The organism is Nocardiopsis sp. NPDC057823, assembly GCF_042797335.1.
Classification (GTDB): domain Bacteria; phylum Actinomycetota; class Actinomycetes; order Streptosporangiales; family Streptosporangiaceae; genus Nocardiopsis; species Nocardiopsis changdeensis.
The window spans coordinates 412123-468457 of the sequence record NZ_JBHVLR010000001.1; the positions used below are offsets into that span (position 1 = coordinate 412123).

The window sequence follows — 56335 nt, forward strand, 5'->3', positions numbered from 1 at the left end:
GACCAACCACTTCAACTCCAAGGGCGGCGACCAGGCGCTGCACGGTGTCGTGCAGCCGCCGGTCCGCACCAGCGAGCAGCAGCGCAACGCCCAGGCGGAGCTGGTGGCCGGCTTCGCCGACGAGCTGCTGGCCGTGGATCCGGACGCCAACCTGGTGGTCATGGGGGACCTCAACGACTTCCAGTTCTCCCGGACCCTGGAGATCCTCACCGGCGACGGGCCGCTGTACAACCCGATGACGGACCTGCCCGCCCCGGAGCGCTACAACTACGTGTTCGACGGCAACTCCCAGGCCCTGGACCACATCCTGGTCAACCGGGAGATCGCCGGCCGCGTGGACTACGGCATCGCGCGGATCAACTCCGAGTTCCACGACCAGGTCAGCGACCACGACCCGCAGGTGCTGTGGCTGGACACCCGCCGCTCCACCCCGCCGGGCCGCTCCTGACCCGGCCCCTCGCACGGTGCGCCCCGGCCGGGAACCGGCCGGGGCGCACCGTGTCCCTCCGCGGGGACCTCAGCGCACGTCCCTGCGGGCCAGCACCACCGCGGCCAGGGCCCACAGGACGAGGGTGCCCGCGACCGCCGCGAACACGAGGGGGAGCACCGTCGGCGGGTCCAGGGCCCCGGCGTCGGCGACGGCCGTGCTGCCGAGGCTGAGCGCGTTGCCGACCAGGGCCTGGGGGACCAGGTACGGGACCGCCCCGCCCGCCCCGGAGTAGAGCACGCCGACACCGGCGACGCAGCCCAGGAGCCCGAGGGCCACGGGCGCGGCGAAGGAGCGGACCAGCATCGACAGCAGGGACTGCAGTGCGACGACCGGCAGGGCGGCGACCGCGCCCAGCAGCGTCGCGGCCGCGCTGTGCCAGGGCGGCGGGCCGTCCAGCCCCAGGACGAGCTTCCCGCTCAGGGTCATCAGCCCGAACAGGACGAGCTGCATGACCACGACGACCAGGGCGAGGGAGGCGAGTTTGGCGCCGAAGACCGCGGAGGCCCGCACGGGCGCGGCCATCAGCAGGTTCCAGTTGTGGCCGCGGTGCTCCATGCGCCAGGCGGCCGACGCCGTCACGGCGATCCCCATCGACATGAACAGCATGCCGTAGAAGATCACGACCTGCGACCAGTAGGACGCCCATCCGGAGGACAGCGCCTCCACGTTGGCGCCGTAGTTCACGGTCCCGGTGACGACCGCGAGCAGGGGCAGCACCACGGCCGTGATCCACAGGGCCGAGCGGCGCAGTTTGGCGAGTTCGGCGAGGACCATCCCCTCACACCTCCGTCCGGTCGAAGCGGCGGGTGGCCGCGCCGAACAGGACGGCCACGACCACCAGGAACACGGCCAGCCAGCCGTACCCGGGGGTCACCGGGACGAAGCCCCCGTCGTCCATCCCCAGCGGAGAGACGACCGCGTAGTACCCCCAGGGCAGGCTCCGGGCCAGGGCCGGCGGCATCAGCAGGGAGAACACCCCGCAGAACGCGCCGAGCAGCCCGACGCCCATCCCGACCAGCTGGTTCTCCACACGGGCGGCCAGCCACACGTGCAGGCACAGCAGCGCCAGGTCCACCAGGAGCAGGCCGGCCGCGTACCCGGCCCACATGCCGGGGGACGGCGGCACGGTGATCCCGGCGACCAGGCCGGCGGCGAGGACCAGGGCGGTCTGGACGGCCACCGCGACCGCCAGCAGCAGCCCCAGCACCGCGGCCTTGGCCCGGCACAGCCGCCCCGGGCGGAACCCGGACACCTGCGCCAGGGTCCAGCCCTGCCCCTGGTGCTCGATGTCCACCTGCCTGCTGGCCAGCACCGCCACGAGGAGGGGGGAGGTCATGGCCGAGACCATGACGTAGCTCATGAGCAGGCTCTCCCACGGCTGGGCGGACGGGTCGCCGAAGCCCTCCCGAGCGGAGTCCGACATGAGGTTCGCACAGCTCAGGGCGACGACGGCGGCCACCATGGCCGAGCAGACCAGAAGGACCCGGAGCCTGCGCGCCTTGCGTATCTCGAGTTCGACCACCGTCGGTATCACAGCAGCCCCTCACGGCCGGTGAGGTCCATGAAGACCTCCTCCAGGGACCGGCGGACCCGCCGCACCCCGTGGATCGGCACGTCGCCCCCGACGAGCCGCCGCACGAGCGCGGCCGTGTCCTCGTCCCCGAAACCGGACAGGCGCAGACCCCCCTCTGTGCGCACGGCGGGGATGCCCAGGGCCAGGGCCCGTTCGGGCTCGGGGGTGTCGACGAGCAGGTCCGGGGTGCTGCGGGCGAACAGCTCGGACCGGGTGCCCTGGAAGATCAGCCTCCCCCGGCCGAGGATGCCCAGGACCGACGCCATCCTGTCGATCTCGTCCAGCAGGTGGCTGGAGACCATGACCGTGACGCCGTTCCCCGCCAGCGACACCAGCAGTTCGCGGATCTCCTCGATGCCGGCGGGGTCCAGGCCGTTGGTGGGCTCGTCCAGGATGAGCAGGCGCGGCTCCCGGGCCAGGGCCATCGCGATGCCCAGGCGCTGCTTCATCCCCAGTGAATACTCGCGGACCGGCTTGTCCATGTGCCCCTGGAGGCGCACGGTGGCGACCGCCCGGGAGACCTGCCCCCCGGTCAGTCCGAGCATCCGCCGGACGATCTCCATGTTCTCCCGCCCGGTCAGGTGGCCGTACCCGGGAGGCGCCTCGATGAGCGAGCCGACCTCCCGCAGGATGCCGGCGCGGGTGGTCCGGTTCATCGGCCGTCCGAGGACGGTGATCTCGCCGCGGCTGGGCCGGGCCAGGGACAGCAGCATCTTCATGGTGGTGGACTTGCCCGAGCCGTTGGGGCCCAGGAAGCCGTACACACAGCCCTGCGGCACCCGCAGGTCGAGGTCGTCGACGACCGTGCGCGAACCGTAGGTCTTCGTCAGGCGGTGGGTGGTGATGATGTCGTCCATGCGGCTCCTTTCGACGAGGAGCCTCCGGCACGGCACCCGGGGAGGCCATCGTGCCGGGGGATGAAGTGCGCGCTCCCACCCCGGGTGGAGGGGCGGGCCCCTCCGGCGGGCACGGCAGCCGCGGGCCCCGCTCACGCCTCCCGGAGCAGGTCCCCGCGGTCGACCAGCCCGGCGCGGAACGCGAACAGCACCGCCTGGACGCGGTCGCGGGAGCCGGTTTTGGCCAGCACCTGGCCGACGTGGGTCTTCACGGTGGGCATGGACAGCACGAGGCGCTCGCAGATCTCGGTGTTCGTGTACCCGAGCGCCATGGCGACGAGGACCTCCTGCTCGCGCGGGGTCAGGGAGTCGACGGCGCGGCGGGTGCCCCGGTCCGGCCGGGCCGCGGGGGCGGAGGGGCCGCCGAGCAGCGGGCGCACGTGCCGGAGCAGCCTCCGCGTGGCGCTGGCCGAGACGACCGAGTCGCCGCCGTGCACCGTCCGCACCGCCGCCAGCAGCTCCTCCGGCGGGGTGTTCTTGAGCAGGAAGCCCGCGGCCCCGGCCTCGACGCCCTCGACCACGTACTCGTCGGTGTCGAAGGTGGTGAGGATGACGATGCGGCACCCCGCGCCCGAGGACACGAGGGAGCGGGTGGCGCTCAGCCCGTCCGTGCCGGGCATCTGGACGTCCATGAGCAGCACGTCGACGGGGTCGTCCCGCTGCCGGGCGACGGCCTGCGCTCCGTCGGCGGCCTCCCAGGCGACGGCCATGTCCGGCTGGGAGTCGATGACCATCGCCATGCCCGCCGTGAACAGCACCTGGTCGTCGGCCAGGCCCACGCGGATCACGCGTTCCCCCAGGGGACCACCGCGCGCACCCGCCAGGCGCGGGTCGCGGCGTCGGCACCGGCCTCCAGGACGCCGCCGTGCAGGCCGACGCGCTCGCGCATGCCGATCAGGCCGTGCCCGGGGCCGCGCCGAACGCCCTCCGGGGGCGCTCCGTCCGGGGAGGGGGCCGCGGGCACCGGATCGCGGACGGGGTTGACCACGACGATCTCGACCCGCCCGGGCGACCAGGTGAACCCGACCCGGACGGCCGGGGAGCCCGCGTGCTTCAGCGCGTTGGCGAGGGACTCCTGCACGATGCGGTAGATCGTCAGGGACGCGGTCGCCGGCAGGGGCGGGTCGTCCGCGGCACCGTCGCCGTCGCCCGGTGCGGGAGGGGACCCGTGCCGGGTCAGGCCGATCCGCAGGCCGGCGCGGCGGTACTCCTCGACCAGACCGGGCAGGTCCCCCACCCCGGGCGCCGGGGCCGCCCCGCGGCCCTCTCCGTCGCGCAGGACGCCCAGCAGCCGGTGCAGCTCCCCGGCCGACTCGCGGCCCACCTGGGAGATGGTGGCCAGGGCGGTCACCGCGCGTTCGGGGGCGGCCTCCGCGGCGTAACGGCCCCCGTCGGCCTGGGCGACGATGACGTTCAGCGAGTGCGCGAGGACGTCGTGCACCTCGCGGGCGATCCGGGTCCGCTCGTCCAACGCGGCCAGGCGCACCTCCTGGGCCCGCCGGTCCTCCAGCAGGCGGGCGTGTTCGACGACACGGGCGAACTCCTCGCGGTTGCGCCTGCGGAACGCGCCGAGCAGGGAGAACAGCGCGACGGCCGTCCACGCCGAGCCGACGCTGTTGAGGCGCGGGGCGGGGTCCGCCGAGAGGTCCTCCGCCGGGATGTCGAAGACCGCCCACGCCGCGCCGGCCAACAGCAGGACGAAGCCGACGGCGCGCCACGGGAGGGGGAGTTCGGCCTGCACCGTGTAGGCCGCGACCAGCGCGCTGATCGCCACCATGGACGTGAGGTGGTCCAGCCACAGGATGTGGCACGCCAGCAGCACGGCCAGGGCCGCCATGGCCGGGAGCGGGCGGACGCGGCGCAGGGCCAGGGCGGCACAGCACGCGGCGGCCGTACCGAGGTAGGCCCACGGTCCGGTGCCGTGGGGGCCGGTCTCCGGCAGGGAGAGGGCCGCCAGCCCGAACCAGGCCGCCGCCCAGAACGCGTCCACGGCGAGCACGTGGCGCCGGGCCCACAGGGTCGCGCCGTCCAGGAGGGAGCGTGGGAGCAGGTCGGGCATTCCTCCACGATAGGAACGCGCGGGCCGCGGGGCCTCATGCCCCGGCATGAGATCGGGACGTCCGAAAGGCGGTACCGGACGCGGCGGCGACGCGGCGGCACCGCCGAAGGGCGGGGCCGGAGACCTCTGGTCGGGCCCGCCGGAGCGGCGCGCCCACGGGGCCGCACCAGCGGGACGCCTATGCTGGGGAGCGCCCGCCGTACAGCGGGTCCACTTTACCCAAGGAAGCACAAGCATGAACGTACTGCTCACCGGAGGCGCCGGGTACATCGGCTCGCACACCGCGGTCGAACTCCTGGAGGCCGGCCACCGGGTCGTCGTCCTGGACAACCTGGTGAACAGCCACGCCGAGTCCCTGCGCCGGGTCGAGCAGATCACCGGACACGCGCCCGTGCTGGTGACCGGCGACTGCGCCGACCGGGAGACCGTCGACCGCGTCCTGGCCGAGCACGGCATCGACGCCGTCGTCCACACGGCCGGCCTCAAGGCCGTCGGGGAGTCCGTCGCCCAGCCCCTGCGCTACTACCGCAACAACCTCGACGCCCTCCTCTCCCTGGTCGAGGCCATGGACGCCCGGGGCGTCCGCAACCTGGTCTTCAGCTCCTCGGCCACGGTCTACGGCGACCCCGAGACGGTGCCCATCCCCGAGGACGCCCCGCTCAGCGCCACCAACCCCTACGGCGCCACCAAGCTGTTCGGCGAGCGCATCCTGGGGGACCTGGCCGCCGCCGACCCGCGCTGGCACATCGTGTCCCTGCGCTACTTCAACCCCGTCGGGGCCCACCCCAGCGGCCTGATCGGCGAGGACCCGCAGGGCGTCCCCAACAACCTGCTGCCCTACATCGCCCAGGTCGCCGCGGGCCGCCGCGAGTTCCTCCAGGTGTTCGGCGACGACTACGACACCGCCGACGGCACCGGCGTCCGCGACTACCTGCACGTCGTCGACCTGGCCCGCGGGCACCTGGCCGCCCTGCACCACCTGGCCGACGCCCCCGGCCACCGGGTCTACAACCTCGGCAGCGGCAAGGGGTACTCGGTCATGGAGTGCCTGCACGCGTTCGAGCGGGCCGTGGGCCGCTCCCTGCCCTACAAGGTGGTCCCGCGCCGCCCCGGCGACATCGCCGTCTGCTCCGCCGACCCCTCCGCCGCCGCCCGCGACCTGGGCTGGAAGGCCGACCGCGACCTGGACGAGGCCTGCGCCGACGCCTGGCGCTGGCAGTCGGCCAACCCGCGGGGGTTCGCGGGCTGAGCCCGACCGCACACCCGCCGGGACCCGCTGAGCACGGGGTACGCCCTAGACTGGGCGTATCCCTGAACTCCTGCGGAAGGTCCTCCGTCGTGTCCGTTGGTGCTGACAGCACGTTCGACACCGTCCTCGTCGTGGACTTCGGCGCGCAGTACGCGCAGCTGATCGCCCGGCGGGTGCGCGAAGCTCACGTGCACAGCGAGATCGTGCCCTCGACCATGCCCGTGGAGGAGATGCTCGCCAAGAAGCCGAAGGCGATCATCCTCTCCGGCGGCCCCTCCTCGGTGTACGCCGAGGGGGCGCCCCACGTCGGGGCCGAGCTCTTCGAGACCGGCGTCCCGACCTTCGGTATCTGCTACGGCTTCCAGGCCATGACCCGCGCACTGGGGGGGACGGTCGACAGGACCGACCTGAGCGAGTTCGGCCGCACCGAGCTCACCGTGACCGCAGGGGACTCCCTGCTGTTCACCGGGCTGCCCGCCGAGCAGCCGGTGTGGATGTCCCACGGCGACTCGGTGATCGAGGCCCCCGCCGGCTTCCGCGCCGTCGCCACCACCGCGGGCGCCCCGGTGGCCGCGTTCGAGGACACCGACCGCCGCCTCTTCGGCGTCCAGTTCCACCCCGAGGTCCTGCACAGCGAGCACGGCCAGGAGGTGCTGCGCCGCTTCCTGTACGAGGGCGCGGGCTGCCGCCCCACCTGGACGATGCTGAACATCGTCGACGAGCAGGTCGCCCGGATCCGCGAGCAGATCGGCGACAAGAGCGTCATCTGCGCCCTCAGCGGCGGCGTCGACTCCGCGGTCGCGGGCGCCCTGGTGCAGCGCGCCGTCGGCGACCAGCTGACCTGTGTGTTCGTCGACCACGGCCTGCTGCGCAAGGGCGAGGCCGAGCAGGTCGAGAAGGACTTCGTGGCGGTCACCGGCGCCCGGCTCAAGGTCGTGGACGCCCAGGAGCGCTTCCTGAACGCGCTGGCCGGGGTCACCGACCCCGAGGAGAAGCGCAAGATCATCGGCCGCGAGTTCATCCGCGTCTTCGAGCAGGCGGCCCGCGAGGTCGTCGCCGACAGCGGCGAGTCCGGCGGCGAGGTCGAGTTCCTGGTGCAGGGCACCCTGTACCCGGACGTGGTGGAGTCCGGCGGCGGCACCGGCACCGCCAACATCAAGTCCCACCACAACGTGGGCGGCCTGCCCGACGACCTCCAGTTCACCCTGGTGGAGCCGCTGCGCGAGCTGTTCAAGGACGAGGTCCGCAAGGTCGGCGAGGAGCTGGGCCTGCCCCCGGAGATGGTCTGGCGCCAGCCGTTCCCCGGCCCCGGCCTGGGCATCCGCATCATCGGCGAGGTCACCCGCGAGCGCCTGGACGTCCTGCGCGAGGCCGACGCCATCGCCCGCGAGGAGCTGTCCCACGCGGGGCTGGACCGCGAGATCTGGCAGTGCCCCGTGGTGCTGCTCGCCGACGTCCGCTCGGTCGGCGTCCAGGGCGACGGCCGCACCTACGGCCACCCCGTGGTGCTGCGCCCGGTCAGCAGCGAGGACGCGATGACCGCCGACTGGTCGCGCCTGCCCTACGACGTGCTGGCCAAGATCTCCAACCGGATCACCAACGAGGTCCGCGAGATCAACCGGGTGACGCTCGACGTCACCAGCAAGCCCCCGGGCACCATCGAGTGGGAGTAGGCGCCCCGGCGCCCACGCGAAGGGGGCCCGGCCGTCAGGCCGGGCCCCCTTCGCGTTCCGCGGGTACCGGGCCGCTCAGTCGGCGCTCTTGAGGAGGACCTCGACGGGCTCGGCGAAACGGTCGTGCCTGAACACCAGGGCCTCGGGGTACTCGCCGACGTGGAGCGTGAACACCATGATCCCGGTGGCCGTCTCGCCCGGCTGGACGGCCTCCCACAGGGACTCCTGCTCCTCGATCCGGCTGGGCCGGTCCGCGACGACCTCCTGCTGAAGCTCGGTCCGCACCCCCTGGGCCTCGTGGTCCAGCAGCACGGGCGCGTCGCTCAGATTGGTGAAGTCCACGTCGAGCACGCAGTAGTGCCCGTTCGCCTGCACCTGGACCTCGCGGCTGGGGATGGTCGTCTGGTCGCACTCGACGTCGAGCACCTTCACACGGGCCAGGCCGTCGGCGCTGGTGGCCTCCATGGCCCCGGTGCCCGGGGTCGCGGGCCCGTCCCCCTCGCCGGGTCCGCCCTCGCCGCCGTCCTCGGGGGCGGCGGAGGTGCCGGGCTGCTGCGTCTGCTGACCGGACGGGGCGTCGTCGCCGCCGAGGTTGGTCACCACGTACAGCACCGCCAGCAGCGCGAGGACCAGCAGGACGGCGGCCGCCGCGGCGATGACCACGATGCCGCGCCGGTTGGCCGGGCCGGTCGGCCGGTGCGGGGGCGGCGGGACCGGCGGAACGTACGGCTGCGGCCCCGGGCGCGGCGCCTGCTGGTCGGCGGGCGGCACGATCGGGACCGCGCCGGTGGAGGCCGGGTGCTGGGCGGGCGGCGGCCCGCCCGGGGCGCCGGCCTGCGGGTGCGGGGGCGGGGGCGGTCCCTGGGGCGGGTGCCCGCCGCCGGGGTGCCCCGGGGCCGGGCGCACGAACGTGCCGCTCTGGTGCGGGGCGGCCTGCGGGCCGGGCGGGGCGACCGGGGGCGCCTGGTAGGCGCCGGGCGCCGGGTGGCGCATGCCGGTCATGGTCTGGTGGGCGCCCTGCGGCGGACCGTGCGGCATCGGCGGGGGCAGGTTGGGCCGCCACGACTGGTGCAGCGCGTGCGACACCATGTCGTTGGGGTTGGAGGTGTCCTCGCCGCCCGCCAGCTCCAGGAGCAGGTCCTGGGCGGTGGGCCGCCGGTTGGGGTCCTTGTCCAGGGCCCGCAGCACCAGCCGGTCCAGGGGGCTGTCGAGGTTGCCGATCTGGGGCTCGGCGAACAGCACCCGCTTGCCCAGCGTCATGGCGTCGCCGTTGCCGAAGGGGTGGGTGCCGTTGCCGGCGAACGCCACCAGGCACCCCCAGGCGAAGATGTCCGCCTTGGTGGTGACCTGCTCCTCCAGGAGCTGCTCGGGCGCCATCCAGCCCGGGCTGCCCATGACGATGCCCGTCTGGGTGTGGTTGGTGGCGGTGTTCATGGCCCGGGCGATGCCGAAGTCGATCACGCGCGGGCCCGACAGCGACAGCAGCACGTTGGCGGGCTTGAGGTCGCGGTGCACCAGGCCGGTGCGGTGGATCGCGGCGAGCGCGGCGGCCACGCCCAGGGCGAACCCGTGCAGGGTGGAGGAGTCCAGGGGGCCGTTCTGGGCGATGTGCTCGGCCAGCGCGGTGCCCGCGATGTACTCGGTCACCATGTACGGGCGGTTCTCGAACGTGCCGTGGTCGAGGACCTTCGCGGTGCAGAAGGAGGCGACCTTGCGGGCGTTCTCCATCTCGTCGCGGAACCGCGCCCGGGTCGCCTCGTCGAAGGCGAGCTCGGGGCGGATGACCTTGATCGCTACCTGGTTGTTCCGGTCCGGCAGCCCGCCGAGGTAGACGGTGCCCATGCCGCCGCTGCCCAGCTTCCCGGACAGCACATAGGGCCCGATGGTGGCCGGATCTCCGGCGCCCAGCGGTTCCAGGTTCTTCGGGAGCCCATCCGACGGCAAGTAGTCCTCCCCGACGGTGTCCAAACTCCGCCTTGCCCCAAGGTAGCGGTGTTTGTGCCCTGATTCCCACTCGCGGACCCCGTCGGCCCGGTTCGCGGAAGGGCGGTGACTGACATGACAATGGTGACGATCCCCGAATCGCGCCCTTGGTTCCCGTTTCCGCCCGAACATCGCGTTCGTCTCACGGAGCAGGGGTGAACACAGCGGCTCCCCTGCCGGGGTGTGTGCTCACGCAAGGGGGGGTTCCTTTACGATTGGGGACTCGTGACAGTTGATACCACCGTAACCGTGCGGGTTCCCGCGAAGGTCAACCTCCAGCTGGCGGTGGGGCCCGCACGTGAGGACGGGTTCCACGACCTCGTCAACGTTTTCCACGCGGTCTCGCTGTTCGATGAGGTTACCGTCCGGGAGGCGGGACCGCGCAGTGGGCGACCCGACGGTAGCACCTCACCGGGTGGCGGCACCCTCCTCGCGGAGCTGACCGCGAACGGTGGTTCGGTCTCCCACCTGTCACGTGTGCCACTGGACGCCTCCAACCTCGCCGCGGGCGCCGCCGACCTGCTGGGCCGGGAGACCGGCCGCGGCCGTCCGGTGCGGATCCACCTGGAGAAGCGCATCCCCGTGGCGGGCGGGATGGCCGGCGGCAGCGCCGACGCGGCGGCCGCCCTGGTCGCCTGCGACCGGCTGTGGGGGACCGGCCTGCCCCGCGAGGACCTGCTGCGGCTGGCCGCCGTGCTCGGCAGCGACGTGGCCTTCCCCCTGGTGGGGGGCACCGCGGTGGGCCGGGGGCGGGGCGAGATCCTGGAGCCGATGACCAGCCCCGGCCGGTACCGCTGGGTGTTCGCGCTGTCCCCGCACGGCCTGTCCACGGGCGCGGTGTTCGCCGAGTACGACCGGCTGCGGCCCGACGCGCCGGCCCCGGAGCTGAGCGCGGCCCTGCGGGACGCTCTGGCCGCCGCGGATCCCGCGGCCCTGGGCCGGGCGCTGGCCAACGACCTCCAGGAGGCGGCGCTGTCGCTGCTGCCGGAGCTGGAGCGCACGCTCGAGACGGGCGCCTCGGCCGGAGCGCTGGGCGCGCTGGTGTCCGGCTCCGGTCCGACCTGCGCGTTCCTGGTGGGCGGCGGCTCGGAGGAGGCGTCGGTGGTCGCCGAGCGGGAGGCCGCGGTGGTGGCCTCACTGGAGGCGAGCGGGCTGTGCGAGCAGATCGTGCGGGCCGACGGGGACGTCCCCGGCACGGTCTTCGTGTGATGTAAATCACTTGTGGTTTCCGGGTGAGGGCCCTGGGTCCCCGCATTGACCTCAACCATGGTTGAGATTGAAGACTGGGGGCATGCCGACGACAGCAGCCCTCACCCGCTACGCCGACCTGCCGGCCCTCATCGGCCTGATGGAGGGCGACGAAAAGCACAGTGCCGCCGCGCACTCCACGCTCGACGTCGTCTGGGTCCTCTACGACCGCGTCCTGGCCGTCACCCCCGAGACCGCCGACGACCCCGCCCGCGACCGGTTCCTGCTCTCCAAGGGCCACGGGCCCGCCGCCTTCTACGCCGTCCTGGCCGCCAAGGGCTTCCTCGACGTGTCCGCGCTGCGGGGCTGGACCGCCTTCGGCTCCGCCCTGGGACACCACCCCGACCGGGTCCTCGTCCCCGGCGCGGAGATCGGCAGCGGCTCGCTCGGCCACGGCCTGCCCATCGCCCTGGGGACCGCCCTGGGGCTGCGCGCCCGGAACGTGCGCCGCCCCGACGGGTCCGCGCCCCGCACGGTGGTGCTCGTCGGCGACGGCGAACTCGACGAGGGCAGCAACCACGAGGCCATCGCCGCGGCCGGGCGGCTGGGCGTCGGCTCCCTCACCACCGTGGTCGTCGACAACGGGTCGGCCCTGCACGGCTGGCCCGGCGGGATCGCGCGCCGCTTCGAGCTGGAGGGCTGGGCCACCCGCGAGGTCCAGGGCCGCGACCACGACGCCCTGCACGCCGCGTTCACCCGCCCCTGGGGCGACCGGCCGCTCGCCGTCGTCGCCCGCGTCCGCCCCACGAGCTGACACCGCCACCGACCGGAGGAGACCGGCCATGACCCACAGCACGACGCGGACCGCGCCCCGGGCCGACGCCGCGACGCACGGACCGAACGAGATGCGCGAGGTGTTCGGCGCCGCCGTCTCGGAGGCGATGGACGACGACCCCCGCCTCGCGGTCGTCCTGGCGGTCATCTCCGCCGGGATGTTCCGCCGGGCCGCCGCCCGCCACCCCGGGCGGGTGATCGACCTGGGCATCCGCGAGCAGGCCATGATCGGGACCGCGGGCGGACTCGCCCTCACCGGGATGCGCCCGGTCGTCCACAGCTACGCCCCCTTCCTGGTGGAGCGCCCCTTCGAGCAGATCAAGCTCGACCTGGGGCACCAGGACGCCGGGGCGGTCCTGGTGAGCATCGGCGGCTCCTACGACGCCGCCGCGGAGGGCCGCACCCACCAGGCCCCCGGCGACGTCGCCCTGATCGACACCCTGCCCGGCTGGACCGTCCACGTGCCCGGCCACGCCGACGAGGTGCGCGCCGTCCTGCGCGACGCCCTGCCCGGCGACGACCGGGTGTACATCCGGCTGTCGGGCACCGCCAACCGCGCCCCCCTGCCGCTGTCCGGGGGCCTGGCCGTGGTCCGGCCGGGCTCGGCCCGCTCCGCCGGAGTGGTCGTGGCCGTCGGGCCCATGCTCGACCGCACCCTGGAGGCCACCGCGGACCTCGACGTCACCGTCGCCTACACCGCCACCGTGCGCCCCTTCGACCGCGCCGGGCTCAGCGCCCTGGTCGCCGCCGCCGGGAACGCGGACGTGATGCTGGTGGAGCCCTACCTCAGGGGCACCTCCGCGCACGAGGTCTCCGAGGCGCTGGCCGACCGCAGGCACCGCCAGCTCTCCCTCGGCGTGCCGAGGGACACGGAGCTGCGCGCCTACGGCACCCCGGCCGACCACGCCCGGGCGCACGGGCTGGACGTCCGGGGAATCGCGCGGGCCGCCCGGGACTTCTTCCTGGTGTAGGGAGAGCCCTCCGGCGAACCCCGGTTCCCGGCGGCATGTGAAATCCTGATATGTAGTGATACCGACCTGCCCGGGGCCTTGCGTGGTGCGGCCCCGGGCTCCTCTTTTCCGGCGCTCCCGGGTCCGGCGGACCCCGCAGGACCCGGTCGGAGCCCCGCCGGCGTCCGGGACCCGTCCAGGGCACCCGGCGACACCCGGGACAATGGAGACGATGACGAATCTGGTCAACCTTCAGGACGTGTCCCTGGCCTACGGGCCCCTCGTGCTCCTCGACTCGGTGTCACTGGGCGTGGACGAGGGCGAGCGCATCGGCGTGGTCGGCCGCAACGGCGGCGGGAAGTCCACGCTGATCTCCGTGCTGTCCGGGGCCCTGCCGCCCGACTCCGGCCGGGTGGTGCACAACCGCGGCCTGCGCGTGGGCTTCCTGCACCAGCGCGACGACTTCCCCGACACCACCGTCGGCGCCTTCGTGCTGGGCGAGCGGGCCGAACACGAGTGGGCGGGCGACGCCCGCGCCCGCGACATCCTGCGCGGGCTGCTCGGCGGCTGGAGCCTGGACACCCCCATGGCGGGGCTGTCCGGCGGCGAGCGCCGCCGCGCCGGCCTGGCCCGGCTGCTGGTGGGCGATCACGACCTCATCGTCCTGGACGAGCCCACCAACCACCTCGACATCGAGGGCATCCACTGGCTCGCCGGGCACCTGCGCGACCGCCGCGAGGCGCTCGTGGTGGTCACCCACGACCGCTGGTTCCTGGACGCCGTCACCACCCGCACCTGGGAGGTGGGACGCGGCGCCGTCGAGCGCTACGAGGGCGGGTACGCCGCCTACGTGCTGGCCAAGGCCGAGCGCGAGCGCCAGGCCGCGGCCACCGAGGAGCGCCGCCAGAACCTCATGCGCAAGGAGCTGGCCTGGCTGCGCCGGGGCGCCCCCGCGCGCACCTCCAAGCCCAAGTTCCGCATCGAGGCGGCCAACCGGCTGATCGCGGACGAGCCGCCGGTGCGCGACACCGTCGAGCTGGTCCGGTTCGCCAGCTCCCGTCTGGGCAAGACCGTCATCGACCTCAAGGACGTGACGGCGACCGTCCCGGGGCGGACCCTGCTGGACCACCTCACCTGGCAGCTCGGCCCCGGCGACCGGGTCGGCCTGGTCGGGGTCAACGGCGCGGGCAAGTCCACGCTGCTCAAGATCCTCGCCCGGGAGCGGGAGCCCGAGTCGGGCCACGTCCGCACCGGGCGCACCGTCCGGCTCGCCCACCTGTCGCAGAACGTCACCGAGCTGGACCCCGAGGCCCGGCCGCTCCAGGCGGTCATGGACGTGCGCGAGCACGTGACCATCGGCAAGCGGGACTACACCGCCAGCCAGATGCTGGAGCGCTTCGGGTTCCGCGGCGAGCGCCAGTGGACCCCGATCGGCGACCTGTCCGGCGGCGAGCGGCGCCGCCTGCAGCTGCTGCGCCTGCTCATGGACGAGCCCAACGTCCTGCTGCTGGACGAGCCCACCAACGACCTGGACATCGAGACCCTCACCGAGCTGGAGGACCTGCTCGACGGCTGGCCCGGCTCCCTGGTGCTGGTCTCCCACGACCGGTACTTCCTGGAGCGGATCACCGACCGGGTGCTGGCCCTCATGGGCGACGGCGGCCTGGCGTTCCTGCCCGGCGGCGTGGACGAGTACCTGGAGCGCCGGGCCGGCACCGCGGGGGAGGCCGCGGTGCCCACCGCGGGCGGGGGAGAGGCCCCCGCCGCCGAGCCCGAGCGCCCCGCCGTGTCGGCGGCCGACCGCCGCGCCGCCCAGAAGGAGATGCAGCGCGTCGAACGGCGCATGGACAGGATCGCCGCGCGCGAGGCCGAGCTGCACGAGCAGATGGCGGCCGCGGCCGAGGACTACACCCGGCTCGCCGAGCTCGACGCCGAGGCCAAGGCCCTGGCGGGCGAGAAGGAGGAGCTGGAGATGATCTGGCTGGAGCAGGCGGAGCTGGTCGGCGACTGACCCGGTCCGGCGGGGGTCAGCGTCCGTTGGCGCGCAGGGCGGCCACCGCCGCCACCGTGGCGTACCCCCGCCACTCCAGCGCGGAGGCGGGGGAGTGGCATTCGAAGCCGACGGCCCACCCGCCGTCGGGGAGCAGGCCCCGCTCCAGGCGGTCGAGGTCGGCGGCGACGGCCTCCTCGGCCAGGTGCTCCCGGACGGGGCGGCCGGGCACGGCGGCGTAGTCGAGCGGGTGGAGCGTCTCGCCCGGAGCGCCTCCGGCCACGGGGATGCGGCCGTCGGCGGGCACGAACCGGGCGAGGCGGCGCAGCAGCCCGGCGGCCTCGGGGCGGGTGTCCGCGACGGAGTCGAGGAACAGCAGCGAGAACGACAGGACGTACGCGAAGGGCGCCTCCTCGACGGCGGCGATCTCCCCGAGGCAGTACTCCGTCGCGGTCGCGAGCCACGGGTGGTCCGCGATCCGCGGGTCCGTCCGGGCCGCCCGATGGGCCTGCGCGACCACCGCGGCCGTGATCTGCAGGGACGACGTGTGCGGGTCGGCCGACACCCAGAAGGGCGCGCAGGCGGCCGGGTCCGTGACGGGCAGAGCGAACGGCAGCCCGCCGTCGGGCAGGGTCGTCGCGTTCAACCAGTCCAGCAGCTCCGGGACGCGGGCGTACGTCGCGGGGGCGGCGTCGGCCACGGCCTCCAGGGCGTGCAGTGCGCCGCCGGGCTGGCTCTCGGGGGAGCGCAGGTCGGGTTCCAGGCCGTGGCCGTGGCCGCCGTCGGGGTTGCGGTACCCGTCCAGGGCCGCGAGGATCGCGGGCCCGGTGTGCTCGGTGGGGCGGATGAGGTGCTCGAAGCGCCGCCGGTCCAGCAGGCGGGCGTGCCCGGCCATGAAGGCGGCCGTCCTGTCGGTGTCCATGGGACCAGCCTGCCGGGCGCGGCGGGCCGGGGTCTTGAACGAAACGGTCACCGCCGGCCCAGCAGCGCGCCCGGGGGCAGGCCCGCGAGGCGCCCGCTCTCGCGGGTGAAGTGCGCCTGGTCGGCGTACCCGGCGGTGGCGGCGGCCTCGCCCAGCGGCGTCCCGGACCGGGCCAGGCGCAGGGCGCGCTGGAGGCGGTGGATCGACATGAGGGTCTTGGGGCCGTAGCCGAAGACCCGGTCGCAGGTGCGCCGCAGCGTGCGCTCGGACATCCCGTGCTCCCGGGCGACCGCCTCCGCGGTCGCGAGGGTGCGGGCCGCCCGGTCCAGGGAGGCCGCCAGCCGCAGGGCCGCGGGGTCGGGGTCGGCGCGCCGCCACAGAGCGGCGAAGACCCGCTCCAGGGTCTCGGCCGGCCCGGCCTCCGGGGCCGGGGGGAGGCGGACCAGGTCGGCCAGGTCGACGCGGCGGTCGGCCAGTTCGCGGGCGGGGACGCCCAGCAGCGCGTGCGCCGCGCCGGGGGCCAGCCGCAGACCCCAGGTCGTCTCGCCCGGGGCGGATCCGTCGACCTGCGCGGCGGTGTCGGGCCCGGCCACCACGAGGCGCCCGCGGTGCCACATGAGGTCCATCGCGGCGTCGGGCAGCACCCGGTGGGGGCCGGAGCCGGTGAAGCGCCACAGGACCCCCGCGCGCCCCCGCCTCTCCCCGTACCCGGTCATCCTCCGACCCTACCGATGCGACCGCCACCGGGGACCGGCGGCCGCCGGTCACCGAGCGTGCCCATAATGTCCGGAAAAGGACGGTGGGCATGCTTTGCCGTGGATTCTGGTCGACACGGTGTGTCCGACCCGTCCGCCGGTTACGGTGGCGGCATGGTCATGTGGGCTTCGGACAACCGGGCGGGGAAGGTGCGGGAGGGGCTGACCCTGCTGTTGTCGCAGGGGCTGATCGACGATTTCGAGATCCGCCCCGACGACGAGCACCCCTACCGCGTCACCATGCCGGTGGGCGTCATCCCGCTGACCGAGCACCAGGCCGCGCACTTCCTCCTCGGCGCCGTCACCGCCCGCTTCGGCCCCCTCGCCCGCGACACCCGGTGACCCTCTACTTGCCGTAGTGGTAGCGGCAGGCGGCGATGCGGATCTCGTCGCCGGCGATCTTGTACACCAGCCGGTGCTCGTCGGTGATCCTGCGGGACCAGTAGCCCTGGAAGCCGTGCCTCAGGGGTTCGGGCTTGCCCATGCCCTCGTTGCCGTTGCGCTCGATGTCCTTGACGAGAGCGTTGATGCGCTTGAGGATCTTGCGGTCCTGCCCCTGCCACCAGACGTAGTCCTCCCAGGCGCTCTGGGACCAGACGAGCCTCACTCGGCCAACTCGCGCTCTATGCCCTGATCGGACTCCAGCTCCTCGATGGCGGAGACCAGGCGGCGGGCGTTCTCCGGGCTGCGCAGGAGGTAGGCGGTCTCCTTCAGGGTCTCGTACTCGGACAGGGCCATCATGACGACGGGTTCGTGTCCGGCTCTCGTGATCACCACTTCCTCTCTGTCGTTCACGACGGCGTCGAGGGTGGCGGCGTAGTTGGCGCGGGATTCGGTGTAGCTCATGGTCTTCAAGGCTCGTCCCTTCCAAGCTCTGCCCAGTGATTCCAAATGTACAGGATCATGTACGCCGATGGCTGGAAAAAGGTTCCGGAGACGGCGGAGGCGCCGGGACGCGGGGTCCCGGCGCCTCCGTTGCGCGCGTCGGCGGGGCGGTCAGCGGGCCAGGGAGGCGAACTCCTCGGCGATGACCGTGGCCCCGGCCTTGTTGGTGTGGATGTCGGGGCCCAGGTCCGTGTTGCACATCCACGTGTAGTCGCAGATGGCCTGGAGGTTGTTGGGCATCGAGCCCTCCTGGGGGACGTCGAAGTCGGCGGAGTCGAACGCCGCCTCCACGTCGGCGACCTCGATGTCCTCGGCGGCGTAGGCCGACCGCAGCGACTCGTTCATGGTCTCCAGGACCTCGGTGGCGTACCCGGCGAAGGTCGCGTCGAAGGGGATCTCGCCCTCGACCTCGCCCAGCCCCGGCCCGGCCTCGGGGTCCACCGGGGTGCCGTCCGAGGGCTCCTCCGAGGGCTCGTCCGAGGGGTTCTCGCCGGGTTCGAGCAGCATCGCCGCGAGGAACGGGTTGTAGTAGGTCATCCCGATGATCTGGGTGTCCGGGCCGGCCGCGGCGCGCAGCCGGGAGGCGATCACCGGCGCCTCCGTCTCGATGCGCTCCAGGCCGTCGTCGATGCACTCCGTGTCCACCACGGGCCCGCCGCCACCGCCCACCTCGTCGATGCCCCGGACGCAGCGGGTGAAGTTGTTGCCGCCGATGGTCACGGTGACCAGGTCCACCCGGCCCGCGTGCTCGGAGAGGAACTCCTCGGCCGCCTCGATCTGCGGGCGGCCGCCGTACTGCTCCTCGCAGTGGGCGATCCCGCCCTCGATGAACGTCGTGGTGTCCTCGCCGCCGCAGCCGCTGCGCTCGTGGCGCAGCGTGGAGTCGGCGTCGTACAGGGTGCGGTAGAGGATGTCCGTGTACCCGTCGGGGGTCTCGGCGGGGCCGCCCTCGCTCGGCTGCACGCCCACCGTCAGCGAGTCGCCCAGGGAGAGGTAGTACCGCTCCTCGGCTCCCGCCGGGGAGTCCTCTCCGTCACCGCCCGCGCAGCCGGTCATCGCCACGGCCGTCGCGGACGCCGCGACCAGGGCGGCGTACCGGACGTTCCACCGGATTCTCACTGTCGTTCTCCAACCAGATGAAGACCAAGGATGCGCGCCCTGAGCGGCCCCGGTGAGAGGACGGATACCGCCGGGTAACAACAGTTACCGACCGGAAGGTTCGGTGTCGAGGGGGACCAGGAGGCATCTCAGTAACGATGCGAGCTGCTCGCGCTCCGGTGCGGGCATCGGGGCGAGGAGCGTCTCCTCGTAGCTCAGCAGCGACTCCAGCGCCGCGTCGATGCGCCCGGCGCCCTTGTCGGTCAGCCGCACCAGCACCCCGCGCTTGTCGGCGGGGTCGGGGCGGCGCCGCACCAGTCCCGCGGCGGCCAGCCGGTCCACGCGGTTCGTCATGGTCCCGGAGGTCACCAGGGTGGCGCGCAGGAGGCGGCCCGGGCTCAGCTCGTAGGGCGGGCCCGAGCGGCGCAGCTCGGCCAGGACGTCGAACTCCCAGGGCTCCAGGGAGTGCTCCGTGAACACGGTCCGCCGGGCCCTGTCCAGGTGTCGGGCGAGCCGGGACACCCGGCTGAGCACCTCGAGCGGCGTCACGTCCACGTCCGGCCGTTCGGCGCGCCACGCCTCGATCAGCCCATCCACCTCATCGCGCATGGGTCCAGCATATCTCTTGACATCAAGATAGTGGGGCGGGTATGCGACGCACACCCGCCCCACCGGCGTTCCCGGAGCCTGGGGCGTGTTCGGCGGATCATTCCGGGTCGCGGCCGCGAGGCCGCCTCTCGCCGCGCCGCCTGCGCTCGGACGGCCGAACCCCGGGCCGACCCGCGCCGGTCGTCCTGCGAGAGATCGCCTCGCGGCCGCTCCCGGCATTCGGCGCAGGCGCCGAAACACTCGAGAGCATCCACCGAACACGCCCTAGCGGCCCCGCCTGGTCCGCAGCCTCGGCTTGGCCTCCAGGCTCGACAGCCCGTTCCACGCCAGGTTGACCAGGTGCGCCGCCACCACCTCGCGCTTGGGCCTGCGCACCTCCAGCCACCACTGGCCGGTCAGGGCCCACATGCCCACCAGGGCCTGGGCGTACATGGGGGCGAGCGCGGGGTCGTAGCCCCGCTCGGCGAACTCGTCCACCATGATGTACTCGACCTGGCTGGCGATGTCGTTGATCAGGCCGGCGAAGCTCCCCGTCCCGGAGGCCACGTGCGAGTCGCGGGTGAGCACCCGGAACCCGACCGTGTTCTCCTCGACGTAGCGCAGCAGGGCCAGGGCCGCCTTCTCGATCTTGTTGCGGGCGCTGTCGGCGGTGAGGGCCTCCGAGACCATGCCCACCAGGGTGCGCATCTCCTGGTCGACGACGACCGCGTAGATGCCCTCCTTGCCGCCGAAGTGCTCGTACACCACGGGTTTGGACACGCCCGCCCGTGCGGCGATCTCCTCCACGGAGGTCGCGTCGAACCCGCGTTCGGCGAACAGCTCCCGGCCGATCTCCAGCAGCTGCCGCCGACGCTCCTCGCCCGTCATGCGCTTGCGGCGCACGCGGACCCTCTGCTCGCTGTCGGCTGCTCCCATGATGGTCAAGAATCCTAGACGCTGACCCGCTTGGCGGCGAGTCGCTCGTTGTCGGGCCAGCGGACCTTGGTCGCCCAGCCGAACTTCTCGAAGAACCAGATGACGCGCGCCGAGATGTCGATCTGGCCCTTGAGCACGCCGTGCCGGGCGCAGGTCGGGTCGGCGTGGTGCAGGTTGTGCCAGGACTCGCCGAACGACGGGATGGCCAGCCACCACACGTTGCGGGAGCGGTCGCGCACCTCGAAGTTCTCCTCGCCGATGGTGTGGCAGATGGAGTTGATCGACCAGGTCACGTGGTGCAGCAGAGCCACCCGGACCAGGCTCGCCCAGAAGAACGCAGTGACCGCTCCCCACCAGGACATGGTGACCAGGCCGCCGATGAGCGCCGGGGCGCCCAGGGAGAACACCACGATCGGCACGAACAGCTTGTCGATCAGGACGGTGTCCTTGTCCTTGAGCAGGTCCGGGGCGAACCGGCGGGGCGAGGTCTTCTTCTCGTCCAGGTACATCCACGCCATGTGCGCGTAGTAGAGCCCCTTGGCGACCGACTTCCAGTCGTCGCCGAACCGCCACGGCGAGTGCGGGTCGCCCTCGGCGTCCGCGTACTTGTGGTGGCGGCGGTGGTCGGCCACCCACTTGATGACGCTGCCCTCGATGGCCATCGAACCGGCGATCGCGAGCGCGATCTTGAGCGGGCGGTTGGCGCGGAACGAGCCGTGGGTGAAGTGGCGGTGGAAGCCGACCGTGATGCCCAGCCCGCTGATCAGGTAGAAGACCGAGGCGATGGCGATGTCGACCAGGCTCAGGCCCCAGCCCCAGAAGAACGGTACGGCGGCGAGCAGCGCGATGAGCGGGATGAACACGAAGGCGAACACCGTGTACCGCTCGGCGCGCCCGCGCGGCTCGGGCTCGTACTCGGGGATCGGTGTGCGCTTGGCGGGCGTCTCGGGTGCGGCTGTCATGGGTCCCTGCCTCGTGATCGGAAACGTCGTTTGTTCGTCTGTGAGGTCAGGGCGTGCCGGGAGCGCGCGGGCGTCCGTCGCGACGGCCCAACCTATACCTACGTAACCGTAACCTACGAACCCGTAGGTTTGGCAAGGGTCATCGCGAAGGCGCTATCTTGGTGACCGTCATGTCGGCGCGGAGGCCCGCGCCCGGCGTGTTCCCGGATGATGTAATCGGCAGCATGTGGGGTTTTGGTCCCCATCGTCCAGGTTCGAGCCCTGGTCCGGGAGCAGACGCACCGCCGCGCCGCCGCGCCCGCCGGGTGCCGTCCGTACCGGAGCGGCGCACATCACACCCCTCCCCGCCCCTTCCGCGCCAGAGCCCGTGAACGGGCGACGGGTGCGACCGGGCCCACCCCGCCGGGGCCGTCTCCGCCGCCGGGGGCCTGTGACACGGATGTATCCTTCCCATGTCGGCCGCACGACGGGTCATCGCCGTGCGCGGCATGAGGGACGCCCCGCCGAACGCCGACCGCGAGATCGTCTTCTTCCTAGCCAGCTATCACGAGGGGTCTCCTCCAGTGAGCGTGAACCGCCCGGCTGCCGTCATCGTCCTCGCCGCGGGCGAGGGCACCCGGATGAAGTCCCAACTCCCCAAGGTGCTCCACGAGATCGGCGGCCGCAGCATGGTCGGCCACGTGCTGGCCGCGGCCCGCGAGCTCGATCCGCTGCACACGGCCGTCGTCCTCGGACACGCCCGCGAGCGCATCGCCGAGCACCTGGCGCAGATCGCCCCCGAGGCCGTCACCGCCGTCCAGGAGGAGCAGAAGGGCACCGGGCACGCGGTGCGCATGGCCCTGGAGGACCTGGCCCGCCAGGGCGTCGAGCCCACCGGCACCGTCGTCCTCACCTGCGGGGACACCCCGCTGCTGCGCGGCGGCACGCTGGCCGGCCTGGTCTCCTTTCACGAGAAGGAGGGCAACGCCGTCACCGTCCTGTCGGCCCGCGTCCCCGACCCCCACGGTTACGGGCGCATCGTCCGCGACGCCGACGGGGAGTTCACCTCCATCGTCGAGCAGGCCGACGCCACCCCTGCGGAACTGGCCGTCGACGAGATCAACTCCGGCATGTACGCCTTCGACGGCGCCCTGCTGGCCCGGGTCGTGCAGCGCATCGGCAGCGACAACGCCAAGGGCGAGGAGTACCTCCCCGACGCCGTCGCGCTGCTGCGCGGCGACGGCCACCGGGTCGGCGCCTGGGTCATCGACGACGCCGACGAGGTCCAGGGCGTCAACAACCGCGTCCAGCTCGCCGAGGCCCGGCGCCTGCTCAACGACCGCCTGCTGCGCGAGCACATGCTCGCCGGGGTCACGGTCGTGGACCCCGCCACGACCTGGGTCGACGTCGACGTGCGCATCGGCCGCGACACCCTCGTCGAGCCCGGCACCCGCCTGCGCGGCGCCACCGAGGTCGGCGAGGACGCGGTCATCGGTCCCGACAGCGACCTGCTCGACACCGTCGTGGGCGACGGCGCCAAGGTCCGCCGGACCACCGCGGACCGCGCCGAGATCGGCCCCGGGGCCGACGTCGGCCCCTACACCTACCTCCGGCCGGGCACCCGCCTGGCCGACCGGGCCAAGGCCGGTGCGTTCGTGGAGGTCAAGAACGCGAACATCGGCAGCGGCTCCAAGGTCCCGCACCTGACCTACGTCGGCGACGCCGACATCGGCGTCGGCAGCAACATCGGCTGCTCGTCGGTGTTCGTCAACTACGACGGGGTCAACAAGTCCCGGAGCACCATCGGCGACCACGTGCGCATCGGCAGCGACAACACCATCGTCGCCCCGGTCACCGTGGGCGACGGTGCCTACTCCGGGGCCGGGACCGTGGTCCGGGACGACGTTCCGCCCGGTGCGCTGGCCGTGTCCGACGGGCACCGGCAGCGCAACGTGGAGGGGTGGACCGAGCGCAAGCGCCCGGGGACCGCCTCGGCCGACGCCGCCCTGCGGGCGCGGTCGGCCCAGGACGGGGAGGGCGTCGGGAGCGCAGGGCGCACCGAGGACGCAGAGCGGCACAGAGCCGACGATCAGTAGTGACTGTGGGGGAGAAACACGTGACCGGGATGAAGGCCACCGGCCAGAAGAATCTCATGCTGTTCTCGGGGCGCACGCACCCGAGCCTGGCCGAAGAGGTCGCCAAGGAACTGGGGATCGAGGTGGTCCCCACCCGGTTCGACACCTTCGCCAACGGTGAGATCTTCGTCCGCTACCTGGAGTCGGTCCGCGGCTCGGACGCCTTCGTGATCCAGGCGCACGCCGACCCGATCAACGAGTCGATCATGGAGCAGCTGATCATGGTGGACGCGCTCAAGCGCGCCTCCGCCAAGCGCATCACCGTGGTCACCCCGTTCTTCGGGTACGCGCGCCAGGACAAGAAGCACCGCGGTCGCGAGCCCATCTCGGCCCGCCTGATGACCGACCTGTTCCGTACCGCCGGCGCCGACCGCATGATGGCCGTCGACCTGCACACGGACCAGATCCAGGGCTTCTTCGACGGCCCGGTCGACCACCTGTTCGCGCTGCCGATCCTGGCCGACCACATCGCGAACCGGGTCGACGTCGCCGAGATCACCGTGGTCTCCCCCGACGCGGGCCGCGTGCGCACCGCCGACCGCTGGGCCGACCGGCTGGGCGCCCCGCTGGCCATCATCCACAAGCGCCGCGACCCGGACGTGGCCAACCAGGTCCGCGTCCACGAGGTCGTCGGCACGGTCAAGGACCGCGTGTGCGTCCTGGTGGACGACATGATCGACACCGGCGGCACCATCGTCAAGGCCGCCGACGCGCTGTTCGAGCAGGGCGCCAAGCAGGTCCTCGTGGCGGCCACGCACGGTGTGCTGTCCGGCCCGGCCGCGGAGCGACTGCAGAACTCCCGCATCTCCGAGGTGGTCATCACCAACTCGCTGCCGGTGCCCGAGTCGCGCTCCTTCGAGAAGCTCACCCAGCTGTCGATCGCGCCGCTGGTGGCGCGCGCGATCAGCGAGGTCTTCACCGACGGGTCGGTCACGAGCCTGTTCGAGTAGGACCCGGCGCGGGCGGCGGATCCGGACGTATCCGCCGCCCGCGCGTCCGTTCCCCCGCCGACACGCCGTCCCCGGTGGTTGCACCGCGGGCGGCGGGGCGTCGGTGGGGCGTGTACGGAGTCGTCCCCGGAACCAGTAGACTTGGCCGAGTGTCCCCGTGCCCGAGCGGAGCCTCGTTCGGCTTCGTGCGGACGCGAGGGCAGGGGTGCGCGACGAGCGTTCCCGGGCCGGACGGGTCCGGTGGCGACTCGCCGGGCACGCCTGGAACCAGGGCGGTCGCGTCCCCTACCGGGGAGACCCCGCCGCTTCCCCGCCGAGAGCGGGAATCGTTCGTACTACTGGAGTCGTGTTCCCCGTACTGCGGGGTTGAACCCGAGGAGTTTTGTCGTGTCCGAGGTACGTATCGCTGCCGAGCCCCGCACGGAATTCGGCAAGGGCGCCTCCCGTCGCGCCCGCCGCGCGGGTAAGGTGCCGGCCGTCCTCTACGGCCACGGCACCGAGCCCCGCCACCTGAACCTGCCGGGCCACGAGCTCATGCTCGCCCTGAAGACCCCGAACGTCCTGCTGCGCCTCGAGGGCCTGGACAAGGACAACCTCGCCCTGCCCAAGAGCGTCCAGCGCGACGCCATCAAGGGCTTCCTGGAGCACGTCGACCTGCTCGTCGTCTCCAAGGGCGAGAAGGTCGAGGTCGAGATCCCGGTGACCCTGGTCGGTGAGATCAAGGGCGCCGGCGTGCTCACCCAGGAGCTCGTCACCGTGACCGTCGAGGCCGAGGCCACCCACATCCCCGAGGGCGTCGAGTTCGACATCGACGGCCTGGACGTCGGCAGCACCGTGACCGCCGCGGAGCTGAAGCTGCCGGCCGGCACCACCCTGGTGACCGACCCCGAGTCGATCGTCCTCAACGTCTCCGCGCCGCGCGTGGAGGAGGAGGGCGAGACCCCGGCCGAGGGTGAGGCCGCCGAGGGCGAGGCCACCGAGGCCGCCGCCGAGTAGTCGCCGGCACCGTACACCGACCGAGCGCGCGGCTCCCACCGGAGCCGCGCGCTCGGTCTTTCGTCTGTAGGCTCGTTCCCGTGTGGGGACGCTGGAGGAACAAGGACATGGCGGAGACCGAGCGCTGGCTGGTCGTCGGGCTGGGCAACCCGGGGCCCAAGTACGCCGGGAACCGGCACAACGCGGGCTTCATGGTGGTGGACGCCCTGGCGGGGGGCGAGCGCTGGAAGGCGCACCGGGCGCACGCCGAGGCGGTGGAGACCCGCCTGGAGGGCACCGCGGTGGTGCTGGCCAAGCCGCGCACCTACATGAACCTGTCGGGCGGCCCGGTGTCGGGGCTGGCCCGGTTCTACAAGGTGCCGATGGAGCGGATCGTCGTCGTGCACGACGAGATGGACATCGACTTCGGCGCCCTGAAGCTGAAGAAGGGCGGCGGCTCGGGCGGCCACAACGGGCTCAAGTCCCTCACCTCCTCCCTGGGCGGCCCGGACTACCTGCGGGTCCGGTTCGGCGTGGGCCGCCCGCCCGGACGGATGGACCCGGCGGACTACGTGCTGCGCGACTTCTCCTCGACCGAGCGCGGGGAGCTCGACCTCAACATCGAGCGCGCCGCCGACGCGGTCCGCACGGTCCTCACCGACGGCCTCGAACGCGCCCAGAACATCTACCACACCGCCGTCTGACCGGCGGCGGGACCACCGGAGGGCCGTGCGGGACACCGCACGGCCCTCCGCCGTCCCCGGGCCTTTCCTCAGCGGTAGCGGACCGGGGCCAGCAGGCGCCAGGCGACGCCGGCGGCCTCCTCGGCGGAGGCCGCCGGTGCGTCCGCCGCGACCCGGTCGGCGATCAGGGCGACCAGGCCGCCGGACAGGTGGGCGGCCAGCGCCCGGTCCGGGACCCCGCCGGTGCCCGGCGGCCGGGCGCCCGCCGCGAACCGCTCCCGCAGCTCCCCGGCCACACCCGCGCGCAGCCGGTGGGCGAAGTCCCCGGCCAGCAGCGTCCGGTAGAGCGCGGCGTGCTCGGCGACGTGGGCGAACAGGTCCACGAGGGGGGCCGGGGCCCCCTCCTCCGGGGCCTCCAGCGGACACAGGGCGGCGCAGCGCGCCACGTGCGCGAGCGCGTCCTCCATGGCGTCGGCCACCAGCGCGTCGATGTCGGGGTAGTGCTGGTACACCGTGGCGCGGTTGATCCCCGCCTCGCGGGCCACCGCGGACACGGTGACGCGCTCGGGCGCGGTGTCGGCGAGCAGGGTCAGCAGGGCGGCGCGCAGTCCGGCGCGGGTGCGGCGGGCGCGCGGGTCGTCGGGGTTCACGCCACCAGGGTAAGACACACGTCGTTTAAGCAATATGTGTTGTTTAATCAACAGCTGTTGTTTAGTCTCTCCGTATGAGCATGCGACTGGAGATCTGGGCGGACGTGGTCTGCCCCTGGGCGTACATCGGCAAGCGGAGGGTGGAGCGGGCCCTGGCCGCGCGCGGCGGGGGGTCCGTGGAGGTGGTGTGGCGGCCCTACCGCATCGACCCCACCGCCCCCGAGCGGGCCCGGCCGCTGGACGGGCTGCTGCGCGACCCCTTCGTGGACACGGCCCTCCGGGCGTGCGCCCCGCACCTGAGCCCGGAGCAGAACCGGGCCCGGGTGGCCGAGGTGGCCGCCGCCGAGGGCTTCCCCCGCTGGGGCGCCGCCTGGCACGTGAGCTCCCACGGCGCCCACCGGCTGCTGTACCTGGCCGAGCGCGAGGGCGGCCCCGCCCTCCAGGGCGCGGTGGCCGAGGAGGTCATGCGGATCCACTTCGTGGAGGCCGGCGACATCGGTTCCGCCGAGGTCCTGGAGCGGGCCGCCGACCGGGCGGGCTTCGCGGACGGGGGCCGCCTGCTGCGGGCGGGGGAGGGCGACCGGGAAGTGCGCGAGCTGCTGCTGCGCGGCCGGGCCCGGGGCGTGCGCACCTCTCCCACCCTGCTGGTGGGCGACCTGGCCCTGGAGGGGGCCCGCCACCCGGAGGAGATCGGAGTGTTCCTGGACCGGGCCGGGGAGCGTCCGGACCGGAGCCTGCCGGCGGAGGTGGAGCGGCTGCGCCTGGCCGAGGCGCTGGTGGAGAAGGACCCGCTGGGCGCGCTCACCCTGTTGGAGCCGCTGCTGGCGGAGTACGGGGACGACCGGGGCGTACGGCTGGCCGCCGCCCGCGCGCGGCTGCGTTCCGCCCAGGTGGGAAGGGCCCGCCGGGACCTGGAGGCGCTGGTGGCCGAGAGGCCCGACGACTCCCACGCCCGGCTGATGCTGGCCAGTGCGCTGCGGCGGGGCGGGGAGCCGGAGGCGGCGGCCGTGCAGCAGCGGTTGGCGGAGGCCCTGGGCTGAGGGTTTCGGTCAAGTCGTCGTGCGGGCGGCCGGTGTCCGCATTGCGGAACCGCCTGGGGCCGGTCGGTATCGGGAGGGACACATTCCCGAGCCGACCGGCCTTTCTTCGCCGACAGGAGGGCACGCAGAGCGACTTTTCCACTACTTTTAGTTACTGTCAGGGTGGCGTTCCGCCGCTCGGCCGATGACGTGCAGTGATGACTTTCGGACCGGTGCCGGTCTTGGGGGATACATGGTCGCAAGTAGTGGGGTGAAGGACGTCCACCGGCGGACGGTGGCGGTACCGGCGTCCGTCATGCCGGAGGTCGGCTCCCTGCCCCTGCCGCCCCGGCCGTGGACGCGCGCCTACGTGTCCGGACTGCTGGTGCTCGACCTGGTCGCCGCCCTGGGTGCGGGCCTGATCGGGACGACCGCCCGCTTCCACGGGGCGCTCACCGCCGCCACCACCGTCCCCTACCTGTGGCTCTCCCTGGCCCTGCCGCCGCTGTGGTGCCTGTTCGTCTGCCTGGCCGGCGGCTACGCCCGCCGCTTCATCGGGGTGGGCACCGAGGAGTACCGGCGGGTCGCCGTGGCCGGGCTGGCCCTGGCCGCCGGGACCGCCATCGTCGCCTACGCGGTCAAGTTCGACCTCGCCCGCGGCTACGTCCTGGTCACCCTGCCGCTGGTGCTGCTGGCCACGCTCGCCCTGCGCTACGCCAGGCGCAAGGCGCTGCACCGCCGCCGCCGGTCCGGGGACTGCATGAACGGCGTCGTCGTGGTCGGCCACCGGTCGGCCGCGGGCGACCTCATCCGGCGCTTCCGCGGCGAGGTCTACCACGGCATGCGCGTGGTCGGCGTCTGCCTGCCCGAACACGAGGCGGCGGCGGGGGCCGCCCAGGTCGAGGGCTGTCCGGTCCTGGGCTCCTTCGCCGGGGCCGCCGACGCCGCCGCCCTGGTCGGCGCCGACACCGTCGCGGTCCTGGCCTGTCCCGAGATGGACGGCGTCGAGCTGCGCCGCCTGGCCTGGCGCCTGGAGAAGTCCGGCACCGAACTCCTGGTCGCCTCCGCCCTCATGGAGGTCGCCGGCCCGCGCACCACCATCCGCCCCGTCGCCGGGCTCCCCCTGCTGCACGTGGAGCACCCCGAGCTCGCCGGGGTCCGCCGGATCCTCAAGAGCGCCTTCGACCGCGGCGCCGCGGCGCTGGCCCTGGCCCTGCTGTCCCCCCTGTTCCTGGTGCTCGCCGTGCTCATCCGGTGGGAGGACGGCGGCCCGGTCTTCTTCACCCAGACGCGCGTAGGCCGGGGTGGCTCCGAGTTCCCCGTGTACAAGTTCCGTACCATGGTGGTCGGGGCCGAATCGCTGAAGGCGGCGCTGCGGTCCCGCAACGAGCACGACGGTGTGCTGTTCAAGATGCGACGGGACCCCAGGGTGACCCCGGTCGGGGCCTGGCTGCGCCGGTACTCGCTCGACGAGCTCCCCCAGCTCGTCAACGTGGTCCGGGGCGAGATGTCCCTGGTCGGCCCCCGGCCGCCGCTTCCGGAGGAGGTCGCCCGCTACGGGCACGACGTCCGCCGCAGGCTGGTGGTCAAACCGGGGCTGACGGGGCTGTGGCAGGTCAGCGGCCGGTCCGACCTCTCATGGGAGGAATCGGTCCGCCTGGATCTGCGCTACGTGGAAAACTGGTCGCTGACGTTGGACATCCAGATCCTGTGGAAGACGTGGTCAGCGGTGATCCGTGGGGCGGGGGCGTACTGAGCGGTGAAGAACATCCGAAACGATCATGAGGTGGCCCGCGACCTGGCGAGCGAGGCGGGGCAGCTGCTGCTGCGCCTGCGCGCCCGGCACGGCTTCGACGAGCCCGACGTCCTGCGGACCCTGGGCGACCGGACCTCGCACGAGTTCCTGTTCTCCGCCCTGGGGCGGCTGCGCCCCAGCGACGCGGTGCTCTCCGAGGAGGGCGTGGACGACCCGGCCCGGCTGCGCGCCCGCCGGGTGTGGATCATCGACCCGCTGGACGGCACCCGCGAGTTCGCCGAGGCGGGCCGGGTCGACTGGGCGGTGCACGTGGCCCTGTGGGAGAACGGCGAGCTGGTCGCCGGGGCGGTCGCGCTGCCCGCGCAGGGCAGCACCCTGTCGACGGTGGACCCGCCCTGGCTGCCCGAGGAGCGCCCGTCGGGGCAGCGGCTGCGGATCACGGTCAGCCGCTCGCGCCCGCCCGCGTTCGCGCAGCGGATGGCCACCCAGCTGGGCGCCGAGCTGGTCCCGATGGGGTCGGCGGGCGCCAAGATCTGCTCGGTACTGCTGGGCATGGCCGACATCTACGTCCACGCCGGCGGCCAGTACGAGTGGGACACGGCCGCCCCGGTGGCGGTCGCCCAGGCGGCCGGCCTGCACGCCTCCCGGATCGACGGTTCGCCCCTGCGCTACAACGTAGCCGACCCGCTACTCCCCGATGTCCTTGTATGTCGATCGGAATTGTCGGGTATGTTGTTGGCTAGCATCCGCGACGGCGCGGACCTGGACAGCGCCGGTCCGCACGCGGGGGGCTAGCCGAGAGGCCCTCCGCCGTCGTCCGAACCGGTGCCCCCAGCGGTATCTCTAAGGCGGATTCATGGGTCAGGCGAGTCAGCAGGCGCCCGGGCGCTACCAGCTCTCCCAGCTGGACGTCCTCGAGGCCGAGGCGATCTTCATCATGCGCGAGGTGGCCGCGGAGTTCGAGCGGCCGGTGCTGCTCTTCTCCGGCGGCAAGGACTCGATCGTCATGCTCCGCCTCGCGGAGAAGGCCTTCTGGCCGGGCGCCGTCCCGTTCCCGGTCATGCACGTCGACACCGGCCACAACTTCCCTGAGGTCATCGAGTTCCGGGACCGCCGGGTCGAGCAGGCCGGGGTGCGCCTGGTCGTCGCCTCCGTCCAGGAGCAGATCGACGCGGGCAAGGTCGCCGAGCCCACCGGCCGCTGGGCCAGCCGCAACCGCCTCCAGACCGCCGCCCTGCTGGAGGCCATCGAGGAGCACGGGTTCGACGCGGCCTTCGGCGGCGCCCGCCGCGACGAGGAGAAGGCCCGCGCCAAGGAGCGCGTGTTCTCCTTCCGCGACGAGTTCGGCCAGTGGGACCCCAAGAACCAGCGCCCCGAGCTGTGGAGCGTGTTCAACACCCGCATCGACCGGGGCGAGCACATCCGCGTCTTCCCGATCTCCAACTGGACCGAGCTGGACGTGTGGGCCTACATCCGGCGGGAGCGGCTGGAGCTGCCCTCCATCTACTTCGCGCACGAGCGCAGCGTGTTCGAGCGCGACGGCATCCTGCTCGCCGACTCCCCGATCATCGCGCGCGACGACACCGAGGTCCCCTTCACCGAGACCGTGCGCTACCGCACGGTGGGCGATCTGACCTGCACCGGCGCGGTGAAGTCGACCGCCGTGGAGCTCGACGACATCATCGCCGAGATCGCCGCGACCCGGATCACCGAGCGCGGGCAGACCCGGGCCGACGACCGCGCCAGCGAGGCCGCGATGGAGGACCGCAAGCGCGAGGGCTACTTCTAGCCCTCCACCGGCCCCCACGGACGCCCGCGGAGCAGCACGCCCCGCCCGCCCTTCGGACGCATTTCTTCCCACAGAGGACCAGCGAGCATGAGCAACGACATCCTGCGGTTCGCCACGGCGGGCTCCGTGGACGACGGCAAGAGCACCCTGATCGGCCGCCTGCTGTTCGACTCCAAGTCGATCTTCGAGGACCAGCTCGACGCGGTGGAGCGGACCAGCGCCGCGCGCGGCGAGGAGCACACCAACCTGGCGCTGCTCACCGACGGCCTGCGGGCCGAGCGCGAACAGGGCATCACCATCGACGTGGCCTACCGGTACTTCGCCACGCCCAAGCGGACGTTCATCATCGCGGACACCCCCGGGCACATCCAGTACACCCGCAACATGGTCACCGGGGCCTCCACCGCCGACCTGGCGATCATCCTGGTGGACGCGCGCAAGGGCCTCCAGGAGCAGAGCCGCCGGCACGCCTTCCTCACCACGCTGCTCCAGGTCCCGCACCTGGTCCTGGCGGTCAACAAGATGGACTTGGTCGACTACGACCAGGCCCGGTTCGAGGAGATCAAGGCGGAGTTCACCGACTTCGCCGCCAAGCTGGACGCGCGCGACCTCACCTTCGTGCCCATCTCCGCCCTGCACGGCGACAACGTGGTGGAACGCTCCGAGAACATGCCCTGGTACAGCGGCCCCTCGCTGCTGCACCACCTGGAGAACGTGCACATCGCCTCGGACCGCAACCTCATCGACGCGCGGTTCCCGGTGCAGTACGTGATCCGGCCGCACCGGTCCGACGACCCCGAACTGCACGACTACCGCGGCTACGCGGGCCAGCTCGCCGGGGGAGTGCTCAAGCCGGGGGACGAGGTGGTGCACCTGCCGTCCGGGCTGACCAGCCGGATCGCCAGGATCACCACAGCGGACGGGGACGTCGCCGAGGCGTTCGCGCCGATGTCGGTCACCCTCCTGCTGGAGGACGAGATCGACATCTCCCGGGGCGACATGATCTGCCGCCCCAACAACACGCCCACGGCGTCCCAGGACATCGAGGCGATGGTCTGCTGGATGACGGACGCGCGCAAGCTGACGCCGCGCTCCAAGCTCATCGTCAAGCACACCACCCGCACGGCGAAGGTCATGGTGAAGGACCTGCGCTACCGGCTGGACGTCAACACGCTGCACCGCGACGAGCAGGCCGACCACCTGGCGCTCAACGAGATCGGCCGGGTGCGGCTGCGCTCCACCCAGCCGCTGTTCGTCGACGAGTACTCGCGCAACCGGCAGACGGGCGGGTTCATCCTCATCGACGAGGCCACCAACGCCACGGTCGGCGCCGGCATGGTCGTCCGGGCCGACTAGGGCCCGCTCTCCGAACGCACCCCTGTGCCGCCTCACGGTCCTCCGGCGGCCGGGAGGGGACACCCTGGCGAAGCCCGCGGCCGTGGGCCGTTCTGTGAGGGCGGTGGGCGGGCGAACGCCGCGGGGGAGGGGCCGGAGGCCTCCGCCTGCAAGGGACGCCGGGCCAGGTGACGGTGCCGCGGCCGCGCGCTTTCGGAGTCCGCGTGCCGCCCCATGGACCCCTGGCGGCGCAGGAGGCGCGCGGGGCGCAGGTGCCGGGCACCGACGCACGAACGGGGCCGCCCATCGGGCGGCCCCTTCGTCGTGCGCGGGGTCGGTGACGGAGGGTGCACGGAGGGTGGGCGGGCCCCTCCGGCTCCGGCCGGTTTCATGAATCAATGGCTTCATCATTCGCGTATTTCCTCCATATTTCTCAACGTAAAACCGTGTTCCGGTGTCATCGGTACGCCGTCCCCTTTCCTCTCAGGGAAAGGACGAAGTCCCACTACACGAGCGTTAAGCGGCATCGCGCTCCGGAGTGGGCGCAGACGGGTGCGGTGCGACGCGCGGTGCCGGATCGGGCTTCCCGGCGAGACGAACGGCGAAAAAAATCCGCTGAACCCTGGCGTAAAGGACAGTCGGTGATTAGGGTTGCACATCGCAGCAAAGGAGCAATCGACTGATCACAGTCGGTTATCACGCGCTGTGTCTCTTACATCCCCATACCCCCACCTAGGAGAAAAAGAGTGCATAAGCACCACCCCCGCAGGGCCGTGATCGGCTTCGTCGCCGCCGGTGCCCTCTCCGTCCCCCTGGCCCTGTCCGGCGCCGTCGCCGCCGGCGCCGACGAGCTGGCCCCCCTCTACACGAGCACCGACGCCGTCTCGGGCGAGTGGTTCGTGGTCCTGGAGGAGACCATGGGCACCGCGTCGGTCACCCCGAGCGCGCTCGGGATCGCGGCGAACGACGTCAACCACACCTACGAGGAGGTCTTCCAGGGGTACTCCGCGACCCTGACCACCGCCGAGGTGCAGGAGCTGCGGGCCCAGGACGGCGTGGCCTACGTCGAGCAGGTCGGCGTCGCCCACACGACCGCCACCTGGGGCCTGGACCGCATCGACCAGGAGGACCTCCCCCTGGACGACTCCTACACCACCACGGCCGACGGCTCGGGCGTCTCCGCCTACATCATCGACACCGGCATCGACCCGGACCACCCCGACTTCGAGGGCCGGGCCTCCTCCGCCTTCGACGCCTACGGCGGCGACGGGTTCGACGGCAACGGCCACGGCACCCACGTCGCGGGCACCATCGGCTCCGCGACCTACGGTGTGGCCCCGGCCGCCGACCTGTTCGGCGTCAAGGTGCTGAGCGACAGCGGCTCGGGCAGCTACGACGACGTCATCGCCGGTATCGACTGGGTGGCCGCCAACGCCCCCGACAACTCCGTCGCCAACCTGTCCCTGGGCGGCCCCGCCTCCCAGGCCGTGGACGACGCCGTCAACGCCCTGGCCGACTCCGGTGTGTTCGTGGCGGTCGCCGCGGGCAACGAGGGCCAGGACGCGAACAACGTCTCCCCGGCCCGCGCCGAGGGCGTCACCACGGTCGGCGCCTCCGACCGCAACGACGCCGCGGCCTACTTCTCCAACCACGGCTCCCCGGTGGACCTGTACGCCCCGGGCGTCGCGATCGAGTCGACCGTCCCGGGCGGCGGCGTCGAGGCCCTCTCCGGCACCTCGATGGCCAGCCCGCACGTGGCCGGCGCGGCCGCGCTGTACAAGAGCGCCAACGGCGACGCCGACCAGGCCACCATCCAGGACTGGCTGGTCGCCAACGGCGGGCAGGACAAGCTGAGCGGCGTCCCCTCGGGCACCGTGAACATCCTGCTCAACGTCCAGGGCCTGTGACCCGGTCCGGGATGTGGAGACCCCGCCCGTCCACACCCCGGCCCTGACCCAGGACGAATGATGACGGCCCCGGCCCGGGACGCGAACCCCCGGCCCGGGGCCGTCGCATGCCCGGACGGGGGAATATCCCGCAACGGGAGCGAGTGGTAACGGAAAGTAATAGCCTGGACGGGTGGAAGAGGCATACCGGTTGGTTTTCGTCGGCGGCATGGGCCGTTCCGGATCGACCCTGATCGAGCGGCTGCTGGGCGAGCTGCCCGGGTTCTGCTCGGTCGGCGAGACGGTGCACCTGTGGCGGCGCGGGGTGGTGGAGAACGAGCTCTGCGGGTGCGGGCTGCCGTTCGCCGACTGCGGGTTCTGGGAGGACGTGGGCAGGGAGGCGTTCGGCGGCTGGCAGCGGCTGGACGTGCGGCGCGTGCTGGGCCTCAAGGACCGCGTGGACCGGACCCGTTTCCTGCCCGTCCTGCTCAACGGCTCGGACGAGGGGCCGCTGGCCGAGCGCAGCGTCCGCTACACCGAGCTGTACCACCGGCTCTACACCGCGATCGCCCTGGTCGGCGGCTCGTCGGTGATCGTCGACGCCAGCAAGCACGCCTCCCTGGCCGCCTGCCTGCGCTGGCGGTACGGGGCCCGGATGCGGCTGCTGCACGTGGTGCGCGACCCCCGGGCGGTGGCGCACTCCTGGAGCAAGCGGGTGCCCCGGCCGGACGCCTCGCCCGACAGCAGCGAACCGGAGATGGCCCGCTACTCCGCGGGGCGCTCCGCGGTGCAGTGGATGGCGCAGAACGCCTGCTTCGACGCCCTGGCCCGGCGCGGCATCCCCACGCTGCGGGTGCGCTACGAGGACTTCACGGCCGCGCCGAACGAGGAGTTCGCGCGCATCGCCGAGTTCGCCGGATACCGGGGGGAGTGCCCGGACCTGGAGGACGGGGTGTCGCTGTCGCGGGGGCACGCCCTGTCGGGCAACCCGATGCGCTTCGCCGCCGGGCCGGTGGGGGTGCGCTCCGACCAGGGGTGGCGTGAGGCCCTGCCGCCGTGGCGGCGGAGGCTGGTGACGGCGATGACGGTACCGGGGCGGCGGCGGTACGGGTACTGATCGCGGGTCGGGGCCGCTGATCTCCGTCCGTTTTGCCTGCTGGGGGTGTTGCGTCCGCCTGTCGTAACATATTGTGTTCATAAGAACACTTTCTGTGCAGACTTCGGGAGGCGGGCGTTGTGGACAGCGGACCGGTACGGGTGATGGCGTCGATGGGGGCCGTGCTGCTCACCCTCACTCTCACCGGAGCGGACGGGGGCGGGCCGACCGGGCCGACCGGGCAGGCGGAGGCGCCCCGGCGCTCGTTCACCGCGCCCATGCTGGGACTGCCCTCCGGGGCCGAGTACCGCTGCACCGTCTCGGAGATCCTCGAACCCAGCTGCGGGGTGTGGTGGGGCGGCAGCCCCCACGAGGGCGACGTCGACCAGCTGGAGGAGGCCGCCGGGCGCCGGATGGACATCGTGTACACCTGGCGCGGCATCGACCAGGCCCAGGTCCCCGGGGAGCGGGAGCGGCGCCTGGTGGCCGAGGGGCGGTTCGTGCACACCAACATCGAGGCGCGCAGGTTCACGCGGCCCGGGCACCCCGACGTGTCCTACCGGTCCATCCTGGCCGGGGAGTTCGACGGGGTGCTGCGCAGCCAGGCGCGCGCGGTGGCCGCGCTGGAGGCGCCCTACTTCCTCACCTTCGACCACGAGGCCGACGCCAACAAGCGCTACAACAAGCGCGGGACGCCGCAGGAGTTCACCCGGGCGTGGCGGCACATCGTCGACCTCTACGAGGAGGAGGGGGCCGACAACGCCATCTGGGTGTGGAACGTGACCGGCTGGCGGGACAACCTCGAACGGCTGCCGGGGCTGTGGCCGGGCAACGAGTACGTCGACTGGATCAGCTGGGAGGCGTACAACATGACCGGCTGCGACCTCATGCCGGGGTGGGACCACGTGGACTCGTTCGAGGACGCGCTGCGGCCGGCGTACGAGTGGATCCAGAACGAGGGCCCGGAACACGGGATCGACCCGGCCAAGCCGGTGATGATCGGCGAGATGGGGACGACGTTCATCGGGGCGCGGGAGACCCTGCAGTGGTACGCGGACGTGCCGCGCGTGCTGCCCGAGTACGAGCGGATCCGGGCCGTGAAGGTCTGGGACAGCAAGGTGTCGGAGGGGTGCGACTTCCGGCTGGGGGTCAACCGGTACGCGCAGCAGGGGTTCGAGATGGCGGGCCGGGACCCGTACGTGAACATGCCGGACCGGGTGCGGCGGCTGGTGGAGTACGCGCACCGGGACTGACCCGAAAACCCGGTGACACGTTCCGTCCCGCCGTGGTCGAATCCGCTCCATGGGTACGGAGCTGTGGAACATCGTGGACGTCGAGGCCACCTGCTGGAGGGGGTCGCCGCCGCCGGGCTCGGCCAACGAGATCATCGAGATCGGGCTGAGCGTCGTCGACGCCGCCACGGGGGAGCGGGTGTCCCGGCACGGGCTGCTGGTCCGGCCCGGGCGGTCCGAGGTGAGCCCGTTCTGCACCGAGCTGACGGGGATCACCCCGGAGATGGTCGAGGGCGCGGTGGACTTCGCCGAAGCCTGCCGTTGGCTGGTCGCCGAGCACCGGTCGGCCGAGCGCCCGTGGGCGAGCTGGGGCGACTACGACCGCAGGCAGTTCGAGCGCCAGTGCGCGATGACCGGGGTCGGCTACCCGTTCGGCGGCCGCCACGTCAACGCCAAGAGGGTCTTCGGCGAGGCCTACGGGATGCGCAAGAGGCCGCCGGGCATGGCGCGGGCGCTGGACGCCGCCGGGCTGCCGCTGGAGGGGCGCCACCACCGGGGCGAGGACGACGCGTGGAACATCGCGGCCCTGGTCGCGCACCTGGTGGACCGCGGGGTCTGGCCGGGCGCCGAGGCCGCGGACGCCGGGGACCCGGTGCCCACGGCCTGACCGGCCCGCACCCCGGCCGAAGAAGCCTTCCGTGCGGTGCCCCGCCCGCCGCCGCGGCGCGGGCCGGCGGTGCCCGCGTCACCGGGCCGGCTGGGACCCCCCGGGCGCGGCCCCGCTCCCGCCCGCCGCGGCCGTGACGACCGAGGCGAACGCGGAGCCGAGGGAGTCCGCGACGGCCTCCGGGTCGCCGAGGTAGCCGTTCACCATCGCCCCGTCCCGCAGGAGCATCAGCTGCCTCGCGGTGGCGTCGACGTCGGCCGCGCCCGCCTCGGCGGCGATGGCGGCGAACTCCCCGAGCATCCATCCGCGGTGCGCGTCGACGGCGGCCCGGACCGGGTCGTCCGGGTCGGAGAACTCCGCCGCCGCGTTGATGAACGCGCACCCGCGGAACCCGGGGCGGCAGCTCGCGTCCCCGATGCCGGCGGCCAGCGCGCGCAGCGATCCCAGCGGGCCGCCCCCGCGGCGCACGTCCCGGAGCCACGCGCGCTCCGCGGCCGCCTGTTCCTCCAGGTAGGCGACCACGAGGTCGCCCTTGGCGCGGAAGTGGCGGTAGAAGGTCACCTTCGTGATGCCCACCTGCTCGATGATGCGGTCGGCACTCGTGGCGCGGATGCCGTGCGCGTAGAACAGCTCGTTCGCGGCGGCGAGGATGCGCGCTCTCGTGGCGGACCCCGACCGGGCGCGCTTCACCGGTCCGGCGGCCTCGGCGTGCATGTCCTGCTCCTGTCTCGAGGTGTCCCACTGGTTGCACCAGCACTGCGGACAGTTTAGGGTCGCCAATGTAGACGAACTAGTTACTCTACTTATGGCGCCCGGGGAGGGCCGATGTGCGGAGGCCGTTCCCGGCGTCGCGTGCACGGGCCCGCCGGCCGCACCCGACCTCCGCACCCTGCAGGAAAGAGAGACACCATGACCGTGTCCGACACGGCCGCGCCGTCGCGGTTCGACGCCGCACTGCGCCGCCTGTACCTCGTCCGCTTCGCCTTCGCCGTCGCCTGGGCGGCGGTCCTGTTCCCGGCCTCGGGGAGCGCGGGGCCGCTGCTGACCGCCCTCCTCGTCGTCTACCCGCTCTTCGACGCGGGCGCGGTCCTGTGGCAGCTGCGGACCGGGGACCGGGACCCCGGTGCGCCCCGGGCGGCGGAGTGGACCAACGTGGCGGTCAGCGCCGCCGTGGCCGTCGCCCTGGGCTGGGCGTCGACGGTCTCCACCGCCGCCGCCCTCGCCGTCTGGGGCGTGTGGGCCGTGGGCTCCGGCATCCCCCAGCTCGTCGCCGCCGTCCGCCGGCCGGGTTCCGGTGGCCGGGTGCCGCAGATCCTCAGCGGCGGGATCTCGGTCCTGGCCGGGGCCGCCTTCCTGGCCCAGGGCCTGCGGGGCTCCGGCGACATCGCCGGGGTCGGCGGCTACGCGGCCGTCGGCGGGGTCTTCTTCCTGGCCTCCGCCGTCCGGCTGGGAGTCCTGCTGCGGAGGAAGGCGTCATGACGGGCGCGGCGGGACCCGGCCGGGGCCGTGCGGTGCCGGCGGCCGCCGCGCGGACCGGACGCGGAGCCGCCGGACCGGGCACGGGAACAGCGCGGTCTCACCGGAGGCGCAGCACCGCCGAGTAGTTCCGGCCCTGTTCCCGGACGGACTCCAGCCGCCACGGGGACCGGTGGACGAGCCGTTCGAGTCCGGCCGGGCCGACCAGCAGGTAGTCGAACCAGCCGGTGGCCAGGGTGCCGCTCCGGACCCGCATACGGATCTGGCCGGGCAGCCGCCCCCGCGCCCGGTTGTGATCGTGGTAGGCGGTGTGCTCGGGATCGGAGGTGGCCGGGTCCATGCCGGTGCCGATCAGCAGGGCTCCGGGCCGGGCCAGGGCGGCCAGCTGTTCCAGCACCCGCGGGGCGGCCTGTTCGCCCTGGAGGAGCCCCAGGTTGTTCCCCAGCAGCAGGAGGGAGTCGAACGCTCCGATCCCGGCGGGCGGACGGGCGATGGACCCGGTCTCGGCCCTCACCCCGCGCTGCCGGGCGACCTCGACGGCCCCCGGGGACGGGTCGATCCCCGTGACGTCCACGCCCCGCGCCCGGAGGGCCAGGGCGTGGCGCCCCGCTCCGGCGCCCACGTCCAGGACGCGGCCGCGGGCGGCCTCCAGGGCGGTGCGGTCCAGGGCGGACAGCTCCTCGGCGGGGGTGAAGTAGCGGCTCGCGTCGCCGGCGCTGATGTGGCCGTCCTCGCGCTCGATGATCTCGACGGCCGCGCCCGGCACCGCTCCGGCGGCCCAGCAGAGCCGCAGCGTGCGTCCGAACGCGTCCCCGATCCGGGGTTCAGGCGTGTGCTCCATCGGCTCAGCTTCGCAGCCCCCCGGCGCGTGCGGGAGGGGGACGCCGCTCCGGACCCGGCCGGACCCGGAGCGGCCGCGGGTCACAGACCCTTGCCGCGCAGGTGCAGGGCGCGCATGATCCAGCCCGGCGGGACGCCCAGCACCACCAGGAACGCCAGGAGGGCCCGGGCCTCCGCGGGGCGGGCGCGCAGGGTCGTGCCGATCCAGCGCAGGGCGGCGCGGCGGCGTCCGGCGGCGGCCTCGGCGAAGGCGATCTGCCCGGCGACGCGGGCGTGGCCGCGGGGGACCAGGCGGAACTCCGGGTAGCGCTCCAGCAGCCAGCGCAGCGCGGTGGCGATGGTCTGCCAGCGGCCGGAGAAGTGCGAGCGGCGGTGCCACAGGACGCGCACGCCGGTCTCGGGGATGTTGCGGATGGGCCCGCGGCGGGCCAGGCGCAGCAGCAGCTCGTAGTCCTCGGCGTAGCTGCCGGGGATCTCCTCGCTCACGGTCCCGCAGCCGTCGATCATCGCCCGGCGGCGGATGAGGAACGTCGACGGGTGCAGCTCGGTCAGCCGCGATCCCAGCAGGTCGCCGAAGGTGACACTGGTGCGGTCCAGCGTCCGCACCGCCTCGACCCTGTCGTAGACCACGGTGATGCCGCAGCACACCAGGTCCGTCCCCGGCTCCTGGAGCATGACCCGGACCTGGGCGCGCAGCTTGCCCGGCAGCCAGGTGTCGTCGTCGTCGCAGAAGGCCACCAGGTCCGTGTGCGCCGCGAGGACGCCGGTGTTCCGCGCCCCCGCCAGGCCCGGGGTCAGGGTGTTGGTCACCACCCGGACCGGCCGGGTCCCCTCGGCGCGGGCCAGGGAGGGGTCGGGCTGGTCGTTGTCGTAGACCACGATCGTGGTGATGGTGCCGGGGTAGTCCTGCTCGGAGATCGCCCGCAGGGTGCGGCGCAGGAGCTCGGGCCGGTCGCGGGTGGGGACGACGACGGTGACCTCGGGCCAGTCCGTGACCTCCCCGGACTCCGGGCGTGGCCGCGGGTCCGGCGTCCGGGCCCCGGGGGCGACCAGGTCGATGAGGGCCCCCGCGCGCAGTGCGGAGCGGACCGCGCCCTCGTCGTCCTGGGGGCCGACGCGGAAGTCGTCCGGGGAGGACAGCGCCTTGTCCAGCAGGGCGTAGAGCTGCTGGGGGCTGGAGCAGGCGCGCACGCGTCCGGCCTCCTCCAGCCGGGACACGAACAGCAGCTGGTGGTCGTCCACGTGCTCGCCCAGCTCCGGGTCGCGCGGCACCACCACCGGCAGGTGCCCCGCCCGGCGCGCCTGCACGATCGTCCCCGGCCCCCCGTGGGTGACCACCACCCGCGCGGCGCGCATCAGCTCCCCCAGGTCGTCCCCCGGCAGGAACGGCGTCCCCGACGCCGCCAGCGGCTGCGCGCTGTGCCCGTGCTGCACCAGGATCCGCAGGTCCCGGTGGGTCCGGGCGTAGTCGTCGATCCAGCGCACGAGCCGGTCGAAGGCGTGGTGGTCGGTCCCGACGCTCACCACGATGTCCGGGTGGTCGCTGCCGTCGGGCCGGGGCGCGGGTCGGGTGGTCTGTTCGGTCACAGGAGCGGTCCTACCGTGATGGCGGTCGGCATGAAGGCGCGCTGCTCCTCCCACTGGGCGAGGGACAGCCGTGTGAAGGGACGGCACAGCCGGGCGGTGAGCGTCGGGGTGTCGATCCGGTCGTAGACCTCGATGTAGACGGTCGGGACGCGGCACAGCCGCCCCAGGGCGAAGAACGGCAGGGCCACCCCCGCCCCTGTCGACACCACGACGGTCGGCCGCTCGGCGCGCAGGACACGGGACGCGAGCCCCGTGTTGCGCAGCAGGTTGCCCGCGTTGCGGGTGGTCGGGTGATACGCCCAGTGAACGCGTTCACCCGCCAGCGCGGACTCGGCGTCCGGGGTCCGGAAGGTCACCCAGGCCCGCTCACGCCCCTCCCACCAGGGGCGGAGCGCGCACAGCTGGGCGAGGTGCCCTCCGTTGGAGGCCACCAGGAGAACCGGTCGCGAAGACATGGAGTCATCATCCCATAACCGAGAGTATTGGTCGGTCAGTTTCGCAGCCCGAGGAGCCCGCGGCACGCCCACACGGTCGCCAGGTGTCCGAGCACACCCGCGGCCACGGCCGCCGCCGGCGCGGCGACCCCGCCGAACAGGTGCTCCGCCGCCAGGGGCAGCCCCCCGAACCACAGCAGGCACCCTCCCGCCGCCACCAGCACGGGCCGCCCCAGCGGCCGCAGCACCACGTGCCCCCGCAGCTGCCACAGCGGCAGCCCCTTGCGCACCAGCACCGCCGCCACCAGCGCCAGCGCGCCCCCCGTCGCCCCCGCCGCCGGCACCAGCAGCAGGCAGCCCGCCACGCTCACCGCCAGCGCCAGCAGGTTGTTGAACAGGTTCACCCCCGTGCGGCCCGCCATCGTGAGGATGAGGTCGCCCATCCCCAGCAGCGACGCCGCCAACTGCCCGACGCAGACCACGGCCAGGGCCGTCGCCCCCGCCGCGTACCCCTCGCCGAACACGCCCATCACCTCGGGGGCGAACACCAGCGCCGTCAGATACAGCGGCCACGTCAGACACATCAGCCACGAGGTCCCCGCCGCGTACAGCGCGCGCACCCCGTCGTGGTCCCCGGTGGCCAGCTGCTCGGCGAACCGCGGCTGCGCGGCGGACAGCACCGTCTGCGCTCCGAACTGCCCGACCACCATCACCCGGGTGGCCGCGGTGAACACCGCGGCCCCCGTCAGGCCGCCCAGCAGCGCCGTCAGCACCACGCCCCCGCGCTGCACCCCCATCTGGGCCACGCCCGCCACCGCCCGCGGCAGCGAGAACGACCAGAACTCGGCCGGCGACACCGGGTCGGGCGCCCGCGCGCCCTCCGCGCCGGACCCGTCCGGCGCCCCCCGCCGCAGGATCCGGCCCAGCCAGAACCACGCCAGCACCGCCGCCGGCAGGTACGGACCCGCCCACGCCAGCGCCAGGGCGCCCGCCGACCCCGACAGCGCGATGGCCGCCACCAGGCCCAGCTGCGCCAGCGGCCGGCCCACCTTGTCGAGCACCGCCGTCGCCGTCATCGTGTGGTGCGCCCGGGTCGCCGCCAGCGCCGTGTCCAGCAGCACCGCGAACGGCAGGAACACCGCCAGCAGCCGCAGGTACACCGCCGCGTCGTCGGTCCCCAGGGCGTCCGCCATCGGCCCGGCGAACGCCGCCATCAGCACCGCCGCCGCGCACGCCGCCAGCACGGCCGGGACCGTCGCCAGCCGCACCAGCCGCGGCACCGCCCCCGGGCGGCCCAGCACCCGGAGCCGGGCGATGAAGTACACCAGTCCGTCGGGCGCCCCGACGTTGGCCACCGCCGCCGCGATGAGGAACACCGACGTCGCGGAGAACAGCAGCCCCGCCGCCTCCTGGGTGAACGCCCGCGTGACCGCCACGATCAGGGCCAGGTTCAGCCCGGCCCCCACCACCGCGCCCGCCATGTTCACCAGGCCGCCGCGCAGGACGCGGCGCAGCCCCGGGTCGCTCCGCTCGGCCAGCTCGGTCATGCGCACCACGACGGGGTCCGCCCCCACCACCGGGCCAGCCGCCGGTCGCTCTCGGCGAACCGGGCCGCCAGCTCCGCGCGCAGCCCCGCGGGCATCCCCGTCCGCTCGCGCGCGTTGTGCCGGCCCGGCACCCGGTCCGGACCCGGCGGCAGCCCCAGGAAGTCCTCGATCAGCCGCAGCTCGCGGGTGGTCCCGTCGAACAGGTCGGCGTAGTCCGCCACGTACATCCGGTCCCGGCCCAGGTGCTTCTCCATCCGCTCCAGCTGGTCCGCGTAGCGGCCGCGGGCGATGTACCCGTGGTGCTGGTGGGAGTGGGAGACGTACGCCGGGTCGGCGGCCAGCTTCTCCTCCTCGCCGGCCAGGCGGGACTCCTCCAGCTCCACCGCCCGCGCGAACGGCTCGGTCTCGTACCCGCGCGCCGTCTCGTGCGCGTGCGCCGAGTAGGCCCGCTCCACCGGGTCGCGCAGGATCACCACCACCCGGACCCACGGCAGGTCGCGGGCGATCCTCTCGGCCGCCAGCGGGTGGAACAGGTAGTAGGGGCTGGACTCGAACGCCCGCACCGGCGGCCGCCCCCGCAGGGACATCCGCAGCGGGAAGTGCGCCCGGTACCAGGACGCCCCGCGGTGGTAGCCGGTGTCGAAGTAGTGCACCCCCTTGCGCAGCACGGGGCCGGTGGCCGCCGGGTTCTGGCACAGGGACTTGTACAGCGACGTCGTCCCGCTGCGCTGCGCTCCGCAGACGAGGAAGTCGGGCAGGGCCCGGGCGGGCGCGGTGACCGCCCCCCAGGCGTCGGCGAGCGGTAGGACCGCCCGCCGGACCGGAGCGGCCAGTCGTCTGGTCAGGGGCGCGGTGCGCTTCGGCATCACGTACCTCGTCGTTTCCGGGATCGGTCGGGTAGGGACAAGCGCGGGGCGGAGGGCGGCCGGAGCGGCGGCCGCCTCAGCCCCCCGCCCGGGCGGCCTCGTGCGCCGCCCGCTCCTGGAGTCCCTCCAGGGCGGGCAGCAGCCAGTCGTCCACCGCGGCCAGGTGGACGCCGGTCTCGTCCTGGCGGTCGTGCAGGTAGCGGGTGGCCAGGTCGATCAGGTACAGGGACATCACCGTGGACACGGTGTGCGGGGCCAGTCCGAGCTCGGTCATCAGGGGGTCGCGCAGCAGCCGGGCCCCGCTCTCCAGCCACCGGTGCACGCCGGGGTGCACCCCGGCCTGCACGCACTCGTTCAGGTCGTAGTGCAGGGCGTCGAACCCGGCGGGCGCGTCCAGCGACAGCCGTTCCCAGTCCCACACGAACGACCGCCGCGCGGTCCCGGCGATGTTCCACCGGGTCAGGTCGCCGTGCCAGGCCCCGAAGGGCAGCACCACGTCGGGCAGGCCGTACAGCGCCGACATCAGCGGCCCCGCCTCCGGGCGGGCGCCCAGGGCGGCGATCCGCTCCTCCAGGGAGCGCCGGTAGGCGCTCTCCGACAGGCGCCGCCGCCGCACCTCCACCAGCGAGGTGATCTGGGTGACGCAGCGCAGGAGCTGGCGGCGGGTGGGCCGGTCGGTCTGGTCGCCGACCGGCAGGGCCTCCTGCACCAGCAGCGGGCGGCCGTTCCACTCGCCCTGGTACATCAGGCGGGGCACGGTGACGTCGCGCAGCCGGGAGTCGGCGAGCAGGCGCAGCGCCCGCGCCTCGGCGACCACCAGCCGTCCGGTCAGGTCGTTGACGGCGACCTTCGCGTAGCCGATGGTGCGCCCGCCCGGGGTGAGCAGCAGCAGTACGGGCTTGCGGTTGGCCCGCGGCGGCCCCACGTGGATGGCGATGGCCAGCTCGCGGTCCAGCGCGGCGGCCAGCGCGTGCTCGATGCCCGGCCCGGCGCCCACGTACAGGCGGTCGCGCAGCAGCAGCGGGGCGACCCCGGTGGCGAACGCGCCGGTCAGTACCAGCCGGCGCAGCCGCTCCCGCAGGGAGTGCCCCTGCGAGAAGGACGCGATGCCCCGGGTGGCCGCCGACCGGTTGTGGGCGGGCAGGATCACCCGCGGGTCGTAGGCGTTGGGCACCGGCAGGTACTGGTTGCCGCGGCCCCGGCCGCGCGCGGTGCCGTCGCCGTGGCCGAGCAGCCCGCCGCACGGCCACAGCACGGCCGCGAGGTCGGTCAGATAGGTCGTCTCACCGTTCATCGGGACCCCCGCCCGTGCGCGCGGTCCCGCGGCGGAGCAGGGGCTCCTCGTCCCGCCACAGCAGGGCGACGGCCACCATGGTCACGGCCAGCGGAGACATGAGCGCGACGTAGAAGAACATGTACCAGAACAGCAGCAGCACGGTGAGCAGGGCGGCCTGGCCCGCGACCGTCACCGCGGACCGGTACCGCCAGGCCACCGCCGCGAAGAAGCCGAGGAACAGGGCCGTGCCCACCCAGCCGCTCGCGATCAGCGTCATCCACAGCTGGCCCGCGTTGCCGATCACGTGCTGCCCGCAGCCGGGGCAGTCGGGCGAGGGGCCGATCGCGATGGAGTCGGAGCTGCCCAGGGTCTCCCGGGTGGTGCCCCAGCCCAGCACGGGGGACAGGTCGGCCGCGGCCACCGAGGCCGCGTTCGTCGCGGCCCGGCCGTCGTCGCTGTGCGGGGCGTCGGCCCGCGCCCGCACCACGTCGGCCAGGGGCGACAGCGCCAGCACCCCCAGGGCCAGCACCGCCACCAGCGCGCAGGCCGCCACCGGCAGCACCCGGCCCCGGCGCAGCGCGACGAACCCGGCGTAGAGCAGCGACAGCGCCAGCCCCGCCCACAGCGCCCGGTTGAGCGAGTACACGATCGGCACCACCGAGAGCACCACGGCCGCGGGCAGCGTCCAGCGCACCCACAGCGGTGTGCTCCGGCGGTCGATCAGGAGCACCGCGGACCACACCAGCAGCAGGGAGATCATGTACCCCCACACGTTGGTGTACTCCCACGGCGCCTTGGGGCGCGCCGAGTCGTAGCCGAAGATGTCCATGACCTGGGCGGACGCCGGGTGGATCAGGGTCCGCATGAAGGGGTCGGAGGCCAGCCCGCCGGGCAGCAGGAACTCCAGCGGGGCGGTGAACTCGAACCGGGGCGCCAGCATCCCCAGGTACCCGCCCGCGATCGTGGCCAGGCCCAGCGCGCCGAGCGCCGCCACCACCGCGCGGGTGGGCAGCTCGCGCTCGGTGAGGTTGCCGACGTACAGCAGCAGCACCGTCAGCACCGCGTAGTTGGCCACCCGCAGCACGGCCCCGCCGTAGCCGCCGCTGCCCGGGACCGCGCCCGGCATGTCCAGCGGCACCAGGGCCAGGCCCAGCACCGACCACACCAGGAACAGCGCCCACAGCCAGAACGCCGGGGGGACGCGCAGGCCGACGGTCCGGTGGCGGCGCACCAGTTCCAGGGCCATCGGGACGGCGAACACCCAGTAGGCGAACTGGCCCAGGCCCAGGGCCCACCACAGCGGGTACCCGGCCAGCAGCCACAGCAGCGGGCGCCCGGTCACGGCCCGCGGCCCCCGGGCGAGGGGGGCGGGCACGACCGTGCGGGGTCCGGCCGCCGGGTGGACGCGGGCCATCAGCGCCGGGCCCCGGCGGAGTCGGCGGGCACGACCACGGTCTCCTCGTCCTCGGGCTCCTCCTCCGGAGCCTCGGGGTCGGGGGCCGAGGGGGTCTCGCTCACCCGGACGATCCCGGACGCGGACCGTTCGGTGCCGTCCCGGCCGGCGGCCGGGGCCCCGGCCGCGGGGGCCGCCTCGGGCGGCGGGCCCGGCAGCGGCTGGCGGGGCAGCACGATCACGCCCGGGGCGTCCACGGAGAAGCGTTCGGCGGCGGCCGTCAGCTCGGCCAGCTCGGCGCGCGGGGTGCGGTCCAGCTCGACGACGGGCAGCAGGAGGTCGGCGGCCCCGGCCACGGCGTGGACGTCGGCGCGCTCGCTCGGCGGCGGGACCGCGACCACCACGTGCTCGGCCTGCTCCCGCAGCAGCCCCAGCAGGTCCGCCATCGCGGTGTCCTGCACCGGCGCGGCCGCCCCCGGCCGCCCGTGCCGCAGCACCCGCAGCCGCGGCGCGGCCTCGGGGCGCACCTCCAGCCCGGCCGGGTCCTCGCCGTCCACCAGCGCCTCGGCCAGACCGGGGCCCTCGGGCAGGCCGAGCAGCTCGCCCACGGTGTCCGACCGCGGGTCGGCGCACACCAGCAGCGTCTCCGAGCCCGTCCGGGCCAGGGCCGCCGCGACGTTCACGGCCGCGGCGGTGCCGGCCCGGCCGGGCGTGGTGGCGGCGACCACGAGCACGCGGCCCGCGCGCGGGCCCTCCTCACCCGCGGCCGGGCCGTCCCCGGCGGGCGGGGTCCGGCCGGCGTCCCCGGCGGAGCGGGCGCGGATCAGGTGGACCAGCGACTGGACCCGCTGGCCCCCGGCGCGGTCCTCGCCCAGTAGCCCGGGGGTGCGCCCGCCCCGCTCGGGGCGGCACGCGGACAGGTCGAGCAGGACCGGCAGGCCGCCCAGGCGCTCGGTCTCCTCGACGTCGTGCAGGCGGCGGTCGGTGCGGTCGCGGAGCACGGCGGCGCCCAGCCCGGCCAGCAGGCCCAGGGCGGTGCCCGCGGCCAGCCACAGCGGGGGGTTGGGGGAGGAGGCGCGCTCGGGCAGGTCCGCCGGGATGATGGTCCGCCCGGGCTCGACGGTCTCGCGCAGCGCGGCCAGCGGGGCGACGCTGCCGCTCACGGAGGTGATGTCCTGGCGCACCGCCTCGGCGCGGGGGTCGGCGGCCCCCGACGCCCCGATCACCCGGTCCAGCTCCTCCTCCAGGCGTTCGCGCTCGCCGCCCAGCGCCTCCAGGTGGGCGCCGATGAGGCCGTCCACCCGCTCCGCCCGCCGGTCGAGGTAGGCCTCGGAGTAGGCGGCGGCACCGGCGCGGGCGGCCTCGGGGGAGCCAGCGGTGTAGTGGATCTCCAGCACGTTGCTGTTGGGGGGGACGGTGACGTCGACGTTCTCGCGCAGGCCGTCGGCGGTGGCGGGGGAGCCGGTGGCCTCGGCGACCAGCGCGGCGGCCGCGGCGGACACCTCCTCCGAGCGCAGGACCTGCGCCTCCGTGTCGAGGTTCACATCGCCCGCCAGGCGGCCGGACTTCTCCCCGGTGAACTCCGCCATCCCGGTCGGCAGCACCTGGACGGCGGCCGTGGAGGTGTAGGAGGCGGGGACCGCGAGCACGCCGGCCAGCGCCAGGGCCGCACCGCCCGCCACCCCGGCGGCCACCATCCGCCAGCGGCGGCGGAGCAGGGCGGTGTACTCCTTGAGTTCCGGTCCGGGGGATCCGGGGACGACGGTGTCCATCGAGACCTTTCCGTGTCTACCTGACAGCACTTTTAGTGAACGATTGGATACTAAGTGTAATCCCTTGGGTCGTGCGCGCAGGTTGGGGAAAGGTCCGTTTCCCCAGGGAAAAGCGACCGGAAAGAACGCCGGAGGGGGCGGCGGGCCCCTGCCCACCGCCCCCTCAGGGACGTTCGGTACCGCCGTACCGCTATGCCGCGCTCAGGCGCCGGTCACCCACGAGGGCAGCTCGGTGCCGGAGATCCACTCCTCCTCGCACGCCTTCTGGGTGGACACCGTGTGCGCCCGTGCCGAGCAGTCCCGGTACTGGATCAGCTGCTCGTTGAAGACCACCGAGACCGCGATCATCGCGACGGACACCACGATCCCCGCCACGCCCACCGCCACGCTCGCCAGCGCCATCGGGGCCTCGGAGCTGTTGCGCCGGGCGGCCCGCCGCGCCTGGATGCCCTGGACCAGGCCGAACGCGGACAGCACCCCGCCGTAGGGCGGCAGGAACAACCCGGCCACCCCGAAGAACAGGCCCCACAGCCCGCCGCGCTCGACGCGGGGGCGGTCGTCCTCGGAACGCGGCTCCGGGCGATTGTCGGTCAAGGTTCCACTCCATTCGAGCGGCACCCCCGGCGGGGGCCCGCGTCACACTGCGCCTTGAAGCGGAGGCTACCGGCCGCCGACGACTTCCGGACCGGTCGGGGCCGGTCGGAGGTCCGCGTCACACGCCGCCCCCAAGGTCACCTCTCGTGGGTCCGACGCTACCCGGCCCGATAGGGTGGTCCTGCGGACGGGCCCTCGCACGGCCCAGGCCCGGGATCTGTACCGGGCGTACGCGTTTTCCGGATGCTGCGCCGTCCCCCGGTGCCCCCGGAGTACGGGAGAGGACTCCCGCACCGTTCTCTAGTACATGGGAGAAGCATTGTCCGCGCGAGTGGTGGTACTCATATCGGGCACGGGCAGCAACATGGCCGCCCTCCTGGACGCGGCGAAGGACCCGGCCTACGGGGCCGAGATCGTCGCCGTCGGGGCCGACCGCGAGGGGACCCGGGGCATCGCACTGGCCCGCGAGGCCGGCGTGCCCGTGTTCACCGTCCCCTTCCGCGACTACACCGACCGCGCCCGCTGGAACGCCGACCTCGCCGAACGCATCGGGGAGCACGCCCCCGACCTGGTCGTCTCCGCCGGATTCATGCGCATCCTCGGGCCCGAGGTCGTCGGCCGCTACACCGCCGTGAACATCCACCCGGCGCTCCTCCCCTCCTTCCCCGGCGCTCACGCGGTGCGTGACGCGCTCGCCCACGGTGTCCGAGTCACCGGCACCACCATCCACTTCCTCGACGAGGGCGTCGACTCCGGGCCGATCATCGACCAGGTGGCGGTCCCCGTCGAGGACGACGATGACGAGTCCGGCCTCCACGAGCGCATCAAGGCCGTGGAGCGGCGCATGCTGGTCGATACGGTCGGCCGCCTGTCCCGCGAGGGCTGGACCATCGACGGCAGGAAGGTGCGGTTCGGCCGGGCCGACCGCACCGAGCAGAGCGTCGCGGAGGCGACCGAACCGAAGGAGGACCGGTGACCCAGCAGGCCATCCGGCGTGCGTTGATCAGCGTGTACGACAAGACCGGCCTGGAGGGGCTGGGCGCGGGCCTGGCCGCGGCCGGGGTGGAGATCGTCTCCACCGGCTCCACCGCGGCGCGGCTGCGCGACGCGGGCGTCCCGGTCACCCGGGTCGAGGACGTCACCGGCTTCCCCGAGATCATGGGCGGCCGCGTCAAGACCCTCCACCCGTCCGTGCACGCCGGACTCCTCGCCGACCAGAACAACCCCGACCACGTGTCCCAGATCCAGGAGCTGGGCATCGCCCCCTTCGACCTGGTCGTGGTCAACCTGTACCCGTTCCGCGAGACCGTCGCCTCGGGCGCCTCCGAGGCGGAGTGCGTCGAGCAGATCGACATCGGCGGCCCCGCGATGGTGCGCGCCTCCGCCAAGAACCACTCCAGCGTCGCGGTCGTCGTCGACCCCGCGTCCTACGGCTCCGTCCTGGAGGCGGCACGCGGCGGCGGGTTCACCCTGGAGCAGCGCAAGCGCCTGGCCGGGCTGGCGTTCCAGCACACCGCCGCCTACGACGCGGCCGTCGCCGGGTGGTTCTCCGACACCTACGCCCCCGACGCCGAGGCCGCCCAGACCTCCTGGCCGGACTTCCGGGCCGCCGTCCACACCCGCAAGGCCGTCCTGCGCTACGGCGAGAACCCGCACCAGGACGCCGCACTGTACGTCCCGGCGGGCGTGCCCGCGCACGGCCTGGCCGGCGCCGAGCAGCTGCACGGCAAGGCCATGTCCTTCAACAACTACGTGGACACCGACGCCGCCGTGCGCGCCGCCCACGACTTCGACGACCCCTGCGTCGCCATCATCAAGCACGCCAACCCGTGCGGCATCGCCGTGGGCGCCGACAACGCCGAGGCCCACCGCAAGGCGCACGCCGCCGACCCGGTGTCGGCGTTCGGCGGGGTCATCGCCACCAACCGCCCGGTGGGCGAGGAGCTGGCCGCGCAGATCTCGGAGATCTTCACCGAGGTCGTGGCGGCCCCCGGGTTCGAGCCCGCCGCCCTGGACATCCTCACCCGCAAGAAGAACATCCGCCTGCTCAAGGTGGGGGCGGCCGTCGGCCCCGCGGTGGAGACCCGGCAGATCAGCGGCGGCCTGCTCGCCCAGTCGGTCGACCGCATCGACGCCCCGGGGGACGACCCGGCGAACTGGACCCTGGCCACCGGCGACCCCGCCGACGAGGCGACCCTGGCCGACCTGGTCTTCGCCTGGCGCGCGGTGCGCGCGGTCAAGTCCAACGCCATCCTGCTCGCCACCGACGGAGCCACCGTCGGCGTCGGCATGGGCCAGGTCAACCGGGTCGACTCCGCGCGCCTGGCGGTGTCCCGGGCCGGGGACCGGGTGGCGGGGTCGGTCGCGGCCAGCGACGCGTTCTTCCCCTTCCCCGACGGCCTGGAGATCCTCACCGGGGCCGGGGTGCGCGCGGTCGTGCAGCCCGGCGGCTCGGTCCGCGACGAGGAGGTCGTCGCGGCGGCCAAGGCGGCCGGGGTCACCATGTACCTGACCGGCACCCGGCACTTCTTCCACTAGGAGACCCAGGCATGAGCGCGATCGTTCTGGACGGCAAGGCCGTCGCCAAGTCCATCCGCGAGGACCTCACCGAGCGGGTGGCGCGCCTGCACGCCCGGGGCATCACCCCCGGGCTGGGCACCGTCCTGGTCGGCGACGACCCGGGCAGCCACTCCTACGTGCGCGGCAAGCACCGCGACTGCGCGCAGGTGGGCATCGCGAGCATCCGCCGCGACCTGCCCGAGAGCGCCACCCAGGAGGAGGTGGAGCAGGCCGTCCGCGAACTCAACGAGGACCCGGCCTGCACCGGCTACATCGTGCAGCTGCCGCTGCCGCGCGGCCTGGACGAGAACCGGGTGCTGGGCCTGATCGACCCGGCCAAGGACGCCGACGGGCTCCAGCCCTCCAACCTGGGCCGACTGGTGCTGATGCAGGAGGCGCCGCTGCCCTGCACCCCGCGCGGCATCGTCGAGCTGCTCAACCGCTACGACGTCCCGCTCAAGGGCGCCGAGGTGGTCGTGGTCGGCCGCGGGGTCACCGTGGGCCGCCCGCTGGGGCTGCTGCTGACCCGCCGGTCGGAGAACGCGACCGTCACCCTGTGCCACACCGGCACCCGCGACCTCGCCGAGCACACCCGCCGTGCCGACATCATCGTCGCCGGCGCCGGGGTGCCCGGGCTCATCACCAAGGACATGGTGCGCCCCGGCGCGGCCGTGCTGGACGTCGGTGTCTCGCGCACCGAGAACGGCCTGGTCGGCGACGTGGTCCCGGACGTGGCCGAGGTCGCCGGGCACATCTCGCCCAACCCCGGCGGGGTGGGCCCGATGACCCGCGCGATGCTGCTGGTCAACGTGGTCGAGGCCGCCGAGCGCCAGGCCGCGGCGCTGTAGCCGCGCGAGCCGGACGCGCGGGGCGGCGACCCCTCCGGGTCGCCGCCCCGCGCCGTGCCCGGCCGTACTGATCCGAGAGGCCGGGAGCGCGGGAAGCGTGAGGGCCTCCCGGTGGCCGGTGGGACGTCGCGATCCACACCGATACCGGAGGCCCTCCCGGTTCGTGTCAGGCGGGGTCGGTGTCACCGACCTCTCGGATCGGTACACCTAGCCCGCGGCGCGCTGGGGGCGGTGGCCGGTCGGGAGCGGGCGCACCAGGCCCAGGGCGACCACCTCGTTGGCCAGCCGGGTGCGCCGGTTCTGGCCCTCGGGGATGCGGAACTTCTGGTACAGCCTCAGCAGGTGCTGCTTGACCGCCGCCTCCGTCACCACCAGCACCTCGGCGATGTCGCGGGCGGTCGCCGGGGCGACGAACGCCTCCTCCGAGAGCGCGGGCTGGCACAGCGCAGTCAGCACGTCCAGCTCCCGGCGGGTGAGCTCGGGGGAGGTGCTGCGGCGCAGCTCCACGTCCGGGCTGATCTGCTCCTGGGGCAGGCCGCCGACCCGGCAGCGGGCAGTGCCGAAACTCACCACGTCGCCCTCCTCCAGGACACGGCGGGCGATGGGCCGGCCGTTGACCCGGGTGCCGTTGCGGGACAGGCCCATGTCCACCACGTACACGTAGGGGCCGCGGCGGACCAGCTCGGCGTGCAGGAGGGAGACGCTGGGGTCGTCGAGGCGGATGTCGGCGCCCTCGCCGCGGCCGACCGTGGTGACCTCGCCCGCGAGTTCACAGATCTCCCCGGACTCTTCGACCCGGAGATAGGGCCCGTCCACGGTGGCTCCTCCCGGGCTCTGATAACGCTGCCGGTGGGTGTGCGGACGACGGTGGGGCCGAGGGGCCGTGGTTCGTGGGGTGGGCTTCATGGGGGTGGGACCTCGCTCACCGGTGCACTCGTCTCCAGGTTGGTTACCCGGGTGCCGAGCGTTCTACGCGCTTACTCCGGAGTTAGGCGGATAAGGCGCGGAAATACGGCCATGTGGCCGAACCGGAAGCGGGAAACGGACTCCGCGGCTCCCCGACGGGTACCGGACCGTTTCCGTGAGCCCTGAGGCGGTGGCGACGCGGATCATTACAATGGCCCTGACTCTCCCGGTCCGAAAGCACGGTCGGTGACCGGAGCCACCTGGAACATGAGCCGTTCCGTCGGAGTGCTCCGTTTCGGACACCCGCGCGTCGTCGCGTGGCCGGTCTGTGCCAGTTCCGGGTGGGAGATCGTGGACCAGGCGATGCGGAGCGCGGTGAACAGGGTGGAGCTGGCGGAGTTGTCGGACACGGACGAGGGGACGCCCGCACCGGAGGAGCGCACGGCCCCGACCTGGCTCGTCCAGGTGCCCTACGTCCTCGTGCTGTCCGCGCTGGCCGCGGGCGTCGTGATCGTGGCGGCCGCCTACTTCAAACGGGGGCCGGCGGTCATCGCGGGCGCCCTGCTGCTGGCCGCCGCCTTCCGGGCCTTCCTGCCCGCCGAGTGGATCGGCATGCTCGCCGTACGCCGCCGCTGGGTCGATCTCGTCACGTTGGCCACCATGGCGGTGCTGCTCATCGTGCTCGCGTGGGTGGCGCCGCAACTGTCATCGTAGGCGTCTAATAAGCTTGATATCGAGATACCGCGACACCGACGAGCCACCCCCTCCCCGGAGAGCACGGACCGGGCGGGATCAGGGGATCGCCGCGCGCGGAAGCCGGTGTCCGGCCACGAGCCGGGCGCCGTCCACCGCCGCACGAGGTGGTGGCGAAGATTGAAGGGACAGCCACACAGCCATGGCCAAGATCAAGGTCGAGAACCCCGTAGTCGAGCTCGATGGCGACGAGATGACCCGGATCATCTGGTCCTTCATCAAGGACCGCCTGATCCTCCCGTACCTCGACATCGACCTGAAGTACTACGACCTGGGCATCGAGGAGCGCGACCGCACCGATGACCAGATCACCGTCGACGCCGCCAACGCCATCAAGGAGCACGGCGTCGGCGTCAAGTGCGCCACCATCACCCCGGACGAGGCCCGGGTGGAGGAGTTCGGCCTGAAGAAGATGTGGCGGTCGCCCAACGGCACCATCCGCAACATCCTCGGCGGCGTCGTCTTCCGCGAGCCGATCATCTGCGAGAACGTGCCGCGCCTGGTCCCGGGCTGGACCAAGCCGATCATCATCGGCCGCCACGCCCACGGCGACCAGTACAAGGCCACCGACTTCAAGGTCCCCGGCCCCGGCACCGTCACCATGACCTACACCCCGGCCGACGGCAGCGAGCCGGTCGAGTTCGAGGTCGCCAACTTCCCCGAGGCCGGCGGCGTGGCCATGGGCATGTACAACTTCCGCAAGTCCATCGAGGACTTCGCGCGGGCCAGCCTCAACTACGGCCTGGACCGGAACTACCCGGTCTACATGTCCACCAAGAACACGATCCTCAAGGCCTACGACGGCATGTTCAAGGACGTGTTCCAGGAGATCTACGAGACCGAGTTCAAGGAGCAGTTCGACAAGGCCGGCCTCACCTACGAGCACCGCCTCATCGACGACATGGTCGCCTCCGCGCTCAAGTGGGAGGGCGGCTACGTCTGGGCCTGCAAGAACTACGACGGCGACGTCCAGTCCGACACCGTCGCGCAGGGCTTCGGCTCCCTGGGCCTGATGACCTCCGTGCTGCGCACCGCCGACGGCCGGACCGTCGAGGCCGAGGCGGCGCACGGCACCGTCACCCGCCACTACCGGCAGCACCAGCAGGGCAAGCCCACCTCCACCAACCCGATCGCCTCCATCTTCGCGTGGACCCGCGGTCTGGAGCACCGGGCCAAGCTGGACAACACCCCCAAGCTGCTGGAGTTCGCCACCACCCTCGAGGACGTCGTCATCAAGACCGTCGAGGGCGGCCAGATGACCAAGGACCTCGCGATCCTGGTCGGCGCCGACCAGGAGTGGCTGACCACCGAGCAGTTCCTCGCCGCCCTGGACGAGAACCTGTCCAAGCGCCTGGCCTGAGGAGCGCGGCGCCCGCTCCGGCCCCCTGCCCCGGGCCCGGGCGCCCGCACCGGGACGTCTTGAGCCGACGCCCCCGGTGATCTCCGCCACGTCCGGCCGTCCCCGCGAGGGGGCGGCCGGACGCTTTGTGTCACCGCTTCGGCACTCTCGATGAAATTCCCCGGCGTGTTTCCCCGATTCTGCGGACATCGGCGCCGTCGGGGTGGGATGATGACTGCGTCGGGTCACGGAGCCAGTGCGACATAGGACACGTGAACTCGATTCGCACCTTGTGCGAACTTTGACTTACAGTGGAGTCACGCCGGTGAGAACCGGCAGGCCAGAGCGGGTTTCGCCGCTCAGGCCCCACGAGCCGACGTGCCGGCCGTGCGCCCGCTGGGGGGTAGGCGCGCACAGTACGGAACGTCACGAAGAAGGGCCCGGTGCTTCGGCACCGGGCCCTTCGCCTTTCCCGCCCCGACCGCCGCGGGGCCGAGACCCCGGGGGCCGGGTCTCCGGGGGAGCGGGGGAAGGGGACAGGGGGACGTCCGAGGGGGCCCGGGGGTCAGTCCAGGACGCTCTCGGGGATCGGCTCGCCCTGCTGCATCGCCGTGAACATCTCCTGGGAGCGGGCCTCGTCCCACTGGACCACCGAGCCCACGTCGGGCAGCGTCGGGGTGGCGCCCACCGGGATCGCGGTCGTCTGCGTGCCGCCCCGCATGGCCAGCAGCATCGTCGCCAGGTGGCGCAGCCGGTCGCCCTCGTCGACCACGAACATGTCCGTGCCCTCCAGCACCAGCGGCACCGACTTGAAGGGGTTGAACAGCGTCCCCGGAGCGCTGGCCTCCTGTACCAGGGCGGAGAAGAACTCCCGCTGGCGGGCGATCCGGTCCAGGTCGGCCCGCGCGGTGGCGCGGGTGCGCACGTACCCGAGTGCGGTGCCGCCGTCCATCGTCTGGCAG

The 56335-nt window shown here is 73.4% G+C and carries 54 protein-coding genes (2 of these 54 running past the window's edge); 27 read left to right on the plus strand and 27 right to left on the minus strand.

Translation table 11 applies throughout. The features are described from left to right. On the plus strand, positions 1-448 hold the 3' end of the coding sequence (locus ACFVNO_RS01920) for an endonuclease/exonuclease/phosphatase family protein (RefSeq protein WP_378888475.1). Its footprint begins 1985 nt before the window's first position; the window shows 448 of its 2433 coding nt (coding positions 1986-2433); the start codon falls outside the window, past its left edge; its stop codon occupies positions 446-448. A gap of 69 nt (positions 449-517) precedes the next feature. Here ACFVNO_RS01920 and ACFVNO_RS01925 read toward each other — a convergent pair whose 3' ends face one another. From ACFVNO_RS01925 to ACFVNO_RS01945, 5 genes are all read right to left on the minus strand, one after another. Next, complete coding sequence (locus ACFVNO_RS01925) at positions 518-1264, minus strand: ABC transporter permease (RefSeq protein ID WP_355256176.1); 747 nt, start codon at positions 1262-1264, stop codon at positions 518-520. Between the two features lie 4 nt (positions 1265-1268). Continuing rightward, the gene (locus ACFVNO_RS01930; protein WP_378888479.1) at positions 1269-2024 is read right to left on the minus strand and encodes an ABC transporter permease; all 756 of its coding nucleotides are present in this window, start codon (positions 2022-2024) and stop codon (positions 1269-1271) included. Then, the gene (locus ACFVNO_RS01935) at positions 2021-2920 is read right to left on the minus strand and encodes an ABC transporter ATP-binding protein (protein WP_378888482.1); all 900 of its coding nucleotides are present in this window, start codon (positions 2918-2920) and stop codon (positions 2021-2023) included. Before ACFVNO_RS01935 ends, ACFVNO_RS01930 begins: the two co-directional genes overlap by 4 nt. A 131-nt stretch (positions 2921-3051) precedes the next feature. Then, positions 3052-3747 (minus strand): response regulator, encoded by a 696-nt coding sequence (locus ACFVNO_RS01940; protein WP_378888485.1) that lies wholly within the window; start codon positions 3745-3747, stop codon positions 3052-3054. After that, entirely contained in the window at positions 3744-5018 is a 1275-nt protein-coding gene (locus ACFVNO_RS01945; protein ID WP_378888488.1) for a sensor histidine kinase, read from the minus strand. Before ACFVNO_RS01945 ends, ACFVNO_RS01940 begins: the two co-directional genes overlap by 4 nt. Before the next feature lie 235 nt (positions 5019-5253). On the opposite strand from ACFVNO_RS01945, the gene galE reads away from it, so the two are divergent. Both galE and guaA read left to right on the plus strand, forming a co-directional pair. Next, positions 5254-6267 carry a UDP-glucose 4-epimerase GalE gene (galE, locus tag ACFVNO_RS01950; RefSeq protein ID WP_355256191.1) on the plus strand — a complete coding sequence of 338 codons (1014 nt, stop codon included), beginning with the start codon at positions 5254-5256 and terminating at the stop codon, positions 6265-6267. An 89-nt stretch (positions 6268-6356) separates the two neighbouring features. Further along, positions 6357-7940: a glutamine-hydrolyzing GMP synthase gene (gene guaA, locus ACFVNO_RS01955; RefSeq protein WP_355256194.1), complete on the plus strand. Its 1584-nt coding sequence runs from the start codon at positions 6357-6359 to the stop codon at positions 7938-7940. A gap of 75 nt (positions 7941-8015) precedes the next feature. On the opposite strand, the gene ACFVNO_RS01960 is transcribed toward guaA, so the two are convergent. Further along, positions 8016-9884: a serine/threonine-protein kinase gene (locus ACFVNO_RS01960; RefSeq protein ID WP_355256197.1), complete on the minus strand. Its 1869-nt coding sequence runs from the start codon at positions 9882-9884 to the stop codon at positions 8016-8018. A gap of 264 nt (positions 9885-10148) precedes the next feature. Between ACFVNO_RS01960 and ACFVNO_RS01965 the strand changes: the two genes are divergently transcribed. The 4 genes from ACFVNO_RS01965 to ACFVNO_RS01980 all read left to right on the plus strand — a co-directional run bounded on the left by ACFVNO_RS01965 (position 10149) and on the right by ACFVNO_RS01980 (position 14906). Beyond that, a complete protein-coding gene (locus ACFVNO_RS01965) occupies positions 10149-11132 on the plus strand; it encodes a 4-(cytidine 5'-diphospho)-2-C-methyl-D-erythritol kinase (protein WP_355256200.1) in 984 nt (327 codons plus the stop codon). Between the two features lie 82 nt (positions 11133-11214). Further along, the gene (locus ACFVNO_RS01970; RefSeq protein WP_355256203.1) at positions 11215-11925 is read left to right on the plus strand and encodes a thiamine pyrophosphate-dependent enzyme; all 711 of its coding nucleotides are present in this window, start codon (positions 11215-11217) and stop codon (positions 11923-11925) included. A 91-nt stretch (positions 11926-12016) separates the two neighbouring features. Next, entirely contained in the window at positions 12017-12916 is a 900-nt protein-coding gene (locus ACFVNO_RS01975) for a transketolase (RefSeq protein WP_355257061.1), read from the plus strand. A gap of 211 nt (positions 12917-13127) precedes the next feature. Then, positions 13128-14906 (plus strand): ABC-F family ATP-binding cassette domain-containing protein, encoded by a 1779-nt coding sequence (locus ACFVNO_RS01980; RefSeq protein ID WP_220564857.1) that lies wholly within the window; start codon positions 13128-13130, stop codon positions 14904-14906. Between the two features lie 16 nt (positions 14907-14922). On the opposite strand, the gene ACFVNO_RS01985 is transcribed toward ACFVNO_RS01980, so the two are convergent. Continuing rightward, positions 14923-15807, minus strand: a complete 885-nt coding sequence (locus tag ACFVNO_RS01985) for a hypothetical protein (protein WP_378888495.1) — start codon at positions 15805-15807, stop codon at positions 14923-14925. Between the two features lie 47 nt (positions 15808-15854). Further along, positions 15855-16523: a helix-turn-helix transcriptional regulator gene (locus ACFVNO_RS01990; RefSeq protein WP_355256210.1), complete on the minus strand. Its 669-nt coding sequence runs from the start codon at positions 16521-16523 to the stop codon at positions 15855-15857. 153 nt (positions 16524-16676) lie between these two features. On the opposite strand from ACFVNO_RS01990, the gene ACFVNO_RS01995 reads away from it, so the two are divergent. Then, entirely contained in the window at positions 16677-16904 is a 228-nt protein-coding gene (locus tag ACFVNO_RS01995; RefSeq protein ID WP_220564860.1) for a hypothetical protein, read from the plus strand. A gap of 4 nt (positions 16905-16908) precedes the next feature. Here the strand turns inward: ACFVNO_RS01995 and ACFVNO_RS02000 are convergent, their stop codons facing one another. The 6 genes from ACFVNO_RS02000 to ACFVNO_RS02025 form a co-directional block, all read right to left on the minus strand. Then, positions 16909-17169 (minus strand): Txe/YoeB family addiction module toxin, encoded by a 261-nt coding sequence (locus tag ACFVNO_RS02000; RefSeq protein ID WP_355256213.1) that lies wholly within the window; start codon positions 17167-17169, stop codon positions 16909-16911. Further along, on the minus strand, positions 17166-17417 hold the full coding sequence (locus ACFVNO_RS02005; protein WP_220564862.1) for a type II toxin-antitoxin system Phd/YefM family antitoxin: 252 nt from the start codon (positions 17415-17417) through the stop codon (positions 17166-17168). Before ACFVNO_RS02005 ends, ACFVNO_RS02000 begins: the two co-directional genes overlap by 4 nt. A 141-nt stretch (positions 17418-17558) precedes the next feature. After that, positions 17559-18566 (minus strand): GDSL-type esterase/lipase family protein, encoded by a 1008-nt coding sequence (locus tag ACFVNO_RS02010; RefSeq protein ID WP_378888501.1) that lies wholly within the window; start codon positions 18564-18566, stop codon positions 17559-17561. Positions 18567-18650: 84 nt separating this feature from the next. Further along, entirely contained in the window at positions 18651-19154 is a 504-nt protein-coding gene (locus tag ACFVNO_RS02015; protein ID WP_220564863.1) for a MarR family winged helix-turn-helix transcriptional regulator, read from the minus strand. Between the two features lie 264 nt (positions 19155-19418). Next, the gene (locus ACFVNO_RS02020) at positions 19419-20069 is read right to left on the minus strand and encodes a TetR/AcrR family transcriptional regulator (protein WP_255647046.1); all 651 of its coding nucleotides are present in this window, start codon (positions 20067-20069) and stop codon (positions 19419-19421) included. Between the two features lie 14 nt (positions 20070-20083). Continuing rightward, positions 20084-21031 carry an acyl-CoA desaturase gene (locus ACFVNO_RS02025; protein ID WP_355256218.1) on the minus strand — a complete coding sequence of 316 codons (948 nt, stop codon included), beginning with the start codon at positions 21029-21031 and terminating at the stop codon, positions 20084-20086. Positions 21032-21594: 563 nt separating this feature from the next. Between ACFVNO_RS02025 and glmU the strand changes: the two genes are divergently transcribed. The 4 genes from glmU to pth all read left to right on the plus strand — a co-directional run bounded on the left by glmU (position 21595) and on the right by pth (position 25774). Continuing rightward, positions 21595-23106 (plus strand): bifunctional UDP-N-acetylglucosamine diphosphorylase/glucosamine-1-phosphate N-acetyltransferase GlmU, encoded by a 1512-nt coding sequence (gene glmU / locus ACFVNO_RS02030; RefSeq protein WP_378889191.1) that lies wholly within the window; start codon positions 21595-21597, stop codon positions 23104-23106. Between the two features lie 20 nt (positions 23107-23126). Further along, positions 23127-24095, plus strand: a complete 969-nt coding sequence (locus ACFVNO_RS02035; protein ID WP_277615502.1) for a ribose-phosphate diphosphokinase — start codon at positions 23127-23129, stop codon at positions 24093-24095. A gap of 387 nt (positions 24096-24482) precedes the next feature. Further along, positions 24483-25091, plus strand: a complete 609-nt coding sequence (locus ACFVNO_RS02040; protein ID WP_355256222.1) for a 50S ribosomal protein L25/general stress protein Ctc — start codon at positions 24483-24485, stop codon at positions 25089-25091. A gap of 107 nt (positions 25092-25198) precedes the next feature. After that, complete coding sequence (pth, locus tag ACFVNO_RS02045) at positions 25199-25774, plus strand: aminoacyl-tRNA hydrolase (RefSeq protein ID WP_220564866.1); 576 nt, start codon at positions 25199-25201, stop codon at positions 25772-25774. Between the two features lie 68 nt (positions 25775-25842). Here pth and ACFVNO_RS02050 read toward each other — a convergent pair whose 3' ends face one another. Beyond that, positions 25843-26403 (minus strand): TetR/AcrR family transcriptional regulator, encoded by a 561-nt coding sequence (locus tag ACFVNO_RS02050; RefSeq protein WP_378888514.1) that lies wholly within the window; start codon positions 26401-26403, stop codon positions 25843-25845. 80 nt (positions 26404-26483) lie between these two features. Here ACFVNO_RS02050 and ACFVNO_RS02055 point away from each other — a divergent pair, with 80 nt between their 5' ends. The 9 genes from ACFVNO_RS02055 to ACFVNO_RS02095 all read left to right on the plus strand — a co-directional run bounded on the left by ACFVNO_RS02055 (position 26484) and on the right by ACFVNO_RS02095 (position 37183). Next, complete coding sequence (locus tag ACFVNO_RS02055) at positions 26484-27443, plus strand: DsbA family protein (protein WP_355257070.1); 960 nt, start codon at positions 26484-26486, stop codon at positions 27441-27443. A 295-nt stretch (positions 27444-27738) separates the two neighbouring features. Next, positions 27739-29178 carry a sugar transferase gene (locus ACFVNO_RS02060; RefSeq protein WP_355257073.1) on the plus strand — a complete coding sequence of 480 codons (1440 nt, stop codon included), beginning with the start codon at positions 27739-27741 and terminating at the stop codon, positions 29176-29178. Between the two features lie 3 nt (positions 29179-29181). After that, entirely contained in the window at positions 29182-29973 is a 792-nt protein-coding gene (locus ACFVNO_RS02065) for a 3'(2'),5'-bisphosphate nucleotidase CysQ (RefSeq protein ID WP_220564868.1), read from the plus strand. A 61-nt stretch (positions 29974-30034) separates the two neighbouring features. Continuing rightward, positions 30035-30967 (plus strand): sulfate adenylyltransferase subunit CysD, encoded by a 933-nt coding sequence (gene cysD / locus ACFVNO_RS02070; RefSeq protein ID WP_355256228.1) that lies wholly within the window; start codon positions 30035-30037, stop codon positions 30965-30967. Positions 30968-31054: 87 nt separating this feature from the next. Further along, positions 31055-32323 carry a sulfate adenylyltransferase subunit CysN gene (gene cysN, locus ACFVNO_RS02075; protein WP_220564870.1) on the plus strand — a complete coding sequence of 423 codons (1269 nt, stop codon included), beginning with the start codon at positions 31055-31057 and terminating at the stop codon, positions 32321-32323. A 725-nt stretch (positions 32324-33048) separates the two neighbouring features. After that, positions 33049-34209 carry a S8 family peptidase gene (locus ACFVNO_RS02080; protein WP_220564871.1) on the plus strand — a complete coding sequence of 387 codons (1161 nt, stop codon included), beginning with the start codon at positions 33049-33051 and terminating at the stop codon, positions 34207-34209. A gap of 208 nt (positions 34210-34417) precedes the next feature. Further along, on the plus strand, positions 34418-35305 hold the full coding sequence (locus ACFVNO_RS02085) for a sulfotransferase domain-containing protein (RefSeq protein ID WP_220565535.1): 888 nt from the start codon (positions 34418-34420) through the stop codon (positions 35303-35305). Between the two features lie 143 nt (positions 35306-35448). Continuing rightward, on the plus strand, positions 35449-36537 hold the full coding sequence (locus tag ACFVNO_RS02090) for a glycoside hydrolase family 26 protein (RefSeq protein ID WP_378889196.1): 1089 nt from the start codon (positions 35449-35451) through the stop codon (positions 36535-36537). A 49-nt stretch (positions 36538-36586) separates the two neighbouring features. Then, positions 36587-37183, plus strand: a complete 597-nt coding sequence (locus ACFVNO_RS02095; protein WP_220564872.1) for a 3'-5' exonuclease — start codon at positions 36587-36589, stop codon at positions 37181-37183. A 78-nt stretch (positions 37184-37261) separates the two neighbouring features. Here ACFVNO_RS02095 and ACFVNO_RS02100 read toward each other — a convergent pair whose 3' ends face one another. Next, on the minus strand, positions 37262-37897 hold the full coding sequence (locus ACFVNO_RS02100; protein WP_378888520.1) for a TetR/AcrR family transcriptional regulator: 636 nt from the start codon (positions 37895-37897) through the stop codon (positions 37262-37264). Between the two features lie 195 nt (positions 37898-38092). Here ACFVNO_RS02100 and ACFVNO_RS02105 point away from each other — a divergent pair, with 195 nt between their 5' ends. Further along, entirely contained in the window at positions 38093-38662 is a 570-nt protein-coding gene (locus ACFVNO_RS02105) for a hypothetical protein (protein ID WP_378888523.1), read from the plus strand. Positions 38663-38759: 97 nt separating this feature from the next. Here the strand turns inward: ACFVNO_RS02105 and ACFVNO_RS02110 are convergent, their stop codons facing one another. The 9 genes from ACFVNO_RS02110 to ACFVNO_RS02150 all read right to left on the minus strand — a co-directional run bounded on the left by ACFVNO_RS02110 (position 38760) and on the right by ACFVNO_RS02150 (position 48968). Then, complete coding sequence (locus tag ACFVNO_RS02110) at positions 38760-39500, minus strand: class I SAM-dependent methyltransferase (RefSeq protein WP_378888526.1); 741 nt, start codon at positions 39498-39500, stop codon at positions 38760-38762. A gap of 80 nt (positions 39501-39580) precedes the next feature. Then, positions 39581-41086 carry a glycosyltransferase gene (locus tag ACFVNO_RS02115; RefSeq protein WP_378888530.1) on the minus strand — a complete coding sequence of 502 codons (1506 nt, stop codon included), beginning with the start codon at positions 41084-41086 and terminating at the stop codon, positions 39581-39583. Further along, the gene (locus tag ACFVNO_RS02120; protein WP_355256250.1) at positions 41083-41541 is read right to left on the minus strand and encodes a UDP-N-acetylglucosamine--LPS N-acetylglucosamine transferase; all 459 of its coding nucleotides are present in this window, start codon (positions 41539-41541) and stop codon (positions 41083-41085) included. Before ACFVNO_RS02120 ends, ACFVNO_RS02115 begins: the two co-directional genes overlap by 4 nt. 35 nt (positions 41542-41576) lie before the next feature. Then, complete coding sequence (locus ACFVNO_RS02125; RefSeq protein ID WP_378889198.1) at positions 41577-43067, minus strand: lipopolysaccharide biosynthesis protein; 1491 nt, start codon at positions 43065-43067, stop codon at positions 41577-41579. Beyond that, entirely contained in the window at positions 43064-43933 is an 870-nt protein-coding gene (locus ACFVNO_RS02130; protein WP_378888533.1) for a sulfotransferase domain-containing protein, read from the minus strand. Before ACFVNO_RS02130 ends, ACFVNO_RS02125 begins: the two co-directional genes overlap by 4 nt. A gap of 76 nt (positions 43934-44009) precedes the next feature. Continuing rightward, positions 44010-45227: an aminoglycoside phosphotransferase gene (locus tag ACFVNO_RS02135; RefSeq protein ID WP_355256256.1), complete on the minus strand. Its 1218-nt coding sequence runs from the start codon at positions 45225-45227 to the stop codon at positions 44010-44012. After that, on the minus strand, positions 45217-46623 hold the full coding sequence (locus tag ACFVNO_RS02140) for a ligase (protein ID WP_378888536.1): 1407 nt from the start codon (positions 46621-46623) through the stop codon (positions 45217-45219). The genes ACFVNO_RS02135 and ACFVNO_RS02140 overlap by 11 nt, the downstream gene beginning before the upstream one ends. Continuing rightward, positions 46623-48374, minus strand: a complete 1752-nt coding sequence (locus ACFVNO_RS02145; protein ID WP_378888539.1) for a chain length determinant family protein — start codon at positions 48372-48374, stop codon at positions 46623-46625. Before ACFVNO_RS02145 ends, ACFVNO_RS02140 begins: the two co-directional genes overlap by 1 nt. A gap of 201 nt (positions 48375-48575) precedes the next feature. After that, positions 48576-48968, minus strand: a complete 393-nt coding sequence (locus ACFVNO_RS02150) for a DUF4190 domain-containing protein (protein ID WP_220564881.1) — start codon at positions 48966-48968, stop codon at positions 48576-48578. A 331-nt stretch (positions 48969-49299) separates the two neighbouring features. Here ACFVNO_RS02150 and purN point away from each other — a divergent pair, with 331 nt between their 5' ends. Genes purN through ACFVNO_RS02165 form a run of 3 tightly spaced genes read left to right on the plus strand, consistent with a single transcriptional unit; the run spans position 49300 to position 52375 of the window. Further along, the gene (gene purN / locus ACFVNO_RS02155; protein WP_355256265.1) at positions 49300-49944 is read left to right on the plus strand and encodes a phosphoribosylglycinamide formyltransferase; all 645 of its coding nucleotides are present in this window, start codon (positions 49300-49302) and stop codon (positions 49942-49944) included. Continuing rightward, positions 49941-51506 (plus strand): bifunctional phosphoribosylaminoimidazolecarboxamide formyltransferase/IMP cyclohydrolase, encoded by a 1566-nt coding sequence (gene purH, locus ACFVNO_RS02160; RefSeq protein WP_355256268.1) that lies wholly within the window; start codon positions 49941-49943, stop codon positions 51504-51506. Before purN ends, purH begins: the two co-directional genes overlap by 4 nt. Before the next feature lie 11 nt (positions 51507-51517). Then, positions 51518-52375 carry a bifunctional methylenetetrahydrofolate dehydrogenase/methenyltetrahydrofolate cyclohydrolase gene (locus ACFVNO_RS02165; RefSeq protein ID WP_220564884.1) on the plus strand — a complete coding sequence of 286 codons (858 nt, stop codon included), beginning with the start codon at positions 51518-51520 and terminating at the stop codon, positions 52373-52375. Positions 52376-52582: 207 nt separating this feature from the next. On the opposite strand, the gene ACFVNO_RS02170 is transcribed toward ACFVNO_RS02165, so the two are convergent. Next, positions 52583-53191, minus strand: a complete 609-nt coding sequence (locus ACFVNO_RS02170) for an FHA domain-containing protein (protein ID WP_220564885.1) — start codon at positions 53189-53191, stop codon at positions 52583-52585. Positions 53192-53548: 357 nt separating this feature from the next. On the opposite strand from ACFVNO_RS02170, the gene ACFVNO_RS02175 reads away from it, so the two are divergent. Further along, entirely contained in the window at positions 53549-53995 is a 447-nt protein-coding gene (locus ACFVNO_RS02175) for a DUF3017 domain-containing protein (protein WP_370634659.1), read from the plus strand. Positions 53996-54176: 181 nt separating this feature from the next. After that, entirely contained in the window at positions 54177-55394 is a 1218-nt protein-coding gene (locus ACFVNO_RS02180; protein WP_355256275.1) for an NADP-dependent isocitrate dehydrogenase, read from the plus strand. Between the two features lie 544 nt (positions 55395-55938). Here ACFVNO_RS02180 and ACFVNO_RS02185 read toward each other — a convergent pair. Beyond that, a protein-coding gene (locus ACFVNO_RS02185) for an LCP family protein (protein WP_355256278.1) crosses the window boundary here: on the minus strand, positions 55939-56335 show its 3' portion. The gene runs 884 nt beyond the window's last position; only the last 397 of its 1281 coding nucleotides appear in the window; its start codon lies off the right edge, out of view — the gene reads right to left on this strand; it ends in the stop codon at positions 55939-55941.

Bases quoted from the DNA above. Each gene is read 5' to 3' on its own strand.
- ACFVNO_RS02100 (WP_378888520.1), bottom strand. From the start codon at position 37,897: ATGCACGCCGAGGCCGCCGGACCGGTGAAGCGCGCCCGGTCGGGGTCC.
- ACFVNO_RS02140 (WP_378888536.1), bottom strand. From the start codon at position 46,623: ATGGCCCGCGTCCACCCGGCGGCCGGACCCCGCACGGTCGTGCCCGCC.
- ACFVNO_RS01945 (WP_378888488.1), bottom strand. From the start codon at position 5,018: ATGCCCGACCTGCTCCCACGCTCCCTCCTGGACGGCGCGACCCTGTGG.
- ACFVNO_RS01980 (WP_220564857.1), top strand. From the start codon at position 13,128: ATGACGAATCTGGTCAACCTTCAGGACGTGTCCCTGGCCTACGGGCCC.
- ACFVNO_RS02110 (WP_378888526.1), bottom strand. From the start codon at position 39,500: ATGGAGCACACGCCTGAACCCCGGATCGGGGACGCGTTCGGACGCACG.
- ACFVNO_RS02135 (WP_355256256.1), bottom strand. From the start codon at position 45,227: ATGAACGGTGAGACGACCTATCTGACCGACCTCGCGGCCGTGCTGTGG.
- ACFVNO_RS02125 (WP_378889198.1), bottom strand. From the start codon at position 43,067: ATGACCGAGCTGGCCGAGCGGAGCGACCCGGGGCTGCGCCGCGTCCTG.
- ACFVNO_RS01985 (WP_378888495.1), bottom strand. From the start codon at position 15,807: ATGGACACCGACAGGACGGCCGCCTTCATGGCCGGGCACGCCCGCCTG.
- ACFVNO_RS02175 (WP_370634659.1), top strand. From the start codon at position 53,549: ATGAGCCGTTCCGTCGGAGTGCTCCGTTTCGGACACCCGCGCGTCGTC.
- ACFVNO_RS01995 (WP_220564860.1), top strand. From the start codon at position 16,677: ATGGTCATGTGGGCTTCGGACAACCGGGCGGGGAAGGTGCGGGAGGGG.
- ACFVNO_RS02105 (WP_378888523.1), top strand. From the start codon at position 38,093: ATGACCGTGTCCGACACGGCCGCGCCGTCGCGGTTCGACGCCGCACTG.
- ACFVNO_RS02015 (WP_220564863.1), bottom strand. From the start codon at position 19,154: ATGCGCGATGAGGTGGATGGGCTGATCGAGGCGTGGCGCGCCGAACGG.
- ACFVNO_RS02025 (WP_355256218.1), bottom strand. From the start codon at position 21,031: ATGACAGCCGCACCCGAGACGCCCGCCAAGCGCACACCGATCCCCGAG.
- pth (WP_220564866.1), top strand. From the start codon at position 25,199: ATGGCGGAGACCGAGCGCTGGCTGGTCGTCGGGCTGGGCAACCCGGGG.
- ACFVNO_RS02060 (WP_355257073.1), top strand. From the start codon at position 27,739: ATGCCGGAGGTCGGCTCCCTGCCCCTGCCGCCCCGGCCGTGGACGCGC.
- cysD (WP_355256228.1), top strand. From the start codon at position 30,035: ATGGGTCAGGCGAGTCAGCAGGCGCCCGGGCGCTACCAGCTCTCCCAG.
- ACFVNO_RS01975 (WP_355257061.1), top strand. From the start codon at position 12,017: ATGCGCGAGGTGTTCGGCGCCGCCGTCTCGGAGGCGATGGACGACGAC.
- ACFVNO_RS02145 (WP_378888539.1), bottom strand. From the start codon at position 48,374: ATGGACACCGTCGTCCCCGGATCCCCCGGACCGGAACTCAAGGAGTAC.
- ACFVNO_RS02165 (WP_220564884.1), top strand. From the start codon at position 51,518: ATGAGCGCGATCGTTCTGGACGGCAAGGCCGTCGCCAAGTCCATCCGC.
- ACFVNO_RS02130 (WP_378888533.1), bottom strand. From the start codon at position 43,933: ATGCCGAAGCGCACCGCGCCCCTGACCAGACGACTGGCCGCTCCGGTC.
- ACFVNO_RS01935 (WP_378888482.1), bottom strand. From the start codon at position 2,920: ATGGACGACATCATCACCACCCACCGCCTGACGAAGACCTACGGTTCG.
- ACFVNO_RS02095 (WP_220564872.1), top strand. From the start codon at position 36,587: ATGGGTACGGAGCTGTGGAACATCGTGGACGTCGAGGCCACCTGCTGG.
- ACFVNO_RS01970 (WP_355256203.1), top strand. From the start codon at position 11,215: ATGCCGACGACAGCAGCCCTCACCCGCTACGCCGACCTGCCGGCCCTC.
- ACFVNO_RS01925 (WP_355256176.1), bottom strand. From the start codon at position 1,264: ATGGTCCTCGCCGAACTCGCCAAACTGCGCCGCTCGGCCCTGTGGATC.
- ACFVNO_RS01990 (WP_355256210.1), bottom strand. From the start codon at position 16,523: ATGACCGGGTACGGGGAGAGGCGGGGGCGCGCGGGGGTCCTGTGGCGC.
- ACFVNO_RS02055 (WP_355257070.1), top strand. From the start codon at position 26,484: ATGCGACTGGAGATCTGGGCGGACGTGGTCTGCCCCTGGGCGTACATC.
- ACFVNO_RS02120 (WP_355256250.1), bottom strand. From the start codon at position 41,541: ATGTCTTCGCGACCGGTTCTCCTGGTGGCCTCCAACGGAGGGCACCTC.
- cysN (WP_220564870.1), top strand. From the start codon at position 31,055: ATGAGCAACGACATCCTGCGGTTCGCCACGGCGGGCTCCGTGGACGAC.
- galE (WP_355256191.1), top strand. From the start codon at position 5,254: ATGAACGTACTGCTCACCGGAGGCGCCGGGTACATCGGCTCGCACACC.
- ACFVNO_RS02180 (WP_355256275.1), top strand. From the start codon at position 54,177: ATGGCCAAGATCAAGGTCGAGAACCCCGTAGTCGAGCTCGATGGCGAC.
- ACFVNO_RS02090 (WP_378889196.1), top strand. From the start codon at position 35,449: ATGGCGTCGATGGGGGCCGTGCTGCTCACCCTCACTCTCACCGGAGCG.
- ACFVNO_RS02020 (WP_255647046.1), bottom strand. From the start codon at position 20,069: ATGGGAGCAGCCGACAGCGAGCAGAGGGTCCGCGTGCGCCGCAAGCGC.
- ACFVNO_RS02085 (WP_220565535.1), top strand. From the start codon at position 34,418: ATGGGCCGTTCCGGATCGACCCTGATCGAGCGGCTGCTGGGCGAGCTG.